Source organism: Nonomuraea soli, from assembly GCF_013761175.1.
In the GTDB taxonomy this organism is placed as follows: domain Bacteria; phylum Actinomycetota; class Actinomycetes; order Streptosporangiales; family Streptosporangiaceae; genus Nonomuraea; species Nonomuraea soli.
The window spans coordinates 633,152-689,476 of record NZ_JACDUR010000007.1 but is presented as its reverse complement, the minus strand read 5'-3'; the positions used below and the strand labels follow the sequence as shown (position 1 = coordinate 689,476).

55 protein-coding genes (2 of these 55 only partly in view) are annotated in these 56,325 nt (G+C 70.8%); 26 read left to right on the top strand and 29 right to left on the bottom strand.

The genetic code is table 11. From position 1 onward, the window contains the following. Window positions 1-564: the 5' portion of an AraC family transcriptional regulator gene (locus tag HNR30_RS35815; protein WP_181614516.1), read on the bottom strand. The gene continues 183 nt to the left of window position 1, outside the view; the window shows 564 of its 747 coding nt (coding positions 1-564); the start codon lies at window positions 562-564; its stop codon lies beyond the left edge, outside the window. 49 nt (window positions 565-613) lie between these two features. Here HNR30_RS35815 and HNR30_RS35810 point away from each other — a divergent pair, with 49 nt between their 5' ends. Then, entirely contained in the window at window positions 614-1,177 is a 564-nt protein-coding gene (locus tag HNR30_RS35810; RefSeq protein ID WP_220134336.1) for a TIGR03086 family metal-binding protein, read from the top strand. 3 nt (window positions 1,178-1,180) lie between these two features. Here HNR30_RS35810 and HNR30_RS35805 read toward each other — a convergent pair whose 3' ends face one another. Further along, entirely contained in the window at window positions 1,181-1,975 is a 795-nt protein-coding gene (locus HNR30_RS35805; RefSeq protein ID WP_181614515.1) for an alpha/beta fold hydrolase, read from the bottom strand. 83 nt (window positions 1,976-2,058) lie between these two features. Here HNR30_RS35805 and HNR30_RS35800 point away from each other — a divergent pair, with 83 nt between their 5' ends. Both HNR30_RS35800 and HNR30_RS35795 read left to right on the top strand, forming a co-directional pair. Then, window positions 2,059-2,694 carry a TetR/AcrR family transcriptional regulator gene (locus tag HNR30_RS35800; RefSeq protein ID WP_220134335.1) on the top strand — a complete coding sequence of 212 codons (636 nt, stop codon included), beginning with the start codon at window positions 2,059-2,061 and terminating at the stop codon, window positions 2,692-2,694. Between the two features lie 11 nt (window positions 2,695-2,705). Next, window positions 2,706-3,062, top strand: coding sequence for a hypothetical protein (locus HNR30_RS35795; protein WP_181614513.1), 357 nt, complete (start codon window positions 2,706-2,708; stop codon window positions 3,060-3,062). A gap of 18 nt (window positions 3,063-3,080) precedes the next feature. Here HNR30_RS35795 and HNR30_RS35790 read toward each other — a convergent pair whose 3' ends face one another. Both HNR30_RS35790 and HNR30_RS35785 read right to left on the bottom strand, forming a co-directional pair. Beyond that, window positions 3,081-4,031, bottom strand: a complete 951-nt coding sequence (locus tag HNR30_RS35790) for an EamA family transporter (RefSeq protein WP_181614512.1) — start codon at window positions 4,029-4,031, stop codon at window positions 3,081-3,083. 49 nt (window positions 4,032-4,080) lie between these two features. Next, window positions 4,081-4,515: a MarR family winged helix-turn-helix transcriptional regulator gene (locus HNR30_RS35785; RefSeq protein WP_312894872.1), complete on the bottom strand. Its 435-nt coding sequence runs from the start codon at window positions 4,513-4,515 to the stop codon at window positions 4,081-4,083. A gap of 66 nt (window positions 4,516-4,581) precedes the next feature. Here HNR30_RS35785 and HNR30_RS35780 point away from each other — a divergent pair, with 66 nt between their 5' ends. Further along, window positions 4,582-5,721 carry an Mrp/NBP35 family ATP-binding protein gene (locus HNR30_RS35780; RefSeq protein ID WP_181614511.1) on the top strand — a complete coding sequence of 380 codons (1,140 nt, stop codon included), beginning with the start codon at window positions 4,582-4,584 and terminating at the stop codon, window positions 5,719-5,721. Window positions 5,722-5,832: 111 nt separating this feature from the next. Here the strand turns inward: HNR30_RS35780 and HNR30_RS35775 are convergent, their stop codons facing one another. The 5 genes from HNR30_RS35775 to sigE form a co-directional block, all read right to left on the bottom strand. After that, the gene (locus HNR30_RS35775) at window positions 5,833-7,089 is read right to left on the bottom strand and encodes an esterase/lipase family protein (RefSeq protein WP_220134334.1); all 1,257 of its coding nucleotides are present in this window, start codon (window positions 7,087-7,089) and stop codon (window positions 5,833-5,835) included. Between the two features lie 206 nt (window positions 7,090-7,295). After that, a complete protein-coding gene (locus tag HNR30_RS35770) occupies window positions 7,296-7,664 on the bottom strand; it encodes a sec-independent translocase (RefSeq protein WP_181614510.1) in 369 nt (122 codons plus the stop codon). A 54-nt stretch (window positions 7,665-7,718) separates the two neighbouring features. Further along, window positions 7,719-9,092 (bottom strand): S1C family serine protease, encoded by a 1,374-nt coding sequence (locus tag HNR30_RS35765; RefSeq protein ID WP_181614509.1) that lies wholly within the window; start codon window positions 9,090-9,092, stop codon window positions 7,719-7,721. 680 nt (window positions 9,093-9,772) lie between these two features. Next, complete coding sequence (locus HNR30_RS35760) at window positions 9,773-10,249, bottom strand: anti-sigma factor family protein (RefSeq protein WP_181614508.1); 477 nt, start codon at window positions 10,247-10,249, stop codon at window positions 9,773-9,775. Window position 10,250: 1 nt separating this feature from the next. Next, a complete protein-coding gene (sigE, locus tag HNR30_RS35755) occupies window positions 10,251-10,865 on the bottom strand; it encodes an RNA polymerase sigma factor SigE (RefSeq protein WP_181614507.1) in 615 nt (204 codons plus the stop codon). A gap of 160 nt (window positions 10,866-11,025) precedes the next feature. Here sigE and HNR30_RS35750 point away from each other — a divergent pair, with 160 nt between their 5' ends. Beyond that, on the top strand, window positions 11,026-11,664 hold the full coding sequence (locus HNR30_RS35750) for an O-methyltransferase (protein WP_181614506.1): 639 nt from the start codon (window positions 11,026-11,028) through the stop codon (window positions 11,662-11,664). Window positions 11,665-11,673: 9 nt separating this feature from the next. Here the strand turns inward: HNR30_RS35750 and HNR30_RS35745 are convergent, their stop codons facing one another. Together HNR30_RS35745 and HNR30_RS35740 are read right to left on the bottom strand one after the other, a co-directional pair. Continuing rightward, window positions 11,674-13,083 carry a leucyl aminopeptidase gene (locus HNR30_RS35745; protein ID WP_181614505.1) on the bottom strand — a complete coding sequence of 470 codons (1,410 nt, stop codon included), beginning with the start codon at window positions 13,081-13,083 and terminating at the stop codon, window positions 11,674-11,676. A 7-nt stretch (window positions 13,084-13,090) separates the two neighbouring features. Beyond that, the gene (locus HNR30_RS35740) at window positions 13,091-13,258 is read right to left on the bottom strand and encodes a DUF3117 domain-containing protein (RefSeq protein WP_020545024.1); all 168 of its coding nucleotides are present in this window, start codon (window positions 13,256-13,258) and stop codon (window positions 13,091-13,093) included. Window positions 13,259-13,436: 178 nt separating this feature from the next. Between HNR30_RS35740 and HNR30_RS35735 the strand changes: the two genes are divergently transcribed. Both HNR30_RS35735 and HNR30_RS35730 read left to right on the top strand, forming a co-directional pair. Further along, window positions 13,437-14,207: a PaaX family transcriptional regulator gene (locus tag HNR30_RS35735; protein WP_181614504.1), complete on the top strand. Its 771-nt coding sequence runs from the start codon at window positions 13,437-13,439 to the stop codon at window positions 14,205-14,207. Continuing rightward, window positions 14,204-14,980, top strand: a complete 777-nt coding sequence (locus HNR30_RS35730) for an enoyl-CoA hydratase-related protein (RefSeq protein ID WP_312894871.1) — start codon at window positions 14,204-14,206, stop codon at window positions 14,978-14,980. Before HNR30_RS35735 ends, HNR30_RS35730 begins: the two co-directional genes overlap by 4 nt. Here HNR30_RS35730 and HNR30_RS35725 read toward each other — a convergent pair. From HNR30_RS35725 to HNR30_RS35705, 5 genes are read right to left on the bottom strand one after another with little or no spacing between them, the layout of a single operon-like run. After that, the gene (locus tag HNR30_RS35725; RefSeq protein WP_181614503.1) at window positions 14,968-16,143 is read right to left on the bottom strand and encodes a Gfo/Idh/MocA family protein; all 1,176 of its coding nucleotides are present in this window, start codon (window positions 16,141-16,143) and stop codon (window positions 14,968-14,970) included. The two genes, HNR30_RS35730 and HNR30_RS35725, sit on opposite strands and share 13 nt — an antisense overlap. Continuing rightward, window positions 16,140-17,351 carry an alpha-L-fucosidase gene (locus tag HNR30_RS35720; protein ID WP_181614502.1) on the bottom strand — a complete coding sequence of 404 codons (1,212 nt, stop codon included), beginning with the start codon at window positions 17,349-17,351 and terminating at the stop codon, window positions 16,140-16,142. Before HNR30_RS35720 ends, HNR30_RS35725 begins: the two co-directional genes overlap by 4 nt. Beyond that, a complete protein-coding gene (locus HNR30_RS35715) occupies window positions 17,348-18,991 on the bottom strand; it encodes a type 2 periplasmic-binding domain-containing protein (protein WP_181614501.1) in 1,644 nt (547 codons plus the stop codon). The genes HNR30_RS35720 and HNR30_RS35715 overlap by 4 nt, the downstream gene beginning before the upstream one ends. 8 nt (window positions 18,992-18,999) lie before the next feature. Next, a complete protein-coding gene (locus tag HNR30_RS35710) occupies window positions 19,000-19,860 on the bottom strand; it encodes a carbohydrate ABC transporter permease (RefSeq protein ID WP_181614500.1) in 861 nt (286 codons plus the stop codon). Window positions 19,861-19,873: 13 nt separating this feature from the next. After that, window positions 19,874-20,854, bottom strand: a complete 981-nt coding sequence (locus tag HNR30_RS35705) for an ABC transporter permease (RefSeq protein WP_220134333.1) — start codon at window positions 20,852-20,854, stop codon at window positions 19,874-19,876. A gap of 178 nt (window positions 20,855-21,032) precedes the next feature. Here HNR30_RS35705 and HNR30_RS35700 point away from each other — a divergent pair, with 178 nt between their 5' ends. The 5 genes from HNR30_RS35700 (at window position 21,033) to HNR30_RS35680 (ending at window position 28,612) form a co-directional block, all read left to right on the top strand. After that, the gene (locus tag HNR30_RS35700) at window positions 21,033-22,049 is read left to right on the top strand and encodes a hydroxyacid dehydrogenase (protein WP_220134332.1); all 1,017 of its coding nucleotides are present in this window, start codon (window positions 21,033-21,035) and stop codon (window positions 22,047-22,049) included. A 16-nt stretch (window positions 22,050-22,065) separates the two neighbouring features. After that, window positions 22,066-23,160 (top strand): LacI family DNA-binding transcriptional regulator, encoded by a 1,095-nt coding sequence (locus tag HNR30_RS35695; RefSeq protein WP_181614499.1) that lies wholly within the window; start codon window positions 22,066-22,068, stop codon window positions 23,158-23,160. A gap of 66 nt (window positions 23,161-23,226) precedes the next feature. Beyond that, on the top strand, window positions 23,227-24,534 hold the full coding sequence (locus tag HNR30_RS35690) for a M60 family metallopeptidase (protein WP_181614498.1): 1,308 nt from the start codon (window positions 23,227-23,229) through the stop codon (window positions 24,532-24,534). Beyond that, window positions 24,531-26,816, top strand: a complete 2,286-nt coding sequence (locus HNR30_RS35685) for a polysaccharide lyase 8 family protein (protein ID WP_181614497.1) — start codon at window positions 24,531-24,533, stop codon at window positions 26,814-26,816. Before HNR30_RS35690 ends, HNR30_RS35685 begins: the two co-directional genes overlap by 4 nt. Before the next feature lie 11 nt (window positions 26,817-26,827). Then, window positions 26,828-28,612, top strand: coding sequence for a DUF2264 domain-containing protein (locus tag HNR30_RS35680; protein WP_181614496.1), 1,785 nt, complete (start codon window positions 26,828-26,830; stop codon window positions 28,610-28,612). Here HNR30_RS35680 and HNR30_RS35675 read toward each other — a convergent pair. Together HNR30_RS35675 and HNR30_RS35670 are read right to left on the bottom strand one after the other, a co-directional pair. Beyond that, on the bottom strand, window positions 28,593-29,144 hold the full coding sequence (locus tag HNR30_RS35675) for a DNA-3-methyladenine glycosylase I (RefSeq protein WP_181614495.1): 552 nt from the start codon (window positions 29,142-29,144) through the stop codon (window positions 28,593-28,595). The two genes, HNR30_RS35680 and HNR30_RS35675, sit on opposite strands and share 20 nt — an antisense overlap. Then, window positions 29,141-29,839: a hypothetical protein gene (locus HNR30_RS35670; RefSeq protein ID WP_181614494.1), complete on the bottom strand. Its 699-nt coding sequence runs from the start codon at window positions 29,837-29,839 to the stop codon at window positions 29,141-29,143. Before HNR30_RS35670 ends, HNR30_RS35675 begins: the two co-directional genes overlap by 4 nt. Before the next feature lie 28 nt (window positions 29,840-29,867). Between HNR30_RS35670 and HNR30_RS35665 the strand changes: the two genes are divergently transcribed. Beyond that, window positions 29,868-30,149 (top strand): hypothetical protein, encoded by a 282-nt coding sequence (locus HNR30_RS35665; protein ID WP_181614493.1) that lies wholly within the window; start codon window positions 29,868-29,870, stop codon window positions 30,147-30,149. Continuing rightward, a complete protein-coding gene (locus HNR30_RS35660) occupies window positions 30,146-30,898 on the top strand; it encodes an arylamine N-acetyltransferase family protein (RefSeq protein WP_181614492.1) in 753 nt (250 codons plus the stop codon). The genes HNR30_RS35665 and HNR30_RS35660 overlap by 4 nt, the downstream gene beginning before the upstream one ends. Here HNR30_RS35660 and HNR30_RS35655 read toward each other — a convergent pair. The 5 genes from HNR30_RS35655 to HNR30_RS35635 form a co-directional block, all read right to left on the bottom strand. Then, window positions 30,891-31,475 (bottom strand): LOG family protein, encoded by a 585-nt coding sequence (locus HNR30_RS35655; protein ID WP_181614491.1) that lies wholly within the window; start codon window positions 31,473-31,475, stop codon window positions 30,891-30,893. The genes HNR30_RS35660 and HNR30_RS35655 overlap by 8 nt on opposite strands. A 9-nt stretch (window positions 31,476-31,484) precedes the next feature. Next, on the bottom strand, window positions 31,485-32,279 hold the full coding sequence (locus HNR30_RS35650) for an LOG family protein (RefSeq protein WP_181614490.1): 795 nt from the start codon (window positions 32,277-32,279) through the stop codon (window positions 31,485-31,487). Then, window positions 32,276-33,463 carry an MFS transporter gene (locus HNR30_RS35645; protein WP_181614489.1) on the bottom strand — a complete coding sequence of 396 codons (1,188 nt, stop codon included), beginning with the start codon at window positions 33,461-33,463 and terminating at the stop codon, window positions 32,276-32,278. The genes HNR30_RS35650 and HNR30_RS35645 overlap by 4 nt, the downstream gene beginning before the upstream one ends. A 194-nt stretch (window positions 33,464-33,657) precedes the next feature. Next, complete coding sequence (gene dapE / locus HNR30_RS35640) at window positions 33,658-34,710, bottom strand: succinyl-diaminopimelate desuccinylase (RefSeq protein WP_181614648.1); 1,053 nt, start codon at window positions 34,708-34,710, stop codon at window positions 33,658-33,660. Window positions 34,711-34,712: 2 nt separating this feature from the next. After that, entirely contained in the window at window positions 34,713-35,546 is an 834-nt protein-coding gene (locus HNR30_RS35635) for a 2,3,4,5-tetrahydropyridine-2,6-dicarboxylate N-succinyltransferase (protein WP_181614488.1), read from the bottom strand. A gap of 54 nt (window positions 35,547-35,600) precedes the next feature. Between HNR30_RS35635 and HNR30_RS35630 the strand changes: the two genes are divergently transcribed. Next, the gene (locus HNR30_RS35630) at window positions 35,601-36,419 is read left to right on the top strand and encodes a hypothetical protein (RefSeq protein WP_312894869.1); all 819 of its coding nucleotides are present in this window, start codon (window positions 35,601-35,603) and stop codon (window positions 36,417-36,419) included. A gap of 55 nt (window positions 36,420-36,474) precedes the next feature. Further along, window positions 36,475-37,137 carry a hypothetical protein gene (locus HNR30_RS35625; RefSeq protein ID WP_181614487.1) on the top strand — a complete coding sequence of 221 codons (663 nt, stop codon included), beginning with the start codon at window positions 36,475-36,477 and terminating at the stop codon, window positions 37,135-37,137. Here HNR30_RS35625 and HNR30_RS35620 read toward each other — a convergent pair. From HNR30_RS35620 to fdxA, 3 genes are all read right to left on the bottom strand, one after another. Beyond that, the gene (locus HNR30_RS35620) at window positions 37,134-37,763 is read right to left on the bottom strand and encodes a DUF4178 domain-containing protein (RefSeq protein ID WP_312894868.1); all 630 of its coding nucleotides are present in this window, start codon (window positions 37,761-37,763) and stop codon (window positions 37,134-37,136) included. The genes HNR30_RS35625 and HNR30_RS35620 overlap by 4 nt on opposite strands. Before the next feature lie 91 nt (window positions 37,764-37,854). Then, the gene (gene dapC / locus HNR30_RS35615) at window positions 37,855-38,925 is read right to left on the bottom strand and encodes a succinyldiaminopimelate transaminase (protein WP_181614485.1); all 1,071 of its coding nucleotides are present in this window, start codon (window positions 38,923-38,925) and stop codon (window positions 37,855-37,857) included. A gap of 74 nt (window positions 38,926-38,999) precedes the next feature. Next, window positions 39,000-39,326, bottom strand: coding sequence for a ferredoxin (fdxA, locus tag HNR30_RS35610; protein WP_181614484.1), 327 nt, complete (start codon window positions 39,324-39,326; stop codon window positions 39,000-39,002). A gap of 160 nt (window positions 39,327-39,486) precedes the next feature. Here fdxA and HNR30_RS50775 point away from each other — a divergent pair, with 160 nt between their 5' ends. The 7 genes from HNR30_RS50775 to cysS all read left to right on the top strand — a co-directional run bounded on the left by HNR30_RS50775 (window position 39,487) and on the right by cysS (window position 49,036). After that, window positions 39,487-39,702, top strand: a complete 216-nt coding sequence (locus tag HNR30_RS50775; protein ID WP_246379906.1) for a putative acetyltransferase — start codon at window positions 39,487-39,489, stop codon at window positions 39,700-39,702. A gap of 11 nt (window positions 39,703-39,713) precedes the next feature. After that, on the top strand, window positions 39,714-40,760 hold the full coding sequence (locus HNR30_RS35605; protein ID WP_312894867.1) for an ABC transporter substrate-binding protein: 1,047 nt from the start codon (window positions 39,714-39,716) through the stop codon (window positions 40,758-40,760). Window positions 40,761-40,936: 176 nt separating this feature from the next. After that, window positions 40,937-41,689: a class I SAM-dependent methyltransferase gene (locus HNR30_RS35600; RefSeq protein ID WP_181614483.1), complete on the top strand. Its 753-nt coding sequence runs from the start codon at window positions 40,937-40,939 to the stop codon at window positions 41,687-41,689. Window positions 41,690-41,834: 145 nt separating this feature from the next. Next, on the top strand, window positions 41,835-43,937 hold the full coding sequence (locus tag HNR30_RS35595; protein ID WP_181614482.1) for an ICP22 family protein: 2,103 nt from the start codon (window positions 41,835-41,837) through the stop codon (window positions 43,935-43,937). Window positions 43,938-43,942: 5 nt separating this feature from the next. Then, window positions 43,943-45,754: a UvrD-helicase domain-containing protein gene (locus HNR30_RS35590; protein ID WP_181614481.1), complete on the top strand. Its 1,812-nt coding sequence runs from the start codon at window positions 43,943-43,945 to the stop codon at window positions 45,752-45,754. Window positions 45,755-45,802: 48 nt separating this feature from the next. Next, window positions 45,803-47,656, top strand: a complete 1,854-nt coding sequence (locus HNR30_RS35585; RefSeq protein ID WP_181614480.1) for a sigma factor-like helix-turn-helix DNA-binding protein — start codon at window positions 45,803-45,805, stop codon at window positions 47,654-47,656. Between the two features lie 9 nt (window positions 47,657-47,665). Next, the gene (gene cysS / locus HNR30_RS35580; RefSeq protein WP_181614479.1) at window positions 47,666-49,036 is read left to right on the top strand and encodes a cysteine--tRNA ligase; all 1,371 of its coding nucleotides are present in this window, start codon (window positions 47,666-47,668) and stop codon (window positions 49,034-49,036) included. Here cysS and HNR30_RS35575 read toward each other — a convergent pair whose 3' ends face one another. Beyond that, the gene (locus HNR30_RS35575) at window positions 49,037-51,289 is read right to left on the bottom strand and encodes a hypothetical protein (RefSeq protein WP_181614478.1); all 2,253 of its coding nucleotides are present in this window, start codon (window positions 51,287-51,289) and stop codon (window positions 49,037-49,039) included. It lies immediately after the preceding gene. Window positions 51,290-51,446: 157 nt separating this feature from the next. Between HNR30_RS35575 and HNR30_RS35570 the strand changes: the two genes are divergently transcribed. Together HNR30_RS35570 and HNR30_RS35565 are read left to right on the top strand one after the other, a co-directional pair. Next, complete coding sequence (locus HNR30_RS35570; RefSeq protein ID WP_246379905.1) at window positions 51,447-53,942, top strand: penicillin acylase family protein; 2,496 nt, start codon at window positions 51,447-51,449, stop codon at window positions 53,940-53,942. Between the two features lie 57 nt (window positions 53,943-53,999). Next, window positions 54,000-54,824: a hypothetical protein gene (locus HNR30_RS35565; protein ID WP_181614476.1), complete on the top strand. Its 825-nt coding sequence runs from the start codon at window positions 54,000-54,002 to the stop codon at window positions 54,822-54,824. Here the strand turns inward: HNR30_RS35565 and HNR30_RS35560 are convergent. Next, window positions 54,785-55,198, bottom strand: coding sequence for a hypothetical protein (locus tag HNR30_RS35560; RefSeq protein ID WP_181614475.1), 414 nt, complete (start codon window positions 55,196-55,198; stop codon window positions 54,785-54,787). The genes HNR30_RS35565 and HNR30_RS35560 overlap by 40 nt on opposite strands. A gap of 52 nt (window positions 55,199-55,250) precedes the next feature. On the opposite strand from HNR30_RS35560, the gene HNR30_RS35555 reads away from it, so the two are divergent. Further along, on the top strand, window positions 55,251-56,234 hold the full coding sequence (locus HNR30_RS35555; protein WP_181614474.1) for a hypothetical protein: 984 nt from the start codon (window positions 55,251-55,253) through the stop codon (window positions 56,232-56,234). Window positions 56,235-56,237: 3 nt separating this feature from the next. Here HNR30_RS35555 and HNR30_RS35550 read toward each other — a convergent pair whose 3' ends face one another. Next, window positions 56,238-56,325, bottom strand: the final stretch of a protein-coding gene (locus HNR30_RS35550) for a flavin reductase family protein (RefSeq protein WP_312894865.1). It continues 398 nt past the right edge of the window; 88 of the gene's 486 nt are visible here — the last part of the coding sequence; its start codon lies off the right edge, out of view — the gene reads right to left on this strand; it ends in the stop codon at window positions 56,238-56,240.

The following is a 56,325-nucleotide window of genomic DNA, read 5'->3' as shown; positions in this document are numbered from 1 at the left end:
GACGCCCACGTAGTCGGCGAACAGCCGCTGCACCTCGCGCACGCCCGCGTCGATGCGCCGCGCCAGCACGTCGACCCTGGTGATCTCGGGCGTATCCGCGATCAGCGCCACGACGCCCGCCGCCCGCTCAGCCCTGGGATCGGGTTCGGGCAGCCACTCGCGCAGCCACTCCTCCACGGTTGCGGCCGTCACGGGGTCCGGCAGCGCGCCGGGGAGGATCTCGGCGGCCGGGATCACGCGATCGGTGATCGTCGAGACGGACGTGCCCAGGAAGGGGCGGAAGCCGCCGGGCCTGAAGGCCACGCCGAAGACCCCGCCGCGCCCCTCCAGGACCCTGACCTGGTGCCCTCTGCACACGCCCTGGATCCAGGCTCCGCCGTCGCGAAAGGTCAGGTGCACGTTCGGATAGGGCACGATCAGCTGCTGGTACGGCTCGCGGTAGTCCCAGGTCACCGCCCAGTACCTCTCGACGAACGGCGCCAGGTCGGCGGCCGGCGCGCCCGGCTCGACGTGCCGCTGGAACCTGCGCCACGCTCCCCCGAGCCCTCGCGCGTCTGTGGCCATGTCGTGTTTATACAAGACAGCCCCTGCGTGTCTTGCTTTCCTGTACGGCATGCATCTGATGAACCGCGCAGCACAGCCCATGATCCAGATCATCCGCGCCATCCGCCCCGAGGACCTGGCCAGGCCCACTCCCTGCGCGGAATTCGACGTGCGCAAGCTGATCAGCCACATGCTCTACTGGGGGCCCTCGCTGGTGGCGGCGGCGTACAAGCGTGCTCCCGAGCTGCCTGCCGTACCCGAGACGGAGGCCGATCTGGCCGCGGGCGACTGGGCCGCGGCGCTGGAGTCCCAGACCGTCCGGCTCGCGGAGGCGTGGAGCCGTCCGGAGGCCTGGGAGGGTACGGCGTCACTGGGCGGACCGACGGAGCTGCCCGCCTCGCTCATCGGCGGTATGGCCGTGGGCGAGCTGGTGATCCACGGCTGGGACCTGGCCCGTGCCACGGGTCAGGAGCCGGTGTGGGACGGCGAGCTGATCGAGTTCGTCCATGACGAGGTGGCCAAGACCGCGCTCCAGGGACGCGAGATGGGGGTCTACGGTCCCGAGGTGGAGGTGCCGGAGCCGGCGTCGTTGCTGGAGAAGGCGCTGGGGCTGACCGGCCGCGATCCGAGGTAGGGGCTACTTCTCGAGCACCTGGCGCAGGCGGGGCAGGAAGGCCTGCGGGTCGTCGGCGAAGCCGGTGTGCCCGCCGGGGAAGAAGGTAGGACCGATGCCCAGTGCCTGGGCCAGGGCCCTGGTGGTGCGGTCGCACAGCTGGTCGGTGGACTCCTCGCCGATGCCGGCGACGACGGGCACCGCGCCGAGCTTGTCGAAGTCGGGGCGCCAGCGGGTGGTGGCGCGCAGCTCGTGGTGGAAGAAGCGGTGGTCGCTGGCCTCCTGGACCGGCCCGCGCTCGCCGCCGAACATCATCTCCAGCACCTCGGCGGGCATGTGGATGTTGGCCAGGGTCATGAACTGCGACCAGGCACCGACCACGTCGCCTCGGGAGAAGGTGGCGATCATGTCCTCGGTCTGGGCGACCAGCTTGTCGCGGTCGTCGACGAGCATTTGCAGGGGCGGCTCGTGGGCGATCACGAGGTTGACCTGCTCGGGGTGGGCCTGGGCCAGGGCGAGCACGGTCACCGCTCCGCCGCTGGAGCCGAACACCGCGGCGGGGCCGGCGTCGAGGTGGCTCAGCAGCCGCGACAGGTCGTCGGCGCGCAGCTCGGGGGTGGAGTCCTGGGTGGGGTCGGCCAGCGGGCTGCGGTGGTGGCCGCGGGGGTCCATGGTCAGGACCGTGTAGTCGGCGGCGAGCTGCTCGGCGACGGCCTGGAAGGCGTCGGCGCCCATCGGCGAGGCCACCAGGGCGACGACCGGGCCGCTGCCGCGCACCTCGTAGTAGAGGGTCGCGCCGGGAACGTCTAGGGCGCTCATGTTGTCCTCCCGTAGATGTGTACGATGTCCACATTGCGAAGATAGCAAGAAGTGGACGCCGTACACAACCAGGGAGGCCTGCGGTGAAGCGGGAGACGTATCGGCACGGCAACCTCCGGCAGGCCCTGCTGGAGGCGGGGATCGAGCTCGCCAGGGAGGGCGGGCCCGACGCCGTGGTGCTGCGCGAGGCGACCAGGCGGGCCGGGGTGGTGCCCAACGCGGCCTACCGGCATTTCGCCGACCGCAACGCCCTCGTGCACGCCGTCTCGCTGGCCGCGATGGCGGAGCTGGCCCGCACCATGGAGGCCGAGCAGGCCGACCGCCTGGCTCGACGCGCCGCCGGCGATGCGAACGCCGCAGAGGAGGCACGGGCACGCTTCCGCGCCGTCGGCACCGGCTACCTGCGCTTCGCCCGCACCGAGCCAGGCCTGTTCCGCGCCGCGTTCTTCGTCCCCGGGGACATGGTGGAGGCCGAACTGCCCGTCTCGGCGGGCGAGGGCGGGCTCACGCCGTTCCAGCTGCTCGGCGCCGCACTCGACGAACTGGTGGCCTGTGGCCTGATGCCCGCCGGCCGCCGCCCCGGCGCCGAGTTCCTGGCCTGGTCGAGCGTGCACGGCCTGGCGGTCCTGCTGATCGACGGGCCGTTGCGCGGGCTGGCTCCCGAGCAGGCGGAGGACGCCACGGAACTGCTGATCGACATGATCGAGCGCGGCCTGTAAGACTCGGAGGCGTGACAGTCATCGAGGAAGGCGCGAAGAAGTCGGGCGTGTTGTGGCTGGCGCTCGACAAGCCGCGGCTGGCCTGGCACACCTGGCACGAAGGCGCGGTCTACGTGGTCACCGGCGAGGGCGAGCAGGTCCTGCCCGGCCTGGCCGGGCGCGACACCGTCGAGGTGATCCTGCGCAGCAAGGACAACGGCGCGCGGCTGGTCGCCTTCGAGGCCGACGTCGAGGTGGTCGACCAGGCCGCCGAGGCGGAGGCGGTGGCCGCACTGGCCAAGGACCGCCTCAACTCGCCCGACGGCGCCGGCCTCACCGACCGCTGGGCCCGCGAGGCCACCGTCATCAAGCTGCGCCCGCGTTCCTAGACCGCTGCGCCCGCGCTCCTAGACGGCCGCGGGCTCCGTCACGCTCGGCTCCCGCGCCGGTTCCCGTACGGCGGAGCGCGCGGTCGACAGCTGCGCCAGCAACGCCCCGGCCAGGACTGCCAGGCCTCCCCCGATCTGGAAGGGCCCCAGGCCCTCGCCGAGCAGCAGCCAGGCCACGATCGCCCCGAAGATGACCTCCAGCGTGGCCACGGTCGCCCCGATGGCCGCCGACAGCCTGCGCACGGCGTTGACGCCCAGCACATAGGCCACGGCGGTGGCCACGACGATCATCCACAGGTAGGCGCCCACCACGGGAAGCGTGGTGCCGCCGATCGTCGCGGAGGCGCTGAAGGCCTGCCACGGGATGTTCCACGGCTGGGCGAGCGGCACGAGCAGGACGGCGGCGCCGAGCATGCCCCAGGCCACCAGGCCCAGGGGGCTGACCTCGTCACCGATGCTGTCACTGAGCAGGAAGTAGGCCGCGCAGCAGGCTCCCGCCGCCAGGCCGAGCACCACGCCCAGGGCGTCGAGCCGCATGCCCTCCCAGAACTCCACGACCACGCCGAGCCCGGCGAAGGCCAGGATCGCTCCGGCGAAGGCAATGCGCGGCAGCCGTACCTTGCGCACGAACCGCACCCAGAAGACGACCATGACCGGCGCGGTGAACTCCAGCAGCAACGCGATGCCGACGGGCAGGCGGGTGATGGCCACGAAGTAGAGGGTCTGCACGCCCGCCACCGCGACCAGGGCGTAGGCCGCGAAAAAGCCCCACTTGGATCGAGGGATGCGCAGCACGGCCGGCTTGAAGACGGCCAGCAGGGCGAACATCAGCAGCCCCGCACCGCTCATGCGCAACCAGACCGACTCAAGGGGGGCCAGTCCCGCCGCGTTCAGAAATTTCGCCATGGGGCCCGAGAAGGCGAAACACCAGGACGAGACAAAGGCCAGCGCGAGTCCTGCGTAGCGCATGGGTGACACCACCATAGGGGGTAAGGAGTATTAGGCAGGTTTGATACTGTCACACCACCCCCAATTTGGCGAGCATCTCCCTACATCTGCCCACATCGTCAGGATCAAGCAGATCGAGAAAATGGCGCCGGATGCCCCGCAGGTAGACCGGGGTCGCCTCCTCCACCCGGGCCTTGCCCTGAGCCGTCAGCACCGCGTACAGGCCCCGTGCGTCGCTCTCGCAGGCCTCGCGCGAGACCAGTCCCTCACGCTGCAGCCGGTCCACCAGCCGGGTCAGCCCGCTACGCGACAGCAGCACCCGGTGGGCCAGGTCGTTCATACGCAACCGGAGCCCCGGCGCCTCCGACAACCTCAGCAGGACCTCGTAGGAGGCCAGCGGCAGGTCGTGGGCCTTCATGAGGTCGTCTTCGAGCCGCCCCGCGATCTGCACCTGAGCGCGGTGGAGCAATCGCCACACGGCGAGTTCCTCGGAGGTGGGACGCACGCAGTAACCTTAGAACGTTGCGTGTGCATCTACTGCGGCGCCCACCGATATCAGCGGAGCTTTTTCATGGCACCTACCCCAGAGCAGGTCACGGCCGCACTCGCGACCGTGAACGACCCCGAGATCCGGCGTCCCATCACCGATCTCGGCATGGTCAAGAGCATCGACATCTCCCCGAGCGGCGAGGTGGTCGTAGGGATCTACCTCACGGTGTCAGGCTGTCCGCTGAAGGACACCATCACCCGTGATGTCACCAACGCAGTCATGAAGATCGACGGCGCGACGAGCGTCCGCGTCGCGATGGACGTGATGAGCCAGGAGCAGCGCAAGGAACTGCAGACCAAGCTGCGCGGCGACAAGGGGCCGGAGAAGGAGATCCCCTTCAACCAGCCCGGCTCGCTCACCCGCGTCTTCGCCGTCGCCAGCGGCAAGGGCGGCGTCGGCAAGTCCTCGGTGACGGTCAATCTCGCCGCCGCCATGACCGCCCAGGGCCTCAAGGTCGGCATCGTCGACGCCGACATCTACGGCCACAGCATCCCCCGCATGCTGGGCGCCTCCGAGCGGCCCACCAAGGTCGAAGACATGATCATGCCGCCGGTGGCGCATGACATCAAGGTCATCTCGGTCGGCATGTTCAAGCCCGAGGGCAACAGCCCCGTGGTCTGGCGCGGCCCGATGCTCGACCGCGCGCTCCACCAGTTCCTCGCCGACGTCTACTGGGGCGACCTCGACGTCCTCCTCCTCGACCTGCCCCCGGGCACCGGCGACATCGCCATCTCCGTGGCGCAGCGCCTGCCGGGCGCCGAGATCCTGGTCGTCACCACGCCCCAGATGGCCGCCGCCGAGGTCGCCGAACGCGCCGGCTCCATCGCCGCCCAGACCCACCAGCAGATCGCCGGCGTCATCGAGAACATGTCGTGGCTGCCCTGCCCCCACTGCGACGAGCGGGTCAACGTCTTCGGCGAGGGCGGCGGCCAGACCGTGGCCGACGCCCTGACCCGCATCCTCGGCGCGCGCGTTCCGCTGCTCGGCCAGGTGCCGATCGACATGCGCCTGCGCGAGGGCGGCGACGAGGGCAAGCCGCTGGTCATCACCGACCCCGACTCGCCCGGCGCCGCCGAGCTGAACAAGATCGCTGCCGCGCTCTCCAAGCGTTCCAGCAGCATCAAGGGCATGCAGCTGGGCCTGGCGCCCTCCCGCCGCTGACCCCTGTGACCGGGCCGGTTCCGCCACGGAACCCGCCCGGTCACACCACCGGCCGTCGTACGGCTCCCGCCCGGCGTCGCCGTGACCGAGGCCGGGACGTCGTTGGTGCGATCACCCCAGCCAGGTCGCGATCTGGCTCTTCGCGTTCGAGGCCCAGCCCAGCTTGAGATGGTTGAGCCCCAGCGTGGCGCTCGCCGCCCGGTTGGCGATGCCGTCGGCGGCCGCGCAACTGGCCACGAAGACCGCGCCGTCGGAGGGTCCCGTGTGCTCGTTGTGCATCAGCGCCATGTCGGCCGCGTTCCCGCACAGCTGGTAGACGGCCACGGCCGCCGGGGTGCCCGCGTTGATGAGCGGCTGGACGAGCGAGCCGCGGTCGATGGCCCACTGGATGCCGTTGCCCTGGGTGTAGAAGCCGGTGCCCCCGTAGTAGGTGGTGTACCAGTCCTGCTCGGTGGCGGGCAGCGGGTAGACGCCGTCCCAGCGGTAGAGCATGTCGTCGGAGCCGGGGTAGGCGTTGCCCTCGTAGCTGAGCTCGGGGTGGTTGCGCCACAGGCCGTAGCAGATCATCGCGGAGTGCGGTGCGGGGGCGTTCAGCGAGCCGCCGCACTCCGGGAAGATCGCGAAGTCGTGGGTCCAGCCGTGGCGGTACCCCCAGTCGAAGCCCTTGTTCGGCCCTCCGACGAGGATGAGCTTGCGCACGTCACCCGCGTAGGCCGTACCCCATGACTGGCGCAGCGAGGAGACGTACATGCGGGCGTTGAACGCGCCCTTCGACCAGCCGATCACATCCACCTGGGCGGCGCCCGTCCTGGCCTTGACGCGCTTGACGGCGTCGCCGATCTGCTCGGCCCAGTAGTGGCCGTCACCCGTGACGTGCGGGAAGCCGATGGCGAAGACCTTGTACCCGGCGGCGTCGAGATGCTGCATGAGGCCGGTCGTCGGGCAGGAGGACTGGCCGCAGCCGTAGGCACCGCGGGCATTGGGGTTGGCCCAGGCCAGGTCGGCGGTCTGGTTCGCGCCGTGCACCAGCAGCACGGGCGTCGCCCTGGCGCCGCTCTGCCAGCCGGGCGCGTGGTAGAGCAGGAAGCGGGAGGAGTGCGGGCGGGCCACGTCGCCGAACAGGCGGCGGCTCTGGCCCGTGTGGTCGCCCCGGCCGTCGGGCGGGTACGTCTCGGCCTGGAAGCCGGTGGAGGTGTCCCGGTACCGCTCCACCAGCGCCCAGCCGTTCTCCAGGCCGGTGGTGTAGGTGGCCTCCAGGGTGACGGAGGCAGTGGCGGCGGCGGTGACAGAGGCGGTGGCGGGCGGCGGGGCGGCGGCGGTCAGGGCGGCGGCGAGCAGCAGGGCGGCGAGGGCTCGGCCCGTTAACACGGTCGTCTTCACCGCCCCAGCTCACGTCACGCGCGAGACGACGACAATGTGGCCGGCCGCCATGTTGCGGGCCGCACACCAGTCGGCGCACCACGGAAGGCCGCGCCGCGCCTCATCACCGCCCGCCACTTGACCCGCTGGCACGGAAGGCCGCGCCGCGCCTCATCGCCGCCCAGGCCAGCGGCCGCTACCTGACCCGCCGCGGGTCAGGTGGCCTCGCTGTCGTAGGGCGGGATCTCGCCGTAGCCGAGCTGCGACTCGGCCGCGCCCAGCGCCGGCTCCGGGAGCGGATCGGTCGCGGTCGCGGTCGCGGTGTTGCCGTTCCAGCTGTCCTCGACGTCGTCGAGCAGGTGCTTGCGCACGAAGTTCTTCGGATTCAGGTCCGCCGGGTCGAAGTCGGCGAACTCCGGCCCCAGCCCGGACCTCAGGTCGTCACGGGCGTTGTTGGCCATGCGCCGCAGGTTGCGCAGCGTGCGACCCGCCTGCGCCGCGGCCTGCGGCAACTTTTCCGGGCCGAAGACCAGCAACGCGATGACAATCAGCGCTGTGATCTCCAGCCAGCCAAGTCCGAACACCGTGAACTCCTCACCACGCCGGGGACGATTCCGGCTACTCCAGACTAAGGCAGGTTAGGAGGGAGTCGGCGTGGCGACCGGCTCCGCGTCGGCCTCGACGGTGAGCGTCGCGGTCTTCTCCTGCCCGTCACGCAGGTACTTGACGGTGAGCTTCGATCCGGGAGCCTTCGACCTGACCAGCGCGATGAGTTCCTCATCGTTCTCCAGCCGCAGGCCGTCGACCTCGAGGATGACGTCGCCGCCCTTCAGCCCGGCCTTGGCCGCGGGGCCGTCCTTGGTGACCGGCTGGCGGCCCTGCGCGGGGTCGGAGGCGATGCGCACGCCCTCTCCGGTGTGGCCGGGGTCGATGACGATGCCGATGAGCGGCTTGCGCGCCTTGCCGTACTTGATGAGGTCTTCCGCCACCCGCCTGGCCTGGTTGCTGGTGATGGCGAAGCCCAGGCCGATGTTGCCCTGCTCGCTGTTGGACACGCGGCTCAGCGTGGCGATCGCGGAGTTGACGCCGACGACCTCGCCGTTGGCGTTGACGAGCGGGCCGCCGGAGTTGCCCGGGTTGATGGCGGCATCGGTCTGGATGGCGCTGATGTAGGCGACTTCCTCCGCCGTCCGGGCGCTCTCGGAACCGGCCACCACGGGGCGGTTCTTGGAGCTGACGATGCCGGTGGTGACCGTACCGGTCAGGCCCAGCGGGGTACCCACCGCGAGCACCGGGTCGCCGACGACGACGTCGTCGGAGTTGCCCAGCGCGATCTCGGGGGTGCCGAAGGTGTCGTCGGGCTTGATGACCGCCAGGTCGGAGCCGGGGTCGGTGCCGACGATGCGGCCGGGCGACTCCTTGCGGTTGTTGAAGATGATGTTGATCTCGCCGCTCTTGACGGCCATGGCGACCACGTGATGGTTGGTCACCACGTAGCCGCCCTTGATCAGGAAGCCGGAGCCGCTCGCGCCCTCGGTGCGGTTGCCGTTGCCGACCTCGAGCGAGACCACGCTGGGCAGGACCCTGGCCGCCACACCCGCCACCGAGTCGGGCGGGCGGTTGGTGCTGCCGGTCGGGACCGGGCCCAGGCTGTAGTTGGGGTTGGTGTCGGAGCCGTCGCGGGTCATCAGGTAGGTGCCGGCGCTGGCGGCCAGGCCGGAGACCAGGGCGATGACGACGCCGATCGCGACGAGCACGCCGACGCCGGGACCGCGCGACGGACCGGACGTGGAGGCGGCGCCGGGCGGAGGCGCCCATCCGGCGCCCATGCCGAGCGGGCGGCCGGGGGGAGGCGGGGGGACGTTGCCCCCGCCCGAGCCGGAGCCGCCCTGGGCGCCGAACTGGCCGGTGTTGCCCGCCGGGGAGCCGAACTGGCCCGTGTTGCCTGCCGGGGCCCCGAACTGCGGAGCGGGGCCGGACGGCGCGCCGAACTGGCCGGTGTTACCGCTCACGGCGGGGTTCTGGCCGGTGTTGCCGTTCTGGCCGCCGTAACCGCCGTGGGGCGGCGGGCCCGACGGCGGGCTGAATGACGGCCCAGAGGGCGGGCTGAAGGAGGGCGCCGAAGGAGACGACCCGGACGAGGGCACCGAGGGAGACCCGGCAGAAGGCCCGGCAGAAGGCACCGAGGAGGCCCCGGTTGAGGACGCCGATGAGGCCCCGGTTGACGACGCCGGGAAAGGCCCGGTTGACGACGTCGAGGAGGGCCCGCTGGAAGCCGCCGAGAAGGGCACGGAAGGCGACGAGGTGGCGCCGGGGGCAGGCACGTCAAAGGCGGGGCCCGATGGGGGCGGCGCGTCGAAGGCGGGCCCGGAAGGAGGAGGTGCGTCGGCGGCCGGTCCCGAGGGCCCGCCGAACACGATCGTGTCGCGCGGGCGCCCGGAGGGGTCGCCCCAGCCGTTGCCGCCGGAAGGCGGCGGAGTCTCGCCGGCGGGGCGGAACTCGGGGCGTTCCTGCACCTCGGTGGAGTCCGACGGCATGCGTCCGGAGTCAGGGCGCGTCTCGTCGGTCATCTAGTTCCTCACTACTCCTTGCTCGGCCACTCGTCATCCTGGCGGGCGGGGCATACGAGATGTGTAAAGCACCGAATCACGATCGTATGCCCCTGACGCCGTTGACTAAGCCAAGGGATGCCCTACGGCACGCTCGTCTTGTGCACCTGCGCAGGAGGCGGACCCGAGGTCTGGTTCGCCGTGGTGACGAAGAGCGTGCCGAGCGCGACGGCGGCGGAGACGACGCCGACGGCCACGTAGGTGGAGCGCCGCTTACGCCCAGGGCCGGAAGAGGCCCCGGAGCCCCTGCTGGGGCGGTTGTCCAAAGGGGCGATGCTGCGCGGGCCAGGCAGCGGCACCCCACCGAAGGTCTTCGGGAAAGGGCGCTCCCTCGGCGGAAGCGGACCGCCGGGCTCGCCCATGAGCAGCAACGACATGGTCAGGTCGGCCGGCATCGCGGGCCCCTCGAGCGAACGCAGGCGCGACTTCAGCGCCCGCATCGACTCCACCTCCTGGCGGCAATCGCTGCAGAAGGTCAGGTGGGCCAGGGCGCGCTCACGTTCCATGTGACTGAGCTCGCCGTCGACCAGTGCGGATACATTCTCTCCAAGATGCGACATATCAGACTTCCTCCCCGCGAGTGCCGAGCGGGGGAAGGTGGCGGGGGGCACGGTGGTCCAGCGCCTCCCGCAGTTGTGCCCTGCCACGGTGGATCCTGCTTCGAACCGTTCCCAGCTTCACGCCGAGCGTGGCCGCGATCTCCTCGTACGACAGCCCCTCGATGTCACACAGCACGACCGCGGCCCGGAATTCCGGAGCCAGGCCGTCGAGAGCCGCCTGGATGTCGGGCTCGAGGTGCGCGTCGTCGAGCGCCTGAGCCGGTGAAGGCTCGCGCCCGCGAAGACGCTCCGCGGCGTCGTCGGCCAGACCCTCGAAGCGGATGCGCTGCTTGCGCCTGGCCATGTCGAGGAACAGGTTCGTGGTGATCCTGTGCAGCCAGCCCTCGAAGGTGCCGGGCGTGTAGCTCGACAGGGATCTGAACACGCGGACGAATACCTCCTGTGTGAGGTCCTCCGCGTCGTGGACGTTGCCGGTCAGCCGGTACGCCAATCGGTACACCCGGGACGAGTGCGTACGCACTACTTCCTCCCAGGTCGGAGGAGTCCACTCAGACACCTGGTGGTCGCTCGCGTCCACCAGTACTCCTCTCTCTGGGACCACCGTCGCTACCGCCATAGTGCCTGGTTTTGTCCCTTCGTGCGAAATGCCGCCGTTGTGGACCGGCAAAGCCCGTTTAAACCTGCAACGCCTTGGGTGGCACTTGAGTTCCCGTCATGGCGTGTCTCCCCTAGGCTGCGATCAGTGATGAATGGCACTAATAGGAGGGAGGAGGCCCATGACCAGTGCGGTAGAAGCCAGCCTGGCCTACGCGGAGCAGTTCTCTCGTGAGGACGAGATCCTGCGCGCCGCCCGGCAACGCGGTCAGGAGATGGGCGCGGTGCCCATCCTTCCCGGCGGCGGCGCGGCACTGTGTGTCCTCGCCACGGCCATCAACGCGCGCTCCGTGGTGGAGATCGGCACCGGATGCGGCGTGTCGGGGTTGTGGCTGCTGCGCGGCATGCGCCCTGACGGCACGCTGACCAGCGTCGATCTCGAACTTGAGCACCAGCGGCTGGCCAAGCAGGCCTTCGCGGAGGCGGGCTTCTCCGGCAGCCGTATCCGGTTGATCACCGGGCGGGCCCTCGACGTGCTGCCGCGCCTGTCCGACGGCGGCTACGACCTGGTGTTCGCCGACGCGGCCAAGCAGGAGTACGCCGACTATCTGGCGGAAGCCGTACGGCTGCTGCGGGTCGGCGGGATCGTGGCCTTCGACAACGCGCTGTGGCACGACCGGGTGGCCGACCCCACGCAGCGCGACCCCGAGACGGTGGCCGTGCGGGAGCTGGGCAAGCTGGTGCAGGCCGACGAGCGGCTGCGCGCGGTGATGCTGCCCGTCGGCGACGGGCTGCTCACCGCGGTCAAGATCAGCGACTGACCCCGCCCGTCAGGCCTGGCCCGACAGCCAGTCGACCAGCACCCTGACGCCGAATCCCGTCGCGCCCTTCGACTGCGTGCCCTCGTCGACCGAGCTGCGGCCGACGCCGGCGATGTCGAGGTGCGCCCACGGCCGTCCGCCGGTGAACTCGCGCAGGAACAGCGCCGCCGTGATCGAGCCCGCGCCGTAGGTGGAGCCGCTCTCGACGTTGGCCAGGTCGGCGATGGCCGACTTGAGCGCCGGCAGGTAGTCGTCGACCAGCGGCATGCGCCACAGCCGGTCACCGGTGTGCTCGCCGCTCTCGGTCAGCTCCTTGCCCAGCGGGTCGTCGGAGGCGTAGAGCCCGCCGACCCCCGCGCCGAGCGCCACGCGGACCGCGCCGGTGAGGGTCGCGATGTCGATCATCACGTCGGGGTCGAGCACCGCGTCGGCGTAGGCCAGCGCGTCGGCCATGACCAGGCGGCCCTCGGCGTCGGTGTTGAGCACCTCGACCGTCTTGCCGCCGTACATGGTGATGACGTCGCTGGGCCGCTGGGCGCTGCCCGACGGCATGTTCTCGGCCGAGGCGATGAGGCCGGTCACCCGCACCCGCACGCCCAGCTCGGCCAGGATGCTCATCACGGCGATGACGACCGCGCCACCGGCCATGTCGGTCTTCTGGAACTTCATGTTCTCGTTCGGCTTGATGGACAGGCCGCCCGAGTCGAAGGTGATGCCCTTGCCGACCAGCACGACGTGCTTGCCGGCGCCCTCGGGCGCGTAGGACAGCTGGATGAGCCGCGGCGGGCTGGCGGACCCCATGCCCACCGCGGAGATGCCGCCGAACCCGTCGGCCGCCAGTGCCTTTTCGTCCCACACCCTGGCCTGCAGTCCCGTCTGGGCGACGGCCTGCTCGGCCAGCCACGCGGGAGTCTTGACGGAGGCCGGGGTGTTGGACAGGTCTCGGGCCAGGCCGACCGCACGGGCGATGGTCTCGCCGCGGCGGATCGCGGCCTCGTCGCCGTCGTGCACGAAGGTCAGCGCGCGCACCGGGGTCTTGCCCGGCGCCCCGATGCGGAAGGAGTAGGCCGCCAGCAGTGCCGCCTCGGCGAACACGGACAGATCCCCGTCGTCCGGAAGCACCACGGTCAGCGCCTTGCGGCCCTTCACCCTCCTGACCAGTGTCGCGGCCGCCTTGCGCAACGCCCTGGGTGAGCCGTCGCCCACGCCGTACAGCAGGATGCGGCCGACGCCGGACCCGCGCGCGACGGGAACTTCGATCACCTCGCCCGGCTCGCCCTTGGCCTCGTAGTGAGCGAAGAGCTCGGCGGCCGGCAGCGGCAGGTCGGGGACGTCGAGGTCACCGGTGTACGGCACCGCGAACAGGTCGACGTCGGCGGGCGGCTCGGCGGCCACGGACAGGCTGGTCTCAATAGGCATCGTGCGACTAGCCGACCACGTTCTTCAGCGCTTCACCCAGCGCCTTGGCTTCGTCGGCCGAGATCTCCACGACGAGCCGGCCGCCACCTTCCAGCGGAACGCGCATGACAATGCCGCGTCCTTCCTTGGTGACCTCGAGCGGACCATCGCCGGTCCGCGGCTTCATCGCCGCCATGCGCGCATCCCTTCCTGCAGTGGGTTCACCGCGACCGGCCGTACCGGCTTGACTCACGGTGCCCGACGCATTCACGTCTTCTGTGATGTCCTATTCTCCCGCATCAGGAGCCCTGATGGGTAACGATCTCCTCCCAGATGCGTTGTAGAGGCTCGCGAACGCGGCCAAACTGGTCCTCGTGAACGCACGCGCCGCGCTGTTCGACCTCTACGGGGACCACCTGCGTCCACGCGGTGGACGAGCCTCCGTGGCCGCTCTCCTCCGGCTGCTCGCGCCGCTCGACATCGCCGCTCCCGCTGTGCGCACCGCCGTTTCGCGCATGGTTCGCCAGGGGTGGCTGAGGCCGCTGAGGCTGGCTCAGGGACCGGGCTACGGGCTCACTCCCAAGTGCGTTACTCGCTTGGACGAGGCCGCGCTGAGAATTTACCGAGCTGGAACGCTCGACTGGTCCGGAAGATGGCATCTGATCGTCTTCGAGCCCGTGCGCGAGCGGCCCCGCCGCGAACGCCTGCGGGCGGACCTGGCCTTCCTCGGTTACGCCCCGCTCTCGGAGACGACCTGGATCGGCCCGCGCCCTTCGCCCGAGCTGGATCCCCTGCTGACGCCGCACCGGGCCGACTGCTTCGAGGCCGTGCTCGACGGCGATCCGCGCGAGCTCGTGGCCCGCGCGTGGGACCTGACGGCCATCGGCCAGGCGTACGAGCAGTGGCTGACGGAGGCGGTCGCCCTCATCGGCGCCCTGCCCTTCGACGCCACGCCGAACGAGGTCTTCGCCACCCGCAGCAGGCTGGTGCACGGCTGGCGTAACTTCCTGTTCCGTGACCCGGGCCTGCCCGCGCAGTTGTTACCGGCCGGCTGGCCCGGTGAGAAGGCGCGGGCCTACTTCGAGCAGGAGGCGGCCCGCCTCATGCCGGCCGCCGCAGCGTTCGTCGACCAGGAGTTGAAGTGATTTCTTACGAGGTATCCGAGCAGGTCGCCACCGTCACCCTCGACCGGCCCGACGCGATGAACTCCCTCACCGTCGAGATGAAGACCGGCCTGCTGGAGGCGCTGACCGACGCCGCCTCGGACGCCGGGGTGCGCGCCGTGCTGCTCACCGGCTCGGGCCGCGCCTTCTGCGCGGGCCAGGACCTGCAGGAGCACGCCGCCAACCTGGAGGCGGGCCGCGGCCTGGCCGGCACCGTGCGCCTGCACTACAACCCGGTCGTCGAGCTGCTCACCACGATGGACAAGCCCGTGGTCGCGGCGGTGAACGGCGTGGCGGCCGGGGCGGGCGCCTCGCTGGCCTTCGCCTGCGACCTGCGCGTCGCCTCCGACCGGGCCAAGTTCGCCATGGCCTTCGCCGGCATCGGCCTGGCTCCCGACTCCGGCGCCTCCTGGACCCTGCAACGCCTGGTCGGGCCCGGCCGGGCGGCCGAGATGCTGCTGCTCGGCGAGGTCGTCGACGCCGCCCGCGCCCTGGAGCTCGGGCTGGTCAACCGGGTCGTGCCGGGCGACGAGCTGGGCAAGGCGGCACGTGAGCTGGCCGTACGGCTGGCGCAGGGGCCGACGGCCGCCTTCGCCGCCACCCGCAGGGCGCTGCGTCACGCGGCCACCCATTCCCTCAGCGAGTCTCTTGAGCTGGAGGCCGTGCTGCAGGACGAGTGCGCCGCCACCGAGGACCACCTGGCCGCCACCCGCGCCTTCCTGGCCAAGCAGCAGCCCACCTTTCAGGGGCGCTGAGCGGCCTGACCTGACTCGAAGTACGTCACCAGCCCGGGATCCAGCTCCGGCACCTCCATCGGGGCGCCGCCGTTCCTGAGCGAGGCGGTCGCCTGGATGCCGGCCGCGACGCTCATCCTGGCCGCGACGGGCGAGGTCTCGGTCGGCCCGCCGTGCCGTACGAAACGGAAGAACTCGGCCAGGATCCGCGGGTCGGCCCCGCCGTGGCCGCCGTCGGCCGCGGGGATCTCGTGGACGGCGTCGGCGTCCTCGCGGTAGCCGGAGCGGCGGGCGTTCCAGACCTTGACCGCTCCGCCCGGCCCGTTGCCGAAGTTCTCCAGGCGTCCCGCGTCGCCGATGACCGTGTAGTTGCGCCAGTAGTCGGGCGTGAAGTGGCACTGCTGGTAGGCGCCGATGACGCCGTTGTCGAGCACCATGTTCATCACCGACACGTCCTCGACGTCGACCTCGGGGTTGAGCCCCGTCTGCGAGAGCGGCGGCCAGTTGGCCGCGGGCGCGAACCAGTCGTCAGGCTTGGCGGTGCCGGGGGCGCGGCGCGGCAGGGGGCCGTAGACCATGAGGTCGCCGAAGGCCTGCACGCGGCGGGTGTAGCCGCCGGCCAGCCAGTGCACGACGTCGAGGTCGTGGGCGGCCTTCTGCAGGAGCAGGCCGGTGACGCGGGATCGTTGCGCGTGCCAGTCCTTGAAGTAGAAGTCGCCGCCGTGGCCGACGAAGTGGCGCACCCAGACGCTCTTGACCGCGCCGATGTCGCCGCGCTGGATGATCTCGCGCATCAGGCGGACGACCGGCATGTGGCGCATGTTGTGGCCCACGTACAGCCGGGTGCCGCTGTCGCGTGCCGTACGGAGGATCTGGTCGCAGCGGTCGAGGGTGATGTCGAGCGGCTTCTCGACGAACGCGGGCACTCCGGCGCGCAGGATCTCGCAGGCGAGGTCAGCGTGGGTGTCGTCGGGCGTGAGCAGCAGCACCGCGTCGATGTCGCCGAGCATCTCGCGGTGGTCGGCGTACGGCTTGGCGTCGAATCGCCGCGCGCCCTCCTGCCTGAGCACGGGGTCGAGCTCGGCGACGGCGGTCACGCGCGAGCCGTGGCCGGGCCGGTGGGCGACGGCGGCGAGGTTGCCGCGCAGGCCCAGGCCGATCACGCCGATTCTGAGGTCGGTCATCGCAGGAACATCTCAATCACGGGAACGGTCACGTCGGGCCGGGTGACGGGCAGCTGGAGGGTGAGCGTGTCGTCGGGCACACCCCTCAGGTAGTGGTGGAACGGCTCGTCGGGGTCGAGCTGGACCATCTGGACCTCCGAGGCGTCGTGGAGGAACTGCGCATAACGCACCTTCCCCGCGAGGCCGGGAAGGAAAAGATGCTTCAGCGGCCACGACAGCAGGTGCAGGTAGAGGCGATCGCCGCGCTGGGTGTAGCGGCAGTCCTGCGGCGGGGTGAACGCCGAGGCGCCCGCGCCGTGGATCGCTCGGCCGTGCAGCCGCATCCACTCGCCGACCCCGGCCAGCCGATCGAGGGCACGGGGCTCGAACTCGCCGCGCGCGTTGGGCCCGACGTTGAGCAGCATGTTGCCGCCCTTGGAGACGGTGTCGACCAGCATCTTCAGCAGCAGGTCGACCGGCTTCCAGTCGAGATTGTCGCGGTGGTAGCCCCAGCTGCCGTTGAGGGTCTGGCATGCCTCCCAGATCCCGGCGCCCGGCAGGCCGCCCGGCGGGATGACCTGCTCGGGGGTGCGGAAGTCGCCGGTGCCCAGGCCGAGCCTGTTGTTGATCAGGATGTCGGGCTGCAGGGAACGCACCAGCTTTTCCAGCTCGGCGGAGCGCCACTCGGCCGGACCCTTGGCGCCGAAGCCGCGGCCCTCGTAGGAGAAGTCGAACCACATGGTGTCGATGCGGCCGTAGTTCGTGAGCAGCTCGCGGACCTGGCCGTGCATGTACTCCGTGTACGTGGCGACGTCGCGCTCGCCGAGATCCTCGTCACGCCGCGGGTGATAGAGGTCGTTGGGGAAGTCGGGGTGGTGCCAGTCGAGCAGCGAGTAGTACAGCCCCACCCGCAGGCCCCTGGAGCGGAAGGCGTCCAGCATCGGGCCCAGCAGGTCGGTCCTGGCCTTGTACCCGGTGAGCGCGGAGTCCCACAGGCAGAAGCCGTCGTGGTGCTTGGTGGTGACGACCAGGTACTTCATCCCCGCCCGCACCGCCGTGTCCGCCCAGGCCTCCGGGTCGTACAGGTCGGGATCGAAGTGGTCGAAGTAGCGCTGGTAGTGCTCATCGCTCATCCGCTCGTAGGACTTGACCCACTCGTGGCGCGCGGCCGCGGCGTAGATGCCCCAGTGGATGAACATCCCGAACCGGGCGTCGGTGAACCAGCTCATGACGCCGCCAGCACCTCCTCGAACTCCTTGCGCGCCTGGTCGCCGCCCGCCGCGCGCCAGTCCTTCACGAGCTGGTCGTAGTCGCTCATCGGGGCGCGCCCTGCCATGATCGAGGTGAGCCTGTCGACGCGCATGGTCGACAGCGACTCCAGCTTGTTCTCGTAGGCCGGGGAGTACAGGCCGGTGGTCGGGTCCTCCACGCCGACGGCGATGAGCCTGCTGATCGCGTCGTGCTGGATCCTGACCGCGTCGGCCGAGGTGGCGTCGAAGACCGGCTGCGTGGGGGCGGCCAGGTACTTCCACGGCACCGTGGTGTCCTTGGCGCCCTGCTCGGTCAGCACCGGGTTGCCCTTGTCGTCGCGGGTGTAGTCGGTGCCCTCGACGCCGTAGTTGATGAGCGTGTACTCCTCGCTGCCGAAGGGCGAGGCGAAGAAGTCGGCGACGCGCAGGACCTCCTTGACCTTGGCCTCGTCGGCCTTCTTCACGAAGTTGGTGGCGAAGGCGATGTTGTTCATGAAGGCCACGGCCTTGCCCCCGAAGGGCACGAGCGGACGCGGGTCGGCCTTCTGGTCGATCTTCTTCTGCGTCTGCAGGTATCCGGCCGCGCCCAGGTAGGCGGGCAGGCCGTCGTAGGTCATGGCGGCGCCGCCGGAGTTGAAGGTGTTCTTGCGCTTGAGGGTGTCGAAGCCCTCGGAGCCGGGGTAGATGATGCCGGCCTCGCGCAGCTTGATCACGTACTCGACGGCGGCGCGGTACTCCTCGGTCTCGAAGCCCGCGGTCAGCTTGCCCGTCGCCTTGTCGAGCCTCCAGCCGTTGGGCGCGCCGAACAGCTGGGAGAAGATCGACAGGCCGAACAGGCCGCCGGTGGCGGTGACGACGCCCCACCGCTTCCTGGCCGGGTCGGTGACGGCCTTGAGCGCCTCGAAGAGCCGGTCCATGTCGATGATCTGCGCCAGGTCGGTGACCCCGGCCTCCGCGAGGATGTCGGCCCGGTAGAAGCCCAGGCCGCCGACCAGGTTGCGGGGCACGGGGATGCCGTAGAGCTTGCCGCCGACGACGCCCTGCTTCCAGAAGATCTCCGGGATGGCGGCCAGGTTCGGGTACTCCTTGACCGCGTCGCCGCCGAGCAGCGTGGTCAGGTCGGCGCACTGGCTGGCGGCGAAGGCCGGCAGATTGTTGACGCCCTGGGTGGCGATGTAGGGGAACAGGTCGGGCAGGCTGTTGCCGGCGACCATGGTGTTGAACTTGGTGGCCCAGTCGTCGGCGGCCACGACGGTGAGCTCGACCTTGCCGCCGAGCCGCTTCTCCATCTCCTGCCAGGCCGGGTTCTGCTCGCGGCCGGGGGGCGGCGGGGAGAAGGTCTGCGAGGCCGCGGTGATGGTGCCGCCCGACATGGGCGGCTTGGCCACGGCCTTGAACAGCTCCTTGGGGTAGGTGAAGTAGCCCTCGGGCACGCCGGCGGCGTTGCCCGGGAGGTCGGGCTTGAGCGCGCCCGCCAGGGGCGTGTACGCGGGGAGCTTGATCGTCAGGCCCTGGGCCTTGGCGGCGGGGGCGGCTGCCCCGCCGGAACCGCAGGCCGCGAGGGCGGCCACGGACAGCGCGGTGGAGGCACTGAGTCGGAGGAATCCACGACGGTTCATCTGAGTCCTTAACCCTTGATGGCGCCGGTGAGAACGCCCTTGGTGAAGTAGCGCTGGAGGAAGGGGTAGACGAGGAGGATCGGGACGATGGCGACGACGAGCACCGCCATCTGGATCGCCTGGACGGGCGCGGGCGCCTCCGACGACGCGATGCTCTCGAGCGTCCGTCCCTGCAGCACGAAGCTGCGCAGGATGAGCGGCAGCGGCCACTTCTCGGTGTCGTCGAGGTAGAGCAGGGCGTTGAAGAAGGCGTTCCAGTAGGCGACGGCGTAGAAGAGGGAGACGACGGCCAGCACCGCCTTCGACAGCGGCAGCACGATGCGGACCAGGATGCGCAGGTCTCCCGCCCCGTCCATGCGGGCGCTCTCCAGGAGCTCGCCCGGCAGGCCCATGAAGAACGAGCGCAGCACGACCAGGTTGAAGGCGCTGACCAGGCTCGGCAGGACGAGGGCTCCGAAGGTGTTGAGCAGCCCGAGCTCCTTGACCAGCAGGAAGTTGGCGATGATGCCCGGGTTGAAGAGCATGGTGAACAGGGCGACCATCAGGATGATCCGGGAGCCGGTGACCTCGCGGCGGCTCAGGCCGTACGCCATGCCGATGGTGGCGCACACGCTGGCCAGGGTGCCGGCGGCGGTGACCAGGACGCTGATCAGCAGGGCGCGGGTGACCGTGCCGCCGTCGAAGATCGCACGGTAGGCGTCGAAGGTGGGGTCGGTGGGCAGCAGGACGAAGCCGCCGCTGCGCGCGATCTGCACCTCGTCCGACAGGCTCGTGCCGAGCACGCCGACGAACGGGTAGATCACCAGGAGGGTGACGCCGAGCAGCACCGCGCCCTTGGCGACCAGGCCGGGCGTGCTGGGCTTCTCCATCCACGCGGGACGTTCACTTCGCGGCACCGCGGTACACCCCCTCGTGGCCCAGCAGGTGGGCGACCTTGTTGGCGCCGAGTACCAGGGCCGCGCCGACGACCGCCTTGAACAGGCCGACCGCCGCCGCCGCGCCCCACTGACCGTCGCGCACGCCGTAGTGGTAGATGAAGGTGTCGAGCACCTCGCCCGCCTCGGCGCCGACCGCGTCGCGCTGCAGCAGGATCTGCTCGAAGCCGACCGACAGGATGCTGCCGAGGTTGAGGATGAGCAGCAGGATGACGATCGGGGTGATGCCGGGCAGCGTGACGTGCCACAGGCGCCGCCACCGGCCCGCGCCGTCCATCGCCGCGGCCTCGTAGAGCTCCTGGTTGATGGAGAGCAGCGCGGCCAGGAAGATGATCGTTCCCCAGCCGGCGTCCTTCCACAGCAGCTGCAGGGTGACCAGCAGCGGGAAGGTGTCGGGGTCGGTCATCATGTCCCAGCGCGGCAGCCCGACCCCGGCCAGGAGGTCGGGCAGGACACCCGCGCCGCCGAGGATCTGCTGGAAGATCGAGACGATGATCACCCAGCCGATGAAGTGCGGCAGGTAGACCACGCTCTGCACGAATCTGCGGATCTTCTCGCTCATCACGCTGTGCAGCAGCAGCGCCAGCGCGATCGGGGCGGGGAAGAACAGCACGAGCTGGGTGACGGTGATCTGCAGGGTGTTGACGATCGAGTCCCAGAACCTGGAGTCGGAGAAGACGGTCGCGAAGTTCTGCAGGCCCACCCACGGGCTGTTCAGGTAGCCCAGGTAGGGCTGGTAGTCCTGGAAGGCCACGACGTAGCCGAACAGCGGCGCGTAGTGGAAGACCAGGAAGTACAGCAGTCCCGGCAGGGCGAGCATGAGCATGACCCGGTCGCGCCAGATCCTGCGGTGCAGCGGCGGCCGGGCTTTCTTCTCCGGTACGGCAGGCGCCACCACCGGGGCGGTCCGCGGAGGGGAAATCGTCATGCGTGGTCCTTCCAGTTGGCGAGGACCGTAGTAAGCGGTTTCTAGTTTCGTCAAGACCCTGCTCACAATCCGATGTGCCGATCCGGCGTTTTCCATGGACAGGCGCTTGACGGGACATCGGAATCCCCCTAGCGTGCCGCTTCATCCATAGAACGCGCTTACTATCGGGGAGCACGACGTGCAGGAAGACAGGGCGCCCGCCGGGCCCCGGCGGCCGCGAGCGGCGCTGGCCATGGGAGCGGGGGTGCGGGACTCGGTCTTCGGGACGGAGGCGCTCGGACGCCTGGCCGATCTGGTGGACCTGCACCAGGAGGTGGTCACGGGCCCCGACAGCGCCCCGCTGGCCGACGCCGAGGTGCTGGTCACCGGCTGGGGCGCACCGGCGGTCGACGACAGGCTGCTGGCCAGGGCGCCGCGGCTGCGCTTCATCTCGCACGCCGCCGGCACCGTGAAGACCTTCGTCGATCCGTCGGTGTTCGGGCGCGGCGTCAGGGTCTCCAGCGCCGCCGACGCCAACGCCGTCCCGGTCGCCGAGTTCACCTTCGCCGCGATCGTCTTCGGCGCCAAGCGCGCCTTCACCATGGCCGAGCGCTACCGCACCAGCGGAACCAAGCGGGACTTCTCCGGCATGCCGTGGCTGGGCACCCACGGGATCACCATCGGCCTGGTGGGCGCCTCGCGGATCGGCAGGCGGGTCCTCGCGCTCCTGCGGGGCCTGGACGCCGACCTGCTGGTCTACGATCCGTACGCCGACCCGGTCGAGATCGCCGGGCTCGGCGCCCGCGTCGTGGAGCTCGACGAGCTGCTGCGCCGCTCCCACGTGGTGAGCCTGCACGCGCCAGAGACCCCGCGGACCGCCGGCATGCTCGACAAGGAACGGCTGGCGCTGCTGCCCGACGGCGCGGTGGTGGTCAACACCGCCAGGGGATCGCTGATCGACCACGACGCCCTGGTCGCCGAGGTGACGGCCGGGCGGCTCGACGCCGTGCTCGACGTCACCGACCCGGAGCCGCTCCCGGCCGGACACGCCTTCTTCGGCCTGTCCAACGTCTTCGTCACGCCGCATCTGGCGGGGGCGCAGGGCAACGAACTGGCCAGGCTGGCGGACTCCGCGCTGCGCGAGGTGGCCCGCTACTGTTCCGGAGCACCGCTGCGGCACGAGATCCATGCCGACGAACTCGGCAGAATAGCGTGAGGGACGAGGAGGCAAGATGAGCGAGGCGACCATCGCCGACGTGGCCAGGCTGGCCGGGGTGTCCAGCGCGACCGTCTCGCGCGTGATCAACCGCAACTACCCGGTCGCCGAGTCGACGCGGGCCAGGGTCGAAGCGGCCATCAGCGAGCTCGGCTACGTCGCCAACGCCCACGCCCGCGCCCTGGCCGGCGCGACCAACCGCACGGTCGCGATCATCATCAACGACCTGATCGACCCGTTCTACGCCTACATCGCCAGGGGCGTCGAGCGCGAGGCCACCGCCCAGGGCAGGCTCTGCCTGGTCTGCTGCACGCACGGCAGCCACGAGCAGGAGCTGGCGCTCATCGACCTGCTCCACGAGCAGCGGGCCGACGCGGTCATCCTGGTCGGCGGCGCCTACGAGGACCGCGCCTATGCCGCCCAGGTGGCCAAGCGGGCCAGGGCGCTGCATGCCAGCGGCTCCACGCTGGTGTTGTGCGGGCGTCCCGGAGTGGGCGACGACGCGCCGACGAAGGTCGTGGAGTACGACAACGAGGGCGGCGCGTTCGCCATCACCGACTACCTCATCACCCAGGGACACCGGCGGGTGTTGTTCCTCGGCGGGCCCTCGCTGTTCTCCACCACGATCGCCCGCCTGGCCGGGCACCGGCGCGCCCTGGAGCTGCGCGGCCTGCCGTACGACGAGAGCCTGATCAGTCCTGGGCCGCTCAGCCGCCGGTTCGGCTACGAGCGGACCAGGGAGCTGCTCGCCGAGGGGCCCGGGTTCACCGCGATCTTCGCGGCCAACGACAACGTGGCCGCCGGGGCGATGCAGGCGATCGAGGCGGCGGGACTGTCGGTGCCCGCCGACATCTCGGTGGCCGGCTACGACGACGTGCCCCTGGCCCAGGAGTTGCGGCCGCAGCTGACCACCGTGCGCATCCCGCTGGAGGAGATGGGACGCCAGGCCGTCCAGCTCGCGCTGGGCGTCGCCGACGGCAGCGACTACCTGTCGCCGGTGCGCACCACGACTCGGGTCGGCACCAGCATCGTGGTGCGCCAGTCGGTCGGAGCACCCTCCGCGAAGAAGGCGCTTGCGGCGGCCTCCGGGAGAAAACGCGCAGGTCGCTGATAGAAACGTCTAGAAAGAAATAGCAAGGTCTTGACGTTCGATAGTAAGCGTTTTCATGCTCTCGCCATGAATCTCGAGCTGAACCGCCGCCGTTTCCTCACCGTCACCGGCCTGGCGGGAGCCGCCGCCCTCGCGGTGCCCGCCGTACCCGCCCTGGCCGATCCCGCGCGGCGCACCGTCGTGCTCCGGGCCAGGGTGGCCGCCGAGAGCGAGCGGCTGCGCCTGCAGCAGGCGCTGGGCACCACCGACTTCCACCCCACCGGCGTGCACCTGCCCGCCGCAACGCCGCTGACCCTGCGGGTGGAGGCCCCCGACGGGCTGCTGCCGACGCTGCACGTCGGCGCGCCCGACACCCACCAGGACGTGACCTACAAGCAGCCGCGCGCCTATCCGCTTGTCGCCGGCGAGAACACCGTGCAGGACCCGGGCGGCGGCATGGTCTACCTGAAGATGATCGGCCACGGCCAGCGTGCCCGCGTCAAGTTCCTGTCCGGCGGCGTCATGGCGCCCGTCTTCGAGCTCGGCAGGACCACGGCCGAGCAGTTCCAGGCCCAGCTCGACACCCTGACCGACGCCCCGCAGGTGGAGCTCGTCTCCCGCCATGCCATCGTCACCGTCACCCGCGAGGGCATGCTGGCCTGGCGCGGCGAGGACCGCACCGCGCACCTGGAGCTGCTGGAGACGATCATCGCCTCGCACGCCGCGATCTCCGGCCTGCGAGCCGGCGAGCGCAGCCCGCTCCCCTTCCACCTGGTGGAGGCGCCGCGCATGCCCACCGGCGCGGGCGCCTACGCCACCCACGGCTGGACCGCCTACCCGCGCACCTACCTCGACCGGCTGCTGTCCGTGGAAGGCCTGCGCACCCGCGGCTGGGGCGTCTACCACGAGCTCGGCCACCAGCATCAGCAGATGGCCTACAAGCCCACCGACCTCACCGAGGTCACCGTCAACATCTACGCCCTGGCCGCCCAGCGGGCCCTCGGCCAGCAGTCGAACCTCACCAGGCCCGACGCCAGGACCGGCCTGACGCCCTACGAGAGCGGCCTGGCCAAGCTGCCCGCCGCCGACTTCACCAAGCTCGGCGCCTTCGAGAAGCTGGTCCCCTTCCGCCAGCTGGAGCTCGCCTTCGGCGACGACTTCTGGCCGCGCCTGCACCAGGTGGTGCGGCTCGAGAACCCGCCGTCGGACTGGACGGAAAGCGCCAGGCGCTGGGGCTACCTGGCCGTCTACACCTCCAGGATCGCCGGACGCGACCTGCGTGCCTTCTGGCAGCGCTGGGGCGCGCCGCTGACGGCCGAATGGCTCGACGCCGTCGCCGCCCTCGGCCTGCCGGCACCGGACTCCGACCCCGCCACCCTGAGCGAGAGCGCATGAGAGTGACCAGGCGCACCGCTTTCGGCCTCGGCGCGGGAACGTTGCTGCTCCCGCTGATCCCGGCCGGGGCGAGCGCGCAGACCGAGTTCGACACGCTGCGTGCCAGGGCGGCGGCGCTCATCACCGGCGGGGCCTTCGACGCCGCCGACCCCGCCTTCGCCGCTCCCCTGGCGCGGCTCGGCCAGTCGGCAGCGGGCCTGAGGCGCACGCTCGTCACCGCCGCGAACCGTACACACCTGTGGCCCGACCTGCCGCTGACCGGCGTCTCCGGCGACATCGCCTCCAGCTACACCCGGCTGCGCACGCTCGCCGCCGCCTGGGCCACCCCAGGCACCACCCAGTACGGCGACGCCGGCCTGGCCGGGCTCGTCCTGGACGGGCTCGACTTCCTGTACGGCCACGCCTACAACGAGTCCAAGCGGGAGCTGGGCAACTGGTGGCACTGGGAGATCGGCGCGCCCAAAGCGCTGATGGACACCTGCGTGCTGCTGCACGACCTGATCACCCCCGAGCAGCGGGCGGCCTGGATCCGGGCGGTCGACCGCTTCTGTCCCGACGCCGACCGGCGCACCAACCTGAACGACTTCGCCGAGACCGGGGCCAACCGCGCCGACAAGGCGCTCATCGTGGCCCTGCGCGGCATCGTGGGCCGCAGCCCCGACCGGCTCGCGCTGGCCCGCGACGGCCTGTCGAGCCTGCGCGACGGCGGGAAGCACAGCCTGTTCGGCTACGTCACCAGGGGCGACGGCTACTACGAGGACGGCTCGTTCGTCCAGCACGACGACATCGCCTACACCGGTTCCTACGGCGTCGTGCTGCTCGGCTCGGTCAGCACGATCCTCGCCCTGCTCGCCGGATCGAGCTGGGCGGTCACCGACCCGAAGGTGAACGTCGTGCTCGACTCGATCGAGCGCACCTACGCTCCCTGGATCCACGACGGGCTGATGATGGACAGCGTGCGTGGTCGGGGCGTCTCCCGGCAGTTCGGCCGCGACCAGCACGTCGGCGCCGACACGATCGGCTCCGTGCTGCTGCTGGCCGACGGCGCGCCCGAGCCGTACGCCACCCGCTTCCGCGAGCTGTGCGCGGGCTGGATCGAGCGCGGGAGCTTCCTCGAACACGCCGGGGTGGCCGCCACCGCCAGGGCCGCGGCCCTCACCGCGCGGCCCGCTCCCCGGCCGGTCACGCACCGCGTCTTCGCCGACATGGACCGGGTGGTCCACCGGCGGGCCGGCTGGTCGGCGGCGCTCAGCCTGTCGTCCAGGCGCATCGCGGGCTACGAGTGCGGCAACGGCGAGAACTACCGGGGCTGGTACCAGGGCGACGGCGTGCTCTACCTCTACCTCGACCAGGACCACTACACCCGCGACTACTGGCCGACCGTCGACTCCTACCGGCTGCCGGGCACCACCGTGGACACCAGGCCCCGCACTCCGGCCGTCTCCTCGGGCGGCACCGGCACCTTCGGCCCCGGCAACGCCTGGGCGGGCGGCGTCGTGCTCGACGACCACGGCTTGGCCGGGCTCGACCTGATGGCCATGGGCTGCACGCTGCGGGCCAGGAAGTCGTGGTTCTTCCTCGACGACGCGATCGTCTGCCTGGGCGCCGGGATCACCAGCACCGACGGGCGCACGATCGAGACCGTGGTGGAGAACCGCGGCACGTCGGGCACGCTGGTGCTGGAGGAGGGCTGGGCACATCTGGAGGGGGTGGGCGGCTACGCCTTCCTGGACCGGGAGCCGGTGAGGTCGCTGCGCGAGAGCCGTACGGACCACTGGCGGGCCATCGACGACGGCGTCTCCACGGGCGGGACGACCGATCCGGTCACGAGGGAGTATGTGACGCTCTGGTACGACCACGGGGTCTCCCCCGCGGGCGCTTCGTATGCCTACGCGGTCCTGCCCGGCGCCACCCCGCACGGGACCAGGCGCTGGCGGGGCGCGCAGGTGCTGGCCAACACCGCGCAGGCGCAGGCCGTGCGCGCGGGCGGGCTGGTCGGGGCGAACTTCTGGAGCCCGGGTACGGCCGGCGGCGTCACCGCCGACGCGCCCTGCGCCGTGCTCGTGAGCCGCGAGGGCGAGCACGTCCGCGTGGCCGTGTCCGACCCCGGCAGGACCGTCGCCACGGTGACGATCACCCTCGACCACCCGGCGCTCGGCCTGGTCAGCGCCGACGACACGGTCACCGTGCGGACCGGGCGCCGCCCGGCGATCACCGTCGACCTGGCGGGCTCGCGCGGGCATACGCACACCGCCCACCTCACCGTCCCACCTCACCTCTAGGAGCCCCCGCCGTGCAGCTGCCACCCACCGACCGTGTGCTCTCCTCCCGCACCGGATGGACCCGCGCGCACTGGGAGACGGTGGCCGACCACCTGCTGGATTCGGTCGTGCCGTACGCCTCCCCTGACTTCTCGCGCTACGGCCTGCCCGGACGGGCGAGCTGGTCGGGGGTGGCGCTCGACGGGCTGGAGGGGTACGCCAGGACCTTCCTCCTGGCGGCCTTCCGCATCGCGGGCGGCGGCGCGCCCGACGCGCTGGCCGAGAGGTACGCGGCAGGACTGGCCGCCGGGGTCGAGGGAGTCTGGCCGGAGCTGACCGACTGCTCCCAGCAGCTGGTGGAGGCGGCCTCCATCGCCGTCGGGCTCCACGAGTCACGCGCCTGGTTGTGGGACCGGCTGCCGCCGCGCACCCAGGAGCGGGTCGTCGACTGGCTCGGCGGCTTCGTGGGCAAGCGCACCTGGGACAACAACTGGATGCTCTTCCAGACGGTCACCGAGGAGTTCCTCAAGTCGGTCGGCGGGCCGTACAAGCAGGAGGAGATCGACAGGGGGCTGGCCAGGATCGAGGACTGGTACGTCGGGGACGGATGGTACACCGACGGCGGGTCGCGCAACTTCGACTACTACTGCGGGTGGGCGCTGCACCTGTATCCGCTGTTGTGGGCGAGGATGGCCGGGGAGGCGGGGCAGGTCTACCGGGAGCGGCTAAGCACCTTTCTCCAGACTTATCAGCATTTCTTCGGCTCCGACGGCGCGCCCGTGCACCAGGGGCGCTCCCTTTGCTACCGCTTCGCCTCGCTCGCCCCCGTCTGGATGGGGGCGCTGGCCGACGCCACCCCGCTGGCTCCCGGGCAGACCCGCAAACTCGCCTCCTCGGTGATGCGCCACTTCGTGGAGCGCGGCGTGCCCGACTCCCGCGGGCTGCTCTCACTCGGCTGGTACGACACCTTCCTGCCCTCGACCCAGCCCTACTCGGGGCCCGCCTCGCCGTACTGGGCGTCGAAGGGGTTCCTGGGGTTGTTGCTGCCCGCCGACCACCCGGTGTGGACCGCGCGGGAGGAAGGGCTGCCGATCGACCACGGCGACGTCGTCGCCGAGATCCCCACCGTCGGCTGGACCCTGCACGGCACCCGGCACGACGGCATCGTGCGCCTGCTGAACCACGGCAGCGACCACGGCGAGGTGAGCGACCCTCACTACGCCAAACTCGCCTACTCGACGCGGACCGCGCCCGAGGCGGGCGAGCACGCCAGGGTGGAGGAGGTCGACAACCACCTCGCCCTGCTCGACGGCACGAAGCCGGCCGCCAGGGGAACGATCGAACGCCTGTCGGCGTCGTCGTCGCGCTCGGTCACCCCGCTGGGCACCGTCACCAGCCACTCGTCGGTCAGGGGCGCCTGGGAGATCAGGGTGCACCACGTCACCGGCGCGGGCGAGGCCGTGACCGTGCGGGAAGGCGGCTACGCCGTCGCGGACGCGTCGGCGCCCGCGGTGGAGTCCGGCCCCGGCTGGGCGATGGCCAGGCGGACCGACGGGCTCACCTCCGCGATCATCGGGCTGTACGGCTGGCAGCACGCCGAGGTGGTCCGCAACGTGGAGTGCAACGCCTTCGGCCCCCACTCGGCCGTGCCGTGCCTGTCGGGAGACTCCCCCGGCCTGCACGTGTCGCTCGTCGTGCTGTCGGGCGACACCGTGCACCCGGCCGCGCTCCGCGAGGCCGTCACCGTCACCCGCGACGCCGACGCCGTCGTGGTCACCTACCCCGACGGCGTCTCCGTCACGATCCCGCTCGGGTGACGCAGTCGGCGATGTGGTCGTTGACCAGGCCGATCGCCTGCATGAGCGCGTAGGCGGTGGTGGGACCGACGAAGGCGAAGCCGTGGCGCTTCAGCTCCTTGGCCAGCGCCTTGGAGGCCGGGGTGATGGCGGGCACGTCGGCCATGCTCTTGGGCACGGGCGAATCGGGGTCGTGATATTTCCAGACCAGGGCGGACAGGCCTTCTTCGAGACGCTGCGCCGCCCTGGCGTTGGTGATGGCCGCCTCGATCTTGGCCCGGTTGCGGACGATCCCCACGTCGGCCATCAGGCGCTCGACGTCGTGCTCGGTGTAGGCGGCGACCTTGGGGATCTCGAAGCCGTCGAAGGCCTGGCGGAAGTTCTCCCGCTTGCGCAGGATGGTCAGCCACGACAGGCCCGACTGGAAGGCTTCCAGGCAGACCCGTTCGAAGACCCGGTCGTCGCCGCGGACCGGGCGGCCCCACTCCTCGTCGTGGTAGGCGGTGTAGAGCGGGGTCATCGTGCCCCAGGTGCAGCGGACGACCTCCGTCACCGGCGGTCCTCTGCGCTCACCCGCTCGTCGTGCTCGCCGACGGTGTCCGTGGCGGCCGTGTCGGGGCCCGGGTGGTCGCTGTCGGGCTCGTCGTCCCAGCGGCTCTTACCCGCCGACCGGGCGTCGGAGACGGCCGCACCGCCCGGCGTGCCCTGGGGCTCGTCCCGGGCCTCGCCCTCGGAGTCGACCGTGGCGTCTTCGTCGGGCCCCGCCGGCTCGGCCTCGGTGCTCGTCTCGGGATCGGCCTCGCTCGCGTGCCTGCCGTACGGCTCGATGCCGAGCCCGCGGACGGCGGGTTCCGCCTCCGACAGGACCAGCGGCGCGTCCGACGGGCGCGGCTCGTGCTGGGTGCGCAGGCCGTCGCCCGGCCCGGCGTGCACCTCCTGCCGCGCCTGCAGCCTGCTGGACAGCAGCTCGGAGACTCGCTGCTCCAGCACGGCGATGCGGGTGTCGCGCGCGCTGATGGCGTTGGCCGCGCGGCGCAGCGTCTCGTCGACCGACTGCGTGTGATACCCGACCAGGTTCACCGGCAGCTGCAACGCCATGAAATCGACGGCCGACAGCTGACCGGGTTCGGGCAGCTCAAGCGGGGGAATGTCGGGCGGGAACTCGGTCAGCTCACCGCCCTTGCCCAGGGAGACCAGCACCACGCAGACCAGGACGGCGGCGGCGGCGATGGCGAGTACGACCAGCACATTGGCATCGTACTCGTACGATCGAGACATGAGTCCCGCACTCGTGACACCCGGCGCGCCATGGGAGCCCGACTGGGTCCAGGCGCACACCCCCTCCGAGGCCGCCAGGCTGTCCGCCGAAGGCAGGACGGCGCTGGTCAGGCTGCCCGGCCAGCTCGATGCCGCGCTGGCCGCCGCCTCCGTCTTCCGCTGGCACGGCGCCACGATTTTCGTCACGGAACATACCGATCAGGTAGGTCTGGCCGTGGAGATGACCGACTGCCTGGCGGGCAGGCGGCCCCCGGCGCTCACGCGGCGGGGGCTGGCATGAACGAATCCGAGATCTCCGCCTACCTCGCGCGCATCGGCGTCGACCGTTCCGGCGACCTGTCGCCGCGGGCCCTGCAGTACGCCCACCTGACCACGGTCCCGTTCGAGAATCTCAGCATCCACCTGGGCGAGCCGATCGTGCTCACTTCGGAGGCGCTCTTCGGCAAAGTGGTCGGTCAGCGGCGCGGCGGGTTCTGTTACGAGCTGAACGGCCTGTTCGCGGAGCTGCTCACCGGGCTGGGCCACCGGGTGACGCTGCTGGCGGCCAGGGTGTACGGCGGCGACCGACTCGGCCCGCTCTTCGACCACCTGGCCCTGCGCGTCGATCTCGACGAGCCGTGGCTGGTCGACGTGGGGTTCGGCGACTTCGCCGACGCGCCGCTCCGCCTCGACGAGCGCGGCGAGCAGTCCGACGGTGCGGGCGTCTTCCAGATCCGCGCCGCCGATCACGGCGACCTCGACGTGCTGCACAACGGCAGGCCCGCCTACCGCCTGACGGAGCGGGCCTACGAGCTGGCCGACTTCGTCCCGACGGCCTGGTGGCAGTCGACCTCGCCCGACTCCCACTTCACCAGGTCGGCGGTCTGCTCGCTGCGCACTCTCGAGGGGCGCGTCACGCTCAGCGGCGACAAGCTGATCACCACCTCGTACGGCGAGCGCGCGGAGAAGGTGCTCGCCGAGGCGGAGCTCCTTCCCGCCTACCGCGAGCACTTCGGCGTCGAGCTGAGCCGCCTCCCGGTCGTCAGATGACCGCCTCGCCGAGTTCCTCGGGGCTCGGCGAGAGGTGCACGGTCCGGCCTTCGAGCCGGTCGAAGGCCTCGTCGACCGTGGTGGTCCAGGAGATCGCGTCGAAGACGTCGGCTCTGGTGAACCCGGCCTCGTAGAGCTGCTCGACCAGATCGCGCAGCGGCTGGAACAGCCCCCACGGGTCGAGGATCACCAGCGGGCGGTCGTGCAGCCCGAGCACCCGGGCGGTCCAGATCTCGAAGAGCTCCTCGAGGGTGCCGATCCCGCCCGGCAGCACCAGGAAGGCGTCGGAGCGGGCGTCCATGAGTCCCTTGCGCTCGCGCATGTCCGTGGTGATCACCAGCTCGTCGGAGTCGTTGTCGGCGACCTCGATGTCGACCAGCGCCTGCGGGATGATGCCCACGGTCCGCCCGCCCGCGGCCCGTGCCGCCGACGTCACCGCGCCCATGCACCCGACGGTCGCTCCCCCGCTCACCAGGATGTGCCCGCGTTCGGCGATCCGCGTTCCGACTTCGGCGGCCAGATCCAGATATTTGGGGTCGATCTTCTGACTCGAGGCGCAATAGACGCAGATATTCACAAAGCCAGACTATTGGGGCTCCGCCGAGTGCTGCGCGACGGCCTCCAGCTCTTCCTGCCGCTGCTTCGACCTGGCCCGATCGGCCTCCACGATGATCCGCACCGCCTCGTCCACGTCATCGGTCACGGTGAACAGGTCGAGGTCCTGCTCGGCGATCTTGCCGGAGCCGAGCAGGGAGTTCTTGATCCAGTCGACCATGCCGCCCCAGAACGCGGTGCCCATGAGCACCACGGGGAAGGAGGTCACCTTGCGCGTCTGGACCAGCGTCAGCGCCTCGAACAGCTCGTCGAGCGTGCCGAAACCGCCGGGCAGCGCGATGAAGCCGCAGGAGTACTTCACGAACATGGTCTTGCGCACGAAGAAGTAGCGGAACTCGATGCCGAGGTCGACGTACTCGTTCATGCTCTGCTCGAAGGGCAGCTCGATGCCGAGGCCGACGGAGATGCCGCCCGCGTCGACCGCGCCCTTGTTGCCCGCCTCCATGATGCCGGGACCACCGCCGGTGATCACCGCATAGCCGGCCCTGGCCAGCGCCTCGCCCAGGTCGCGGGCGAGTTTGTACTCTTCGGAGTCGGGCTTGGTCCTGGCGGAGCCGAAGACCGACACGGCGGGGGGAAGCTCGGCGAGCTGTCCGAAGCCCTCGACGAACTCCGCCTGGATGCGCAGCACCCGCCACGGATCCATGTGCACCCAGTCGGCCGGACCCTGGCGGTCGAGCAGGCGCTGATCATGGGTGGATTCGGGTACCAGACTGCCGCGGACCACGGCCTGGCCCTGCCGGCGCTCGGGGCGTGACTTTTTCATGGGCCAACGCTACCCATCCGGGCGCGCCGCCACGCGAGGGCGAGCGGCACCGCGATGACCGTGCCCGCCACGCCGTACACGCCGATGGCGGCGGCCGGGCCGAAGGCGTCGGCGAGCGGCCCGCTGAACAGCACGCCCAGCCCCTGGGAGGCCACCAGGGCCGACTGCGCGACACCGATCACCTGGCCGCGGCGCTCCTTGGGCGCGACCCGCACGTACTCCCCGTTGGCCAGCACCTGGTAGGAGGCGAGCGCGCCGACCACGAACCAGATGACGACCGACGCCACCACGCCGGGCTGCAGGGCGCAGAGGATCAGCGGCACCGACGACGCCGCCGCGAGCGGCGCGAGCGCGTCGACGCCCACCCGCAGCTTGTTGACCAGGTACATGCCGACGACGCTCCCGGCGGGGATCGCGCACAGCAGCAGCGCCAGTTGCGGCCCGCCGCCGCCGAGCTGGTCGTTGTACGGCACCGCGAGCCCTTCAGGCGCGATGTAGAACAGGGCCAGCATCGCCATGCCCAGCAGCGTGCGCAGCCGCGTGTCACCCATCACGATGCGCACCCCGGCCAGCAGCTCGCCCGGCGCGACGACCCTGCCGGTGCTCGCGGCCGGGCGGTCCTTGGTGCCCACCGCCACGATCAGCGCGGCGACGAGGAAGGACACCGCGTTGGCCAGCAGGGCCACGCGGGTGGGCAGCGCGGTGGCGATCAGGCCCCCGAAGCCCAGGCCGACCAGGACCGTCACCTGCTGGGTGAGCCCCAGCAAGGTCACGCCCGTCTGGTAACGCTCCTCGTCGAGCACGTCGGGGGTGGTGGCGATGCGCGCCGCGCGCTCGGGGGCGTCGATGAGCGTGGTGAAGAACAACATCACGCACAGGACGGGAAACGGGACGGCGGGCACGGCCATGAGGCCGACGAGCAGGGCGCGGGCCAGGTCGCAGGCGATCATCAGGCGGCGGCGCGGGAACCTGTCGGCCAGGTGGCCGAGCAGCGGGCCGCCGATCAGGTTGGGGATGAAGGTCAGGGCGTAGGTGAGGGTGGTGATCGTGGCCGACCGGGTGAGCTCGTAGGCCAGGACGGCCAGAGCCACTCTGGCGAGCTGGTCACCTAATCGGGAGATCAGTCCTGAGACCCACAGGGCGCGAAACTCGGTCACGCGGAGCACGTCGGCGAAGGTCGTCACGGTGCCGAGCATCGGACAGGGCGCTATGGATCGACTATATTCCCAGGTGAGCGCCCTTTTGGGGCGTTCTAAAAAATCTTGAAAAATCTGCGGAACCAGATTTCGCACCCCCCGCGTCTAAGGACCGAGGGTGCTGCTCGGGACTGAAAGTGGCTTTCCCCGCCAAATGGCCGGCGAGGAAAGCCACTTTCGCATTATGCGAGCCAATCGAGCATGGCCGCCTCGGCCTCGACGATCTTGGACAGGGTGACGTACTCGTCCTTCTGATGGGCCAGATTCGGGTCGCCGGGACCGTAGTTGACGGCGGGGATCCCCAGCTCGGAGAAGCGCGCCACGTCGGTCCAGCCCAGCTTGGCCCGCGGCTGCCCGCCCACGGCCGCGGCGAAGGCCGACGCCACCGGGTGCGTCAGACCGGGCCTGGCCGCGGGCGCGAGATCGGTGAAGGTGACCGCGAAGCCCTGGAAGACCTCCAGCACGTGCTGCTGCGCCTGCTCCACGCTCAGGTCGGGGGCGAAACGGTAGTTGACGGTGACCACGCACTCGTCGGGGATCACGTTGCCCGCGACCCCGCCCCTGATCGACACGGCGTTGAGGCCCTCGTGGTAGCGCAGCCCGTCGACGACCGGCGTGCGCGCCTCGTAGGCGTTGAGCCGGGCCAGCACGGCCTCCATCCCATGGATGGCGTTGACACCCAGCCACGACCTGGCGCTGTGCGCCCGCTTGCCCGGCACCGCGATCTCGGCGCGCATGGTGCCCTGGCATCCGCCCTCGATGACACCGTCGGTCGGCTCCATGAGCACCGCGAAGTCGGCGGCCAGCCACTCGGGATGCAGCCTGGCGACCCGGTTGAGCCCGTTGCGCTCCGCCTCGACCTCCTCGCAGTCGTAGAAGACGTAGGTCAGGTCCTTGACCGGCTCCCTGATCAGGTGGGCCAGGCGCAGCGCCACCGCGACCCCGGCCTTCATGTCGGAGGTGCCGCAGCCGTAGAGCAGGCCGCCCTCGACCCGGCTGGGCAGGTTGGAGTGCACCGGGACGGTGTCGAGGTGCCCGGCGATCAGCACCCGCTCGTCCCTGCCCAGGCGCGTGCGCGCGATCACGGTCTCGCCGGAACGCTCCACCGCCAGGTGCGGCAGGGCGGTGAGCGCGGCCTCGACCGCGTCGGCGATGGCCTTCTCGTCGCCGCTGACCGACTCGATGTCGACGAGAGCCGCGGTGAGCAGCCGGACATCCTGCGACAGATCAAGAATCGTCATGCGTTCACCCCATGCTCGCGCAGCACGTCGTTGAGCGCCGCCTTGTCGTGCCGCTGCCCTGGTTCGAGGCGCTTGAGCACGAGAACCGCCGGCAGGCCGTACGTGCCCCCGGGAAACTCCTTCATCCGCGTGCCGCTCACCGCCACGCACCAGTCGGGGATGCGGCCGCGGCTCAGCTCCTCGCCGGTCTCCACGTCGATCACCGGCATCGACGCCGACAGGATCGTTCCCGCGCCCACGACGGCGCCCCTGCCGACCCGGGCGCCCTCGACGATCATCGAGCGGCTGCCGATCAGCGCGTCGTCCTCGACGACCACCGGGACGGCGTTCGGCGGCTCCAGCACCCCTCCGAGGCCCACCCCGCCCGACAGGTGCACGTTCTTGCCCACCTGCGCGCACGACCCCACGGTCACCCACGTGTCGACCAGGGTGTTCTCGCCGACGTAGGCGCCGATATTGGTGAACGACGGCATCAGCACCACGCCGGGGGCCAGATGCGAGCCCCAGCGGGCGATCGCGCCCGGCACCACCCGCACGCCCTCGAACCTCGACTTCAGCGGGATCCTGTCGTGGTGCTGGAAGTCGCCCACCTGCGACCGGGCCATGCCGAGCACGCGGAAGCCCAGCAGGATCGCCCGCTTGGCACGCTCGTCGACGACCACCTCGCCGTCGCCACCGACGTTGGCCACCCTGGCCTTGCCTGCGTCGAGCTCGTCGACGGCGCCCACCACGACCCTGCGGGCCTCCGCATCACCCGGCGAGAGCTCCGCACGGCGCTCCCACAGCTCGTCGATCGCCGCGGGGAGCGGGCTGGAGTAGCTGTCCTTCATGGCCAGCGAGCTTATCCGGCTCACCTCGCCACGGACGGCGGTAGGTTACTTAGAGTGCGCCTGCACTTCTCCCGCTCTGTCGTAGTCATCATCGTGATCGTCGTCGTGCTCGCGGTGGCCATCAGCGTGGCCGTGCTCAAGCTGCTGGAAAAGGTCGAGCCGTTCGTGGAGCCGCAGGCCAAGTGCACCGTCACGACCCCGCGCGGCGAGCTCGAACTCGATGTCGAGCAGGCACAGATCTCCGCGACCATCGCCGCGGTCGCCGCGCGCCGCAAGCTGCCCGAGCGCGCCGTGATCATCGCGTACGCCACGGGCATCCAGGAGTCGAAGCTCTACAACCTCGACTACGGCGACCGCGACTCGCTCGGGGTCTTCCAGCAGCGCCCGTCGCAGGGCTGGGGCACGCCCAAGCAGATCATGGACCCGGTCTACTCCACCAACAAGTTCTTCGCCGCCCTGGTCAAGGTGAAGAACTACCGCAAGCTGCCCATCGCCGACGCCGCCCAGGCCGTCCAGCGCTCGGCGGGCGGCTACGCCTACGCCGACCACGAGGAGGACGCCCGCATCCTGGCCGCCGCCTTCACCGGCCGCGTGCCCAAGGCGGTCCACTGCACCTACCCGGCCGGCGCGAGCCCGTCGCCCACCTCGACCGCCTACGAGGCCGACCGGGCCAGGCGCGACCTGACCAAGGCCCTGGGCGGTACGGCTACCGCGGGCGTCAAGCGCGGCTGGCTCATCGCCACCTGGTCGGTCGCCCACGCCCAGAAGTACGGCCTGCGCAAGGTCGGCTTCGACGGAGCCACCTGGTCGCCCCAGTCCGAGACCTGGACCTCCGACTCCCGCGCCGGGCGCGACGAGGTCGCCCTGTCCTGAAGGTTGAGTAGGGCGTACTCAAGCCGCCGATCATCCGCCTCCGCATGCTGATCCCATGCGGAGAACCCTCGTGTCCAAGCTGATCGTGCTGCTCGTCGCCCTCCTGTCCATGAGCCTGCTGGCCGCCTGCGAAGACTTCCAGATCCCCGGAGACCGGGCCGAGGCGGCCGAGCCCCAGAAGACCGCCCAGGCGCCCAAGAAGAGCTTCTGCCCGAAGGCCGGGCCGATCACCCGGTCGCAGCTCCCGTCGCCCGCCGACGCGGAGCGCATCGCCACCAACCCGTGCGTCAACGTCAACGGACTCGTGGGGCTGGCGGTGCAGAACATCCCCGACTCGGCCGTGAAGACCACCTTCCGCGCCGGGATCAAGAGCTTCGCCGGCAAGTTCCTGCTGGCGGCCGACGCGGTCAACTGCGCCTACGAGAACGACCACCTCGCGGTCGCGGTCTACCGGGATCCGGAGTACACCTGGTCGACCGGGCTGGTCGCGGTCGTGCGGGGCGACGTGCAGGCACTGGCCGAGGACGCGATCTGCCTGCTGGAGAAGCAGCTCAACCCCTTCGACGACTTCGGCGCCATCGCCGAGGACAAGCCCAGCCCGAGGTTCTGCGCCGACCACGAGTCGCGCACGGCCCAGGGCTACGACTTCAAGATCCTGTGGATCGCCAACTCCACGACGATGTGCCGCAACCTCGCCTACTCCATCAGGTCGGCCTAGGAAGCACGCGCCAGCAGGGAGACGGAGCCGGGAGGCAGCGGGTGAGCGTAGGCGGCGGTCCACTGCGAGCCCTGGACGCGGTTGAAGGACAACAACCGGCCGTCGGCCGCGCGGTAGTCGGCGAAGTCGAGCAGGCCGCGCTCAGGGTGACCGGAGGCCTCGCCCTCGGCCTTGAAGGCGGCGGTGCCCCGCTCGATGGGGAAGAACTCGACGCCCTCCATGATCAGCATGCTCTTGGCGGGCACCATGCCCTGGGTCGGGACCTCCGTCCACAGCAGGACTTCCAGGTGGGGGGCGTCGCCCGAGGCCAGGCCGTGGCGTACCTCGACCGACAGCCACTGGTAGCGGCGCAGGGAGTCTTCGATGAAGTACTCGGTCCACTGCTGGCCCTGCCAGGACACGTGCAGCGCCCCGAGCACCCGCCAGGGGGCGCCGTGCACCTCGATGCGATCGCCCACGCGGAAGGTGCGGGGGTCGATGAAGGTGGGCGTGGCCACGGGAGCGGGCACGGGCGCCGCGGGCTGAGCCGGGGCGGGCCTGGCCGCCCGCCGGTCGCGGCCCTGACGCATGGTGGCGAGGAACGCGCCGAGTAACAGGATGACGGTGGCGACACTGAGGCCGAGCACGACCAAAGCAGATGCGCTCATATCACCGCCCCGCGCGCGACGAGGCTGCGCCGATCAGTTCGTTCGACAACCTCGCCCATGCCGGGGAATCTTACTGGAGGCGGCGCACCGCCGCACTGATCCGTTCGTCCGTCGCCGTCACAGCGATACGGATATGTGAGCTACCAGCAGTTCCGTAGAAGTCACCCGGTGCAGCCAAAATGCCGATTTCGGCAAGTTCGGCCACCTGTGTCCAGCAGTCCCTGCCGTTCGACGCCCAGAAGTAGAGCCCGGCCTCGGAGTGCTCGATGCTCCAGCCCGCCTTCTCCAGGGCCGGACGCAGCACGGCACGGCGGGCGGAGTAACGCTCCCGCTGCTCCTCGGCGTGGGCGTCGTCGGCCAGCGCGGCCGTCATCGCCGCCTGCACCGGGGCTGGCATGATCATGCCGCCATGCTTGCGGATCTCCAGCAGGCGCTTGACCAGCACCGGATCGCCCGTGACGAACCCGGCGCGGTAGCCGGCCAGGTTGGAGCGCTTCGACAGGGAGTGCACCGCCAGCAGCCCCTCGTGGGAGCCGCCGCAGACGTCGGGATGCAGGATCGAGATCGGCTCGGCCTCCCAGCCCAGCTCGATGTAACACTCGTCGGAGGCGACGACCGCACCGCGCTCGCGCGCCCACTCGACGACCTTGCGCAGGTGCTCGGCGGGCAGCACCCGGCCCGTCGGGTTCGACGGGGAGTTGACCCACACCAGGTCGACCGGCTCGGGCCCGAGGGCCACCAGCCCGTCGGTGGCGCTCGCCCTGGCGCCCGCCAGCCTGGCCCCCACGTCGTAGGTCGGGTAGGCCAGCTCCGGCAGCGCGACGTGCTTGGCGCCCAGGTAGGTGGGCAGCCAGGCGACGAACTCCTTCGAGCCGATCAGCGGCAGCACCGCCTGCTCGCCCACGCTGACGCCGTGGCGGCGGGCCAGCCAGCCCGCGGCCGCCTCCCGCAACTCCCTGGTGCCGTGGGTGAGCGGGTAGCCGGGGCTGTCGGCCGCCTTCACGAGAGCTTCCTGGACCACCTGCGGCACCGGGTCGACGGGGGTTCCCACCGACAGGTCGACGATCCCGTCGGGATGTTCCTGGGCGCGCCTCTTGTGCGGCTCCAGCTTGTCCCACGGGAAGTCAGGCAGGTTGTTCACGGCTCTCCTCGATGGCAGCACTCATCGCCGGGCGGAGCGGGAGGCACCGGCCCGGCGTTGTCGCGCCAACCAGGTTAGTGCTCCTCGGCCTGCGGGGGCAGGACGGAGACCACAGGGTGGTCCTTGTCGATCTTGCCGACCTTCGAGGCACCGCCCGGCGAGCCCAGGTCGTCGAAGAACTCGACGTTGGCCTTGTAGAAGTCCTTCCACTGCTCGGGCAGGTCATCCTCGTAGAAGATGGCCTCCACCGGGCACACGGGTTCGCATGCGCCGCAGTCCACACACTCGTCGGGGTGGATGTAAAGCATGCGCTCGCCCTCGTAGATGCAATCGACGGGGCATTCCTCGATGCACGCCTTGTCAAGCACGTCCACGCAAGGCTGCGCGATGACGTAGGTCACTTGCCCTCCTTCGTCGGGCAACTGCCCCAGGTGCTCTGCTTATTGGTGCCCTCACTACGTTCGGTCACCCCGAACTCCTTCACGACTTCGACCGCGGTTTGCTACGCCCTAGTATTGCCGTGCCCGCCAACTGTCGGAAACGGAGGGGGGCGAAAACTCCATGGCTGCCCGGCTAGTCGTGTCCATCACGCCCGCCGACGTGGGCGCGCGGGTGACGACACGAAGAAGAGTGCCAGAGGGCTTCCGTGACGCGGTAGGCGTTCTCGAATCGTGGGACGACGGGCTGCTGACCGTACGAAAACATGACGGCACCTTGGTGGAGATTCCGCAGGACACGCTGCTCGCGGCGAGGGTCGTTCCTCCTCGTCAGCGGTAAGTATTCGTAATGTGACTGAAAGTAGCAAGGCCGTCCTCATGTGCGCGGCCGCCTTCCTGCTCGCCGGATGCGGCCAGACAGCCGTGCCCGAGCAGCCACTCCCGCCCGTCAACGTGCAGGCCGCCTCGCTGAAAGAGGGTTTCACCACCCTCGACCGGCTGGCCGAGACCGCCCGCAAGGAGGGCGGGCTCAACCTCATCGGCCTGCCCCGCTCCTGGGTGAACTACGGCGAGATCATCGACGCGTTCTCCGAGAAGTACGGCATCAAGGTCAACGAGCTCGAACCCGACGCCAGCAGCGCCAGGCAGCTCGCCTCGACCGCCAAACCCGACTGCTTCGAGCTCAGCCTGGACACGGCGGTGGCCAACGCCGCCCGGTTCGCGCCCTACAAGGTCGCCGGCTGGCAGGACCTGCCCGACGAGGTCAAGCAGCCCGACGGCGCCTGGTACGCCAACTACGGCAGCTACATGTCGATCGGCTACAACCCGGCCAAGGCGACACCCGCCTCCTTCGCCGACCTGACCAAGCCGGGCGCCACGGTCGCGCTGGCCGGAGACCCGCGCCAGGACGCGGCGGGCTTCTACGGCCTCATGGCGGCCTCACTGCGCTCGGGGGTGCCGCAGCCCAGCCAGGCCGTCGAGCTGTTCTCCCAGCTCAAGGGGAGAATGGCCGACCCGCGAACGGCCGACGTCGTGATCGACTGGGACCACGTCAACGCCGCCCGCGCCGCCAAGACACCCGAGAGCTGGAAGGTCACCATCCCGCGCGACGCGGCCCTGGGAACCTTCTACGTCCAGGCGATCGCCAAGAACGCGCCGCACCCGGCCTCGGCCCGGCTCTGGCAGGAGTACCTCTTCTCCGACGAGGGGCAGAACCTGCTGCAGAAGGGCTACGCCCGGCCGGTGCGCGCCGAGGCCATGCTCATGCGGGGCACGCTCGACACCGAGCAGGCCGCCAAGCTGCCCGTCGCCCCCGGTCCGCCCGTGCTGCTGACCATCCCGCAGACCGACGCGGCCAAGTCCTACGTGCGCGCCAGATGGAGCACCGTGGCCGGCTGACTCGCTCACGACGAAAGCCCCTGGCCCGCTTCGGGCCGGGGGCTTTCCCATGATGACCATAGTCACAGAAGTGACTGATATGTCGTAGAGACATTCACGCCCTAAAGTGAGCGCACAGGGGGAATGACGTCTCAGAATGTGAGCTGATTGTCTTGCGATACGACACACCGAGCTTGATGCGGTGGAACAGTCGCGCCTACGACAGCAGTTTCGGCTATGTCTCGGCCAAGGGCGCGCCCCTGGTCGACCTGCTTGACCCACAACCCGGCGAGAGGGTGCTCGACCTGGGATGCGGCACGGGGGTGCTGACCGCGGAGATCACCAGCAGAGGCGCGCAGGTCCTCGGCATCGACGGCTCGCCGGTGATGATCGAGAAGGCGCTGGCGCAGTTTCCCGGCATCGACTTCATCATCGGCGACGGCCACGACTTCACCGTCGCCCAGGCGTACGACGCCGTCTTCTCCAACGCGGCGCTGCACTGGATGAGCCGCGACCCCGACGCGGTCATCGAGAACGTCAGGGAGGCGCTCGTTCCCGGCGGCAGATTCGTGGCCGAGATGGGCGGATCGGGCAACTGCGCGGAACTCACCGCGGCCATGTCGACGGCCTGGCGGGATTACGGCCTTCCGGAACCCGAACTCCCGTGGTACTTCCCCACCCCCGCCGAATACGCGGCACGGCTCGAGAGGAACGGGTTCGTCGTACGCATTCTCGAATACTTCGACCGTCCCACGCCACTTGACGAATGCCCCGGCGGTGCCGCCGACTGGGTGCGCATGTTCGCCGCCAACGTCCTGGCAGGCCTGCCCAAGGACCTGGTCGAGCCGCTGCTGAGGCGAGTCAATGAGCTCGCGGCACCGGCCTTGCGCCGGGAGACCGGATGGATGGCTGATTATGTTCGCCTACGCTTCGCCGCCGTCCGACGCTGATACGTAGTCCATGATGCACATGGGTGTTTTGCCGGACTATGGTCTGTTCCGGAGGCCGCAAGAGTACGGCTGCGCCGCGACGGCGGCGTGAGGGGCTGGTGAACGGAACGGGATGAACTTCTGCCTGAGTGACCTCGTACCACCGTTGAGGTGGAGCGACGCGGCCGCTATCACGCTGCTCAACGCGCATCCCGGCCTGCCCGACGCCTGGTGGCGTTCGCTGCCCATGCCCAGCGTGCTGGCCGCGATCGGCCCCGAGCCGCTGGGCGACCTGCTCACGGAGATCGCCCTGGAGCACTGGCCCGCCGCCGCCGTGGGCGACATACTGCCCGCGCTGCACGTGCTCGACCCCGACGAGGCCGACGAGCCCCACGTCGCCATCGCCCTCGACCGGGCGGGGTCATGGGCGGGACTGCTCAACCTGACCAGCCGCGAGCTGATGGACCAGCCCTTCATCCAGGCGCGTCAGGTGCTGTCGACGTTGTTCTCGGCCACCCTGGTACGGCTGGCGCCGGCGGCGGGGCCCCTGTCACCGCCGCAGCTCATCGAAAAGCCCGAGCCACTCGTCCGCCCCGAGCCGGGGCGCCAGAAGGCGGGAGACAAGGCGGCGGCCCGTGCTCCGGAGCCGACGGCGAACGCGGCGCTGGCCGCCGAGCCGGTGGCATCGGCCGAGCCGGTGAAGGACGGCGCGGCGAAGTCGGTGAGCGAGGCTGGGCCGCTGAACGAGGCCGAACCGGTGAACGAGAACGGCGCGTCCGAGTCGGTGGCCGACGCTGAGCATGCGGCAGACGCTCAGGCGACCGCCGGCGGCGGCGAGGCGGCCGAGGGCGAGGCGGAGGAGCCGGAGGCGGCCCCCGCGTCGGCGGATGCCGCACATCGGCCCGCAGAGGCGGCGCACGAGTCTGCGGACGCCGACGCGGAGCCGGTGGCCGCCGGACACGAGCCCGCTGACGCGGGGCACGAGTCGGCGGAGGCGTCTGAGCCGGGGGCAGAGGCCGTGCACGCCGCCGAGCCGGTAGCAGACGACGGTGAGGCCGGGCGGGCGGACGAGCCCGGGGCCCAGCATGACGAGGCCGAGGCGCAGCACGCCGACGAGCCTGGCCACGAGCCCGAGGCCCAGCACGCCGACGGGTCAGGCGACGCGCCTGAGGCCCCGCAGCGCGAGGCCGAGCACGAGCCCGACTCCGAACACGACAAGCCCGAACACGAGCGCGACGAGCCCCAGCCCGACGAGCCTGTGGTGGCCGAGGTGGTCGAGGCGCCCCACGACCCCGTGGAGGAGCCCCCCGCCGTCGCGGAGGGCGCCCCCCACCACCTGCACGAGCTCGTTGAAGCCGCCTTCGCCGGCCTCGACGACAAGAGCTGGGCCGTCGCCCAGAACCGCGTCTTCACCGACGCCCCCTCGGCCCTGGACCAGCTGGCCAAGCTGTTCGCCGTCCCCACGGCCGAACTGCAGGCCGTGGAGGCCGATCTGCATGCCCGGCTGCGCCAGTGGCTGGACAGCCAGGAGGCGGCGCCGTACCGCGAGCACCTCGACTCGGTGCGCCGCGCGGTCGGCCAGAAGCCGTCAAAGGAGCAGCTGCTCCAGGTGGCCGACTGGCACCGCCTGGAGGTGCGTCCGCTGGAGGTCCCGGCCTGGCAGTTCGTCCTGGCCACGCTGACGGTGGCGCAGCCGCGGCAACCGGCGCAGGCGCCGCCGTTCCAGCCCCCGGCACCGCAGCAGCAGGATGCCCGCCCGTTGAAGGACGTGGCGCTGACCAAGCGCTGTTTCCGCCAGCCCGACGGCCGCTGGTGGTTGCGGGTGGATGTCACGGCCGAGCAGCTGCAGGGTGGCGAGTGCCCGCTGCCGAGCGGTTTCGCTGCCTACCTGAACCTGAATCCCGGTGAGAGCCGTACGGTGCGCAGTGCGGCGGGTGAGCTGGCGCTGAGCTGGCACGGCCGCCCGGTGCTGGAGTCGGTCGGCAAGTTGCTGCAGGATGTCGGCGCCAAGGAGGGCGGCCACCTGTTCCTCACGTTGTCGGACGAGGGGGTGCTGCGGGCCAGGCATCTGCCGGTGGCCTCCGACAGCGCGGAGCCGATCACGAGGGCGTTGCGCCTGGTCGGTTACACCGCTCCCGGGGGCACGCTGGACCAGGCGGCGAGGGTGATCGCGACGAGGATCGGGATGGCGGGCCCGGTGAGCCTGTCGGATCTGAAGGCCAGGCTCCGCGAACGCGGCGACCGCGACCTGCTCGCCCTGTTGGACTGAGCCGTATGCCGCGGCTCGCGATCGGCCCCGATCTGCCCCGCGCACTGGCCGTGCCAGTGGGCGGGCACGGGCGCGGGCAGGCGCTGGCCGCGTTGCGCCTGTTCCTGGCCAGTACGGCGGGGGCCCCGCATCCTGAGAGGGTGCGGGGGGCGCGGGACGCGCGGGTGCAGACGTTGCGCCTGGCGGAGGGGCTGCGCGGTGTGGTCGTACGGCAGCGCGACGTCTACTGGCTGGTCACCGCGCTGCCCGATGCCGAGGCGTGGGATTTCGCCAACCGGCACAGGTACAGCGTCAATTCGGTCATCGGGGTCGTGGAGGAGTGGGACGCGCAGGCGCTGGGCTCGGTGGAGCCGGCGCTGCGCCGGTCGGCGGGTGCTTCGCGGCTGTTCGACCCGGTCTGTGACGGTGATCTGCTGGCGCTCGGCATCAACGTGTGGATCCTGCCGCTGATCAGGCACATCACCACCGAGGCCGACGTGGAGGCGATCGAGCCGTTCCTGCCGCCGACGCAGCATCGTCCGCTGGCCGTACTGGCCCGTGGCGGGACGATCACGGAGGCGTGGCGGGAGCTGGACGAGTGCCGGGCGATCGACGCCGATCCCGGCCCGGTGGATCCCGACGACCTGTATCAGGCGTTGCTGCGCAGCCCTGACCGGGCGGTGTTCGTGGGTGACGTCGACGAGCTGGAGCGGCGTCTCGACGCGCCCGACTGGTGCACCTTCCTCCATCCGCCGCAGCACCGCCTGGCCCGCTCGCACTTCGAGCACCCGGTCCTGGTCACGGGCGCGGCGGGCACGGGCAAGACGCTGATCGCCCTGCACAGGGCCGCCCATCTGGCGGCGCACGGCGAGGGCAGGGTGCTGCTGAACACGTTCTCGCAGAGCCTGCGCGAGGAGTTGTCGAAGCGGCTGGACACGCTGGTCGAGGACGCGGCGGTGCGCAAGCGCATCGATGTCGACAACGCCGACCATCTGGCGCTGCGCCTTGTCGCCGACGCGGAGGGCAGGCAGCCCGCCCTGGTGGGTCCGGGCGCGCGCAACCTGACCGATCTGACCGAGGAGGCGGCGCGGCTGCTCAACGCCCCGCCGGGCGACCTGCTCGGCGAGGTGCGCAAGCCGTACCGGCACATCGTGGTCGACGAGGGGCAGGATCTCAGCCCGGCCCAGTGGCGGCTGCTGCGCGCGGCCGTCCCGCACGCGGCCGACGACTTCTTCGTGCTGGGCGATCCGCACCAGCGCGTCACCGATCACCGGGTGACGCTGGAGCAGGTCGGCATCGTCGCGACCCACCACACGCTCAAGCTCTCCTACCGGCTGCCGCAGGAGCTGCTGTCCTTCGGCGTACGGCTGCGCGGCGGCGGGCCGACCGACGGCCTGGTCACGGGGGTGTCGGAGCTGTACGGCTACCGCGCGACGCGTCATGGCGAGCGCCCGATGGTCCGCGCCTACGACTCGCCCGAGGCGGAGCTCGACGGGCTGACCGCCACGATCGACGGGTGGCTGGCCGAGGGGGTGGCGCCGGAACGGATCGCGGTCGCGGCGCGCACGACGGCTCTGGCCAGGCGGGCGCGCAGGCTCCTGGAGGGCCGCGACGTCCTGGTGACCACCTTCTACGGGCTCAAGGGGCGGGAGTTCGACCGGGTCGCCTTGTTCGCCGTCTCGGAGGGCATCGTGCCCGACCCACCGCCCGACGATCCCGGGTCGCGCGCCAGGGCGCTGCAGCGCGAGCGTAGCGTGCTGTTCGTGGCGTGCACCCGGGCTAAAGCTTTGCTCTATATCTCCCATTTTGGGAGAGGCAGCCCGTTTCTGTCGTTCTAATCACATACCCTGAACTGCGGATATCTCTCCCTTGCCGGTTGGACCTCGATGAATCTCAGCCTGAGCGACCTTGCGCCACCGGTGCGCTGGACCTCCCCCGGCCAGATCGCACCGATCGCGGAAGACGCCGACCTGCCAGAAGCCTGGTGGCAGGCGGTCCCCTTCGACCGTGCCTGCGCCATCGTCGGCCTTCCACGGGTGGCCGACCACCTGGCCGACCTGGCGACGGCCTGCTGGGGGCACCTCGTGCTCGGCGACATCCTGCCACTGCTGCGCCTGTCCGACCCCGCCGAGAGCGAGCGCACGCCCGAGTCGCTTGGCCGCGACGTCGTGCAGAAGCTCTTCCTGGGCGTCTTCGAGCGCCTGCTGGAGCCGCCCTCGCAGGCGGCCCAGGTGCGCGCGGCCCGTCCCGACAGGCCGCTGCCCGAGGTGATCGACGAGATCTTCACCACGCTCGACGAGCGGCAGCGCGCCATCGCCCGCGACCGGCTCTACGCCGCCAACCGGGTCACCCTCGACGACCTGGCCCAGCGTTTCAACGTCACCCGCGAGCGCATCAGGCAGATCGAACGCGACCTGCGCGACCACGTCGACGGCTGGCTGGCCTCCCCTGACGCCCAGGCCCTGGTCGCGCACGTGAGCTGGCTGCGCGGACGCCTCGGCTCCGCCGTGCCCGCCGACGACCTGGCCGCCGCGGTGCCCTGGCACCACGAGGTGCTCAAGACGCTCGACATCCCGACCTGGCGCTTCGTGCGCACACTGCTGACCGGGTACGAGCAGGCCGACGGCTGGCTGGTCGTGGGCGGCTCCGACGAGCTCAGGGAGAAGACCCGCCAGCTGTTCGCCGACGGGCCGCACCCCGTCGCCGAGGCCGTCGCCATGGTCGCCCAGCTCGGTGTCCGCGAAGACGTGGCCGAACGCTGGATCGAGGCCGTGCCGCACCTGCGGGTGTTCGAGGGGCACGTGGTGCCCTGGCCGCGCTCGATCAACGAGAAGGCCGAGGCGGTGCTGGCCGTCTCGGGCGACCCGCTGTCGCCCGAGGAGATCCAGGAGCGCATCGGCGAGGACTACTCCCTGGTCGGCATCCGCAACCAGCTGACGGCCGACGAGCGCTTCCTGCGGGTCGACCGCAACAAGTACGGCCTGACCCGCTGGGGCGGCGACGAGTACCTGGGCATCCGCGAGATGATCGCCCGCGAGATCGAGCGGGCCGGGGGCGAGGCCTCCATCTCCACGATCGTGACCAACCTGACCTCGCGCTACGACGTGAGCGAGAGCTCGGTGCGCGCCTACGCGGGCGGCCCCGGCTTCGAACGCACCCAGCGCGGCTGGGTCAGGGTCGCGGGCACGGGCGGCGCGGGCTCCGAGGCCGCCGAGCCGTACCAGCCCCGCAAGGACGTCTCCGAGACGCGGCGCAGCTTCCGCTCGCGCGACGGGCGCTGGTGGCACCGGGTCGACATCAACGCCGAGCACCTGCGCGGCTCCGGCTCGCCGCTGCCGACCGGGTTCGCCGCCTACCTGGGCATGGCTCCCGGCGGCTCGCTCACCGCCTCCGCGCCCTCGGGCGACGTGGTCATCTCGTGGCACAACCAGCCCACGATGGGCTCGATCCGCAACGTGCTGGCCGAGTTCAAGGCGGCCGACGGCGACCACGTCTTCCTGACCGTCTCCGACGGCGGCGAGCTGCTGACCAGGTTCCTGCCCGGCGCCCACCCGGGCATCCCGCCGCTGGCCAGGGCCCTGCACCTCATCGGCTACACCGCCCCGGTGCAGTCGGAGGCGGAGGGGCTGCGGCTCATCGGCGCCAGGATCGGCCTGCCCGACACCGCCGCGCGCGAGGAGATCGTCACGAGGCTGCGGGAGCGGGGTGACCGCGACATTCTGGGCTACCTCGGAGAGTAGGCTCGGTTCATGTTGCGGCTCTACGACACGCGCACCCGTCAAGTCGAAGAGATCAGGACCGGCCGGCTGGTCCGCATGTACACCTGCGGGCCCACGGTCTACCGCTACGCCCACGTCGGCAACCTGCGCTCCTACCTGCTGTCGGACCTGATCCGGCGGATCCTGGAGCGGCAGGGGGCCCGGCTGCTGGTGTGCCAGAACATCACCGACGTCGGCCACCTCGTCGACGACGCCGAGATCGGCGACGACAAGATCGTCATGCAGGCGCGCGCCGAAGGCCGCACCACGCTCGACGTCGCCCGCTTCTACGAGGAGGCCTTCCGCCGCGACACCACGGCCCTGAACCTCCGCCCGCCCGAGCACACCCCCCGCGCCACCGAGACCATCGACCTGATGATCGAGCTGATCGCCAAGCTCATCGAGAAGGGCCACGCCTACGTCGTGCCCGACGGCTCGGTGTTCTTCGCCGCCGAGACCTTCCCCACCTACGGGGAGATCTCAGGCAACCGGCTCGAAGACCTCAAGCCAGGCCACCGCGTCGAAGGCGTCGACCCGCGCAAACGGTTCCACGCCGACTGGGCCCTGTGGAAACACGCCGACCGCGAGCTCGTCTGGGACACCCCCTGGGGCGGCACCGGCTTCCCCGGCTGGCACATCGAGTGCTCGGCCATGTCGCTGTCGCTACTCGGCGACCGCATCGACCTCCACACCGGCGGCATCGACCTGCGCTTCCCGCACCACGAGGACGAGCGCGCCCAGTCCGACACGGCCGCGGGCACCGAGGTCGTGCGCCACTGGGTGCACGGCGAGCACCTGCTCTTCGACGGGCGCAAAATGGCCAAGTCGACCGGCAACGTGGTGCTGCTGTCCGACGTGGCCGAGGCCGGCCTCGATCCGCTGGCCGTACGGCTGGCGTTCATGGAACACCGCTACCGCCAGCAGCTGAACCTGACGTGGGACACTTTGCGCGCGGCCGACCGCACCCTGAGCCGCTGGCGCGCCCGCGTCGCCGAATGGGCAGAGTCGCCCTCCGCGCCCCTGGCCACCGATCTCGTACGGCAGGCGGAGACCGCCTTCGCCGACGACCTCGACACTCCGGCCGCGCTCCGGGTGCTGCGCGAGATCGAACGTTCACCGGATCTCGCACCGGGATCGAAGTTCGAGACCTTCCTCCACCTCGACTACGTGCTCGGGCTGGAGTTGTCGAGCCGGATCGGCAAGGCGCCGGTGCTGCCCCCAGGCGCGTCCGAGCTGCTGGAGCAGCGCGAACGTGCCCGCGAGGCGCACGACTGGCACTCCTCCGACCGGCTGCGCGACGAACTGGCCGCCCTGGGGGTGAAGGTCGCCGACACGCCCACGGGACAGGTCTGGTCCGCGTGATCAGTCCAGCGGCACGCCCAGCTCGTCCGCCAGGCGCAGCCAGAGCACCAGGTGCCAGTCCTGGTCGTTGGCGAGCGGGTCCTCCCGGTGCGCCGGCCGGCCGTCGACCGTCGACGGCATGACGAACGCGCAGGTGGCCGAGCCGTCAGGGCGGAGGTTGGCGAGGTTGGCGCGCAGGATCTCCCTGGCGACCGCGTCGGTGCGCTCCGTGCGCAGCTCGGGCGGCAGGCGGTAGAGGGCGTCGGCGGTCAGCGTGCTCCAGTGGTGGGGGAAGACGTCGCCCCACAACCGCGTGTGGCCGAACCAGTAGCCGTCCCAGTGGCGGATCGCGACGTGACGCAGGCGCACGTGGGGCTGCGGTCCGCCGAAGGCCAGCAGCCAGGGCAGGCGCTCGGCGGCGGCCTTGGCGAAGCGGGGATCGCCGGTGACTGTGTGGGCGTCGCTGACCAGGCGGACGAGGGGGGCGACGATCGACTGCTCGTAGTGGACCTCGTGGGCGGGCAGCCGCTCGCCGAGGGCGACGAAGTGCTCGGCACTGGCCACCAGGCGTTCCCGCAGCGCCTCCGCCCTGGACGCCCGGCCAGCGGCACCTCGCGCATCCTGCGCCCGGTCCGCGGCATCGAGCGTGCCAGGAGCCCGCTCGGCGGCATCGGGCGTGCCAGGAGCCCGCTCGGCGGCATCGGGCGTGCCATGGGCCTGGTCGGCGGCATCGGGCGTGCCAGGAGCCCGGTCCGCGGCGTCGAGGGCGGTGGCGATCGCCAGGCAGGCCTCCGGCAGGCCGATGGCCAGGAAGTGGCCGATGCCGAGGTCGAAGGCGCGCTCCAGGATGGCGGCGGCCAGCTCCAGGTCCTCCTGCCGCCCGTAGGCGAGGTGGTGGTCGAGGAAGGCGCGCGCCAGCCAGGGAGCGTCGTAGAGCCGGACGCCCGTGGTGTCGGAGGAGCCGCGCCTGGGTGAGGCGTCGGGCAGCAGCAGGTGCTCACGCGCGAACGCCGCCCACCCTTCGAGCAGGGGATCCGCGACGTCCGCCGCCAGGCGGCCGTGCCGGCGCGCCTGGTGGAGCAGCATGGGCATGCAGATCCGCTCCGACCCGTCCGACCAGTCGGACCAGCCGTTGCCGGTCTGGGTGAGCCCGGTTCGCGTGTCGACCGGCACGAAGGCGTGGGCCAGGGTGCCGGGCCTCTCGGTGGGGCGGTGGTGGCGCACGATGTAGGCGGCGCGTCGCCGTACGAGCTCGTCGACGGGAAGGTGGAACAGCACCTCGGTGCGCGCGCTGCCGATGTCGACGCGGTAGAGGCCGGGAGTGGTGGCGTTGAGGCACACGCCCGTGCCACCGGCGACCTCAGGGCCGCGCGCCGCCACGGCTGCCGTGGTGACTTCGACCCCGGGCGACACCACGGCTGCCGTGGTGACTTCGACCCCGCGCGCCGCCACGGCTTCCGTGGTGACCTCGACCCCGGGCGCCGCCACGGCTGCCGTGGTGGCGACCTCGATCGGGGTGCCCACGGGGGCGGCCAGGCGCGGGAGGCGGGCCGGTGGGCGGGTGGCGGCGAGGAACTCCTCCACGCCGTCGTACCACCCCAGCTCCCAGGCCAGCGTGTAACTCTCCCCCGCCTCCAGGTGGATCGCGGCCTGCCCGCCGAACGCCGCCGGGTTGCCCGCCAGGTCCGTCACGTGGAGCACGATGTGGCCGCGCGCGTTGGAGGAGGTGTTCTGGTTGCGCGACTCGATCGTGTAGGCGTGCAGCGCGCCCTCGCGCACGATCAGCCCCAGGCAGCGTCCGTCGCCCGACATCGGCTGGGCCAGCACCCACGCCCAGGTCCCGCCGGTGAACACGTGGGCGTGGACGGCGGCGGCGAGCGAGGTCTCGGCGTCCTCGTACAGGTCACGGAAGGGCGTCTGGATGCCGAGGCCGGTGATGGCGAGCGGTCCGGGTGTGCGGTTGGTGAAGGTGTAGCGCTCGGTCAGGAGCCGCCCGTACTCCCGCTCGACGGCCACCTCCACCCCTGCCGCCGTGCCGTACCGGGCCCTGCTGCGGCCCACGGCGTCGGCTTCCAGGGTCACCGGCAGGTGCCACCGTCGTGCCCCCGCCGTGGTGACGAGGTGCCCCGATCCCCACTGGTGCTCGGCCGAGTGCCAGGGGGTCGTCTCCGCGTCGAGCAGGTAGCGCCGCCGCGGGTGTTCTGGGTCGAGGAACTGCACGGGTGCTCCGCTGACGGAGTCGATGACGGCGGTGCCGGAGCCGAAGGTGCTCATGGAGGATCTCCCGGTAAGCGCTTTCCGCATGATCGTAGCAGTCCCTCGGTTGTCCACAGCGCGACCAGAAGGTGGTTCGGGCATCGGCACGGAGCTGCCACACTTGTGCAAGAGCAGGTCAAGGGAGGGTTTGGCGATGTTGAGGCCGTTTGCGTGGATGCCGCGACCCCTACGCTGGCTGGCGCGCGTGCTGACGGTCGTCCTCGCACTGGCGCTGGTTCTCGCCGGCGTGGTGGCGTGGATCGTGCGCGAGTCCTTCCCCCAGTTGGAGGGCAGCCTGACCCTGCCCGGACTGTCGGCCAAGGTCGACGTCTACCGCGACGCGTCGGGCATCCCCCACATCTACGCCGACACCACGGAAGACCTCTTCATCGCGCAGGGCTACGTGCACGCCCAGGACCGCTTCTGGGAGATGGACTTCCGCCGCCACGTGACCTCCGGCCGCCTGTCGGAGCTGTTCGGCCCGGCCACCATCGAGCAGGACAAGGCGATCCGCACCATGGGCTGGCGCAAGGTCGCCGAGCAGGAGCTGCCCGAGCTCAAGGAGGAGACCAGGCGCCACCTCGACTCCTACGCCAAGGGCGTCAACGCCTGGATGAAGGCCAACGTCAACGCCTCCGACCGCAGCCTCGAATACTCCGTGCTGAAGCTCACCAACTCCGGCTACCAGCCCGAGCCGTGGACCAGTGCCGACTCGGTGGCCTGGCTCAAGGCGATGGCGTGGGACCTGCGCTCCAACCTCGAGACCGAGATCGACCGGGCGCTGGCGGCCACGAAGCTGCCGCCCGACCGCGTGGCGCAGCTCTTCCCCGACTACCCCTTCGACCGCCACACCCCGATCGTCGGGCAGGGCACGGTCTCCCAGGGCCGTTTCGACCAGGACGGCGAGCCCGACCTCACCGCCGCCAGGCCCTCCTCCTCCGGCCCGGCCGGGGCCGCCGAGTCGCTGACCAGGGCGGCCGAGACGTTGTCGAAGGTGCCCAACCTGATGAGCGTCGAAGACCGCGACGGCATCGGCTCCAACTCGTGGGTGGTCTCCGGGCGGCACACCACCACCGGCAAGCCCATCCTGGCCAACGACCCGCACCTGTCGGCCCAGATGCCCAGCGTCTGGTACCAGACCGGGCTCCACTGCCGCGCCAAGTCGGCGTCGTGCTCCTACGACGTCACCGGCTACTCCTTCTCCGGCGTCCCCGGCGTGATCATCGGCCACAACGACCGCGTCGCCTGGGGCTTCACCAACCTCGGCCCCGACGTGGCCGACCTGTTCATGGAGAAGGTCGAGGGCGACACCTACCTCTACCGCAACGAGGTGCGCAAGCTCGACAAGCGCTCCGAGACCATCAAGGTCGCGGGCGGCGAGCCGGTCGTGCTCGAGGTGCGCTCCACCGTCCACGGGCCGCTGGTCGGAGAGGTCATGGACATCGAGCCGAGCCAGGGCGCCAACGCGGTGGCGCTGCAGTGGACCGCGCTCACCCCCGGGTCCAGCGCCGATGCGATCTTCGCCATGAACCAGGCGCAGAACTGGGAGGAGTTCCGCGTCGCGGCCTCGCAGTTCGACGTGCCCGCGCAGAATCTGATCTACGCCGACGTCGACGGCCGGATCGGCTACCAGGCGCCCGGCCGCATCCCGGTCCGGCTCAAGGGCGACGGCACCGCGCCGGTGCCCGGCTGGAGCGGCGAATACGATTGGAAGCCCGAGCCCATCCCCTTCGAGCAGTTGCCCACGCTCGCCGACCCGGCAGCAGGCGTGATCGTCACCGCCAACAACGCCGTGGTCGACCCCAGCCGCTACGCTCCCCTGCTGACCAAGGACTGGTCGTACGGCTACCGCAGCCAGCGCATCGCCGAGCGCCTCGAACAGGTCCTCGGCCAGGGCAAGATCAGCCCGGAGCAGATGTCGGAGATCCAGATGGACTCCGTCAACACCTTCGCCCCCGTGCTGACGCCCCACCTGATGAAGGTCGCCCTCGCCGGTCCCGCCGTCGATGCCAGGGCCCGGCTCGAAGGCTGGGACGGCACCCAGACCCTCGACTCCAAGCCCGCCGCCTTCTTCAACGGCGTCTGGCGCCACCTGCTCAAGCTGACGTTCGACGACGACCTGCCGGAGCCCGCCCGCGCCACCGGCGGCGACCGCTGGTACGAAGTGGTGCGCGCGCTGCTGGAGCGGCCCGACGACGCGTTCTGGGACGACACCGCCACCGACCAGGTCGAGACCCGCGACGACATCCTGCGCCAGGCGATGGCCGACGCCGCCGCCGAGGTGGGCGAGCGCACCTGGGGCGAGACGCACACCCTGACGCTGACCAACCAGACCTTCGGCACCTCCGGCATCGCCCCCGTCGAGTGGCTGTTCAACCGCGGGCCCTTCGGCGTGCCCGGCGGCAAGGACGCCGTCAACGCCAACGGCTGGAACGTTCAGAAGGGCTACGAGGTGACCTCGGTCGCCTCCATGCGCATGGTCGTCGACCTGGCCGACCTCGACAACTCCCGGTGGATCAACCTGACCGGCAACTCCGGCCACGCCTTCCACGACAACTACTGGGACCAGGCGTCGTTGTGGACCGAGGGCCGCACGCTCCCGATGCTCAGCGATCCCGCCTCCATCCGGAAGGCGACGACGCACACCCTCCAACTGCTCCCTGGGTCGTAGCCGACGACGGGACGCCGGGCCGATTCCGCGAGGCGCGGCCCGGCGCACCCTGGAGGCATGACGCGACTCTGGTACTCCATCGGAACACTGCTCCTCGTGGCCGGCCTGTTCCACCTGGGCGTGCTGGCCGTCACCGGCGGGCCGTGGGACGGGCCCGTCTCCTTCCGCAAGCCCTTCACCTTCGGCATCTCGTTCGGGCTGAGCGTGCTGGCGCTCACCTGGGTGGCCGGGTTCGTCCGGCTGCGCGGCAAGGATCTGTGGCTGGGCGCCTTCGTCACGGCCTCGGTGGTCGAGGTCGTGCTGATCACCGTGCAGGCGTGGCGCGGGGTGCCGTCGCACTTCAACCAGGAGACCGCGTTCGACACGCTGGTGTCGCGGTTCCTGGCGTTCGGGGGCGGGGTGCTGATCGCGGTGGTGATCGCGCTGACCGTGGCGTCGTTTCGCCGCAATCCCGAAATCTCGCCCAGCATGCGCTTTGCCGTACGGGCCGGTTTTGTCACGCTGTTGCTGGCGATGGCCTTCGGCGGTGTGATGATCGCGCGTGGCATGGTCGAGGTCGCGACCGGCGATCCGCGGCTGGCCTACACGCTGGCGGGCTCGATGAAGCCGGCGCATGCCGTCCTGATGCACGGCGTGCTGCTCCTGCCCGCGCTGGCGGCCCTGCCGCTGGCCGAGGCCGTACGGATGAGGCTCGTGCGGTGGGCCACCCTCCTGTACGGCGTCGCGTCGGCGCTGGTGGCCGGGCTGGCCGCCCTGGAGATCACCGTGGTCGGCGCATCGGCCGCCTCGGTGCTGGCCGCCGGAGCGGTCAGCGGGCTGGGGGTCGCGGCGCTGGCCTGGAGCTACCGGGAGCGCCGCCAGCGGGGCACCCTGCGCTCGTAGCCGCCGTCGTCGAGGTTGGCCAGGCGTTCGAACGGGTTGTAGGACGCCTGGTCACCGCAGATGACCACCGAGGCCGCCATCGCCACCAGGTAGAGCGGCAACATCGGCAGCCCGATGCAGCACGCCCACTGGCTGGCGTGCCGGTTCTCGTGGGTGATCAGGCGCTCGGACAGCTCCGAGTGCTTGGTCACCACGACGTTGCCCACGGTGAACGCCCCCGCGATCGGGAAGCCGTAGCGGTAGCCGAAGGCCAGGATGAGCCCGTGCGGGCCGGGCACCGGGCTGGCGCCGCCCACCTTCGCGATCAGCAGCCCGAGCGGGGTGGACAGGTTGACGAGGTTCAGCACCCGCCGGATTCGGTAGCGCCTCTTCACACGACCAGTAAATAATGACCAACGTCCTGAAATCTCCCTCCCGAGCAGGATCATGCGATTCCTCATCCTGGCGGCCCTGGTAGTGACGATGGCCCTGGCCACCGCGGGCGGTCTCCTGGTGACCTCCACGGTCTCCCACGAGAGCGCGACACCGCCCCGCGAGTCCTACCTCCCGGTCGCCCAGCCCTCGGCCACCCCGACCCCGACGACCACCACGGCGAAGTACACCCTCGTCACCAAGGTCGTGAAGAAGAAGGACGTCTCCTCCCTGGAGGTGTCGATCAAGTACGGCGCGGCAGGCCGCTTCACGGTCAGGCAGAAGGTCTGCAAGGGCTCCTCCTGCAGGACCGTCACCAGCTCGATCCCCGTGACGACCGGCGCCGCGACCAAGACCATCAAGCTCGGCAAGGGCTCCTACCGGCTCAGCGGCAAGCCCAAGGTGACGGTCAAGGTGCTGCCCTGGCCCACCCGCACGGTCACGGCCACGCCCAAGGTGACGGCCACCGCCACCGTGACGACAGGGCCCACCGTCACCCAGTCGGTGACCGGCCCCACCACCACGATCACCGTGTCGGCCACGGTCACGATCACCGCGACGGCGACGGCCACGGCGACCTCCACCGTCACCGCCACGGTCACCGAGACGCCCAGCGGAGGCACCACCACGACCGTCACCGTGACGACCGCGCCACCCCCGAACGCCGGATGCGACGCGCCGTGGAACCCCTACCGCTACCACTTCTGCACGACAGAGCCCACGGCCGTGATCACCAGCCTGGCTCCCGAGCTGTGCACGTACTTCCAGTGTCTGACCAGCCCGCTGCCCGCGCCGACGGCCGGTCAGCGCCTGATGGCGTGCACCGACGGCAAGATCCTCTGGTCGACCCCGAGCCCCTCGCCCGACCCGTGCGCGAACAACGGCGCGCTCAAGGGTGACGTGCTCGTCGCCCCGGAACCCTCGGCCGGGGCCCAGGGGCTGACGGCTGCCACCGGGACCCCGACGCCCACGCTGACCCCGGCGCCGCCGGGCCAGTAGCCCTCACACCGTGCGGTAGCGGCCCTCGTGATAGATCAGCGGGGCCGCCTCCGCCGGGGTGGCCATGGAGACGACCTGCCCGACCACGATC

Coding starts and splice junctions, on each gene's coding strand:
- HNR30_RS35760 (WP_181614508.1), bottom strand. CDS start 10,249: ATGTCGCATCTTGGAGAGAATGTATCCGCACTGGTCGACGGCGAGCTC.
- HNR30_RS35590 (WP_181614481.1), top strand. CDS start 43,943: ATGCCGCGGCTCGCGATCGGCCCCGATCTGCCCCGCGCACTGGCCGTG.
- HNR30_RS35650 (WP_181614490.1), bottom strand. CDS start 32,279: ATGAAAAAGTCACGCCCCGAGCGCCGGCAGGGCCAGGCCGTGGTCCGC.
- HNR30_RS35725 (WP_181614503.1), bottom strand. CDS start 16,143: ATGACCGACCTCAGAATCGGCGTGATCGGCCTGGGCCTGCGCGGCAAC.
- HNR30_RS35565 (WP_181614476.1), top strand. CDS start 54,000: ATGACGCGACTCTGGTACTCCATCGGAACACTGCTCCTCGTGGCCGGC.
- HNR30_RS35710 (WP_181614500.1), bottom strand. CDS start 19,860: ATGGAGAAGCCCAGCACGCCCGGCCTGGTCGCCAAGGGCGCGGTGCTG.
- HNR30_RS35625 (WP_181614487.1), top strand. CDS start 36,475: ATGCGGAGAACCCTCGTGTCCAAGCTGATCGTGCTGCTCGTCGCCCTC.
- HNR30_RS35660 (WP_181614492.1), top strand. CDS start 30,146: ATGAACGAATCCGAGATCTCCGCCTACCTCGCGCGCATCGGCGTCGAC.
- HNR30_RS35780 (WP_181614511.1), top strand. CDS start 4,582: ATGGCACCTACCCCAGAGCAGGTCACGGCCGCACTCGCGACCGTGAAC.
- HNR30_RS35555 (WP_181614474.1), top strand. CDS start 55,251: ATGCGATTCCTCATCCTGGCGGCCCTGGTAGTGACGATGGCCCTGGCC.
- HNR30_RS35600 (WP_181614483.1), top strand. CDS start 40,937: ATGCGGTGGAACAGTCGCGCCTACGACAGCAGTTTCGGCTATGTCTCG.
- HNR30_RS35685 (WP_181614497.1), top strand. CDS start 24,531: ATGAGAGTGACCAGGCGCACCGCTTTCGGCCTCGGCGCGGGAACGTTG.
- HNR30_RS35790 (WP_181614512.1), bottom strand. CDS start 4,031: ATGCGCTACGCAGGACTCGCGCTGGCCTTTGTCTCGTCCTGGTGTTTC.
- cysS (WP_181614479.1), top strand. CDS start 47,666: ATGTTGCGGCTCTACGACACGCGCACCCGTCAAGTCGAAGAGATCAGG.
- HNR30_RS35570 (WP_246379905.1), top strand. CDS start 51,447: ATGCCGCGACCCCTACGCTGGCTGGCGCGCGTGCTGACGGTCGTCCTC.
- HNR30_RS35745 (WP_181614505.1), bottom strand. CDS start 13,083: ATGCCTATTGAGACCAGCCTGTCCGTGGCCGCCGAGCCGCCCGCCGAC.
- HNR30_RS35635 (WP_181614488.1), bottom strand. CDS start 35,546: ATGAAGGACAGCTACTCCAGCCCGCTCCCCGCGGCGATCGACGAGCTG.
- HNR30_RS35695 (WP_181614499.1), top strand. CDS start 22,066: ATGAGCGAGGCGACCATCGCCGACGTGGCCAGGCTGGCCGGGGTGTCC.
- HNR30_RS35740 (WP_020545024.1), bottom strand. CDS start 13,258: ATGGCGGCGATGAAGCCGCGGACCGGCGATGGTCCGCTCGAGGTCACC.
- HNR30_RS35810 (WP_220134336.1), top strand. CDS start 614: ATGCATCTGATGAACCGCGCAGCACAGCCCATGATCCAGATCATCCGC.
- HNR30_RS50775 (WP_246379906.1), top strand. CDS start 39,487: ATGGCTGCCCGGCTAGTCGTGTCCATCACGCCCGCCGACGTGGGCGCG.
- HNR30_RS35665 (WP_181614493.1), top strand. CDS start 29,868: ATGAGTCCCGCACTCGTGACACCCGGCGCGCCATGGGAGCCCGACTGG.
- HNR30_RS35750 (WP_181614506.1), top strand. CDS start 11,026: ATGACCAGTGCGGTAGAAGCCAGCCTGGCCTACGCGGAGCAGTTCTCT.
- HNR30_RS35585 (WP_181614480.1), top strand. CDS start 45,803: ATGAATCTCAGCCTGAGCGACCTTGCGCCACCGGTGCGCTGGACCTCC.
- HNR30_RS35575 (WP_181614478.1), bottom strand. CDS start 51,289: ATGAGCACCTTCGGCTCCGGCACCGCCGTCATCGACTCCGTCAGCGGA.
- sigE (WP_181614507.1), bottom strand. CDS start 10,865: ATGGCGGTAGCGACGGTGGTCCCAGAGAGAGGAGTACTGGTGGACGCG.
- HNR30_RS35690 (WP_181614498.1), top strand. CDS start 23,227: ATGAATCTCGAGCTGAACCGCCGCCGTTTCCTCACCGTCACCGGCCTG.
- HNR30_RS35720 (WP_181614502.1), bottom strand. CDS start 17,351: ATGAGCTGGTTCACCGACGCCCGGTTCGGGATGTTCATCCACTGGGGC.
- HNR30_RS35705 (WP_220134333.1), bottom strand. CDS start 20,854: ATGACGATTTCCCCTCCGCGGACCGCCCCGGTGGTGGCGCCTGCCGTA.
- HNR30_RS35805 (WP_181614515.1), bottom strand. CDS start 1,975: ATGAGCGCCCTAGACGTTCCCGGCGCGACCCTCTACTACGAGGTGCGC.
- HNR30_RS35715 (WP_181614501.1), bottom strand. CDS start 18,991: ATGAACCGTCGTGGATTCCTCCGACTCAGTGCCTCCACCGCGCTGTCC.